The following is a 57,671-nucleotide window of genomic DNA, read 5'->3' as shown; positions in this document are numbered from 1 at the left end:
GCCAAATGAAAAAGCTCACCGTATTCGCAAAGATTCAACTTATTGCGTAATACGGAGCAAAAAATGGCAAACGTGCAGGAGTGGCAAACACTCGCCAATAAAGAACTCAGTCGACGGGAAAAAACCGTCGAGTCGCTGGAAAGACAGACGGCGGAAGGGATTGCCATCAAGCCGCTGTACACCGAAGCGGACCTCGATAATCTGGAAGTCACGGGCACCCTTCCCGGCCTGCCGCCTTACGTGCGTGGCCCGCGCGCCACCATGTATACCGCGCAGCCGTGGACCATTCGTCAGTACGCTGGTTTCTCTACCGCCAAAGAGTCCAACGCCTTTTACCGCCGCAACCTCGCCGCCGGGCAAAAAGGGCTTTCCGTCGCCTTTGACCTTGCCACCCATCGTGGCTATGACTCTGACAACCCGCGCGTGGCGGGTGACGTCGGCAAAGCGGGCGTGGCGATCGATACCGTCGAAGATATGAAGATACTGTTCGACCAGATCCCGCTGGATAAGATGTCAGTATCGATGACCATGAACGGCGCGGTTCTACCTGTTCTGGCGTTTTATATCGTCGCTGCAGAAGAACAAGGCGTAACGCCGGAACAACTCACCGGGACCATTCAGAACGATATTCTGAAAGAGTACCTGTGCCGCAACACCTACATTTATCCACCAAAACCGTCCATGCGCATTATCGCCGACATCATCGCCTGGTGCTCCGGCAACATGCCGCGCTTTAACACCATCAGCATCAGCGGCTATCACATGGGTGAAGCCGGAGCGAACTGCGTGCAGCAGGTAGCGTTTACGCTGGCAGACGGTATTGAATACATCAAAGCTGCACTCTCCGCCGGACTGAAAATTGATGACTTCGCCCCGCGCCTGTCGTTCTTCTTCGGTATCGGCATGGATCTGTTTATGAACGTCGCCATGCTGCGCGCGGCGCGCTATTTGTGGAGTGAAGCGGTCAGCAGCTTTGGCGCGACCAACCCGAAATCTCTCGCTCTGCGTACCCACTGCCAGACGTCTGGCTGGAGCCTGACCGAGCAGGATCCATATAACAACGTGGTACGAACCACTATTGAAGCACTCGGCGCTACGCTTGGCGGCACCCAGTCGCTGCATACCAACGCCTTTGATGAAGCGCTCGGTCTGCCCACCGATTTCTCCGCCCGTATTGCGCGTAATACGCAAATCATCATTCAGGAAGAATCAGAGATCTGCCGCACCGTTGATCCGCTGGCCGGATCGTATTACGTCGAGTCACTCACCGATCAAATTGTGAAGCAGGCACGCACGATCATCAAACAGATTGACGAGGCAGGCGGCATGGCGAAAGCGATCGAAGCCGGGCTCCCTAAACGGATGATCGAAGAAGCTTCCGCGCGTGAACAGTCGCTGATCGACCAGGGTAAGCGCGTTATCGTCGGCGTCAATAAGTACAAGCTGGATAAAGAAGACGAGACGTCGGTACTGGAGATCGACAACGTGAAGGTGCGCAACGAGCAGATTGCCTCGCTGAAACATATCCGCACCACCCGCGACAACGATGCCGTTAAAGCCGCGCTCACGGCACTGACCCACGCCGCGCAGCATAATGAAAACCTGCTGGCTGCTGCCGTCAACGCCGCCCGTGTTCGCGCCACGCTGGGTGAAATCTCCGACGCGCTGGAAGTCGCTTTTGATCGGTATCTGGTTCCCAGCCACTGCGTCACCGGCGTGATTGCGCAAAGCTATCACCAGTCAGACAAATCCGCCGATGAGTTCGATACCATCGTTGCGCAAACCGAGCAGTTCCTCGCGGAAAATGGCCGCCGCCCGCGTATTCTGATCGCCAAGATGGGTCAGGACGGCCACGATCGCGGCGCGAAGGTGATCGCCAGCGCCTATTCCGATCTCGGTTTCGATGTCGATCTCAGCCCGATGTTCTCCACTCCGGAAGAGATCGCCCGTCTGGCGGTAGAAAACGATGTGCATGTAATAGGCGCATCGTCACTGGCGGCGGGCCATAAAACGCTGATTCCTGAGTTGGTTACCGCACTCAAAAAATGGGGGCGTGAAGATATCTGCGTGGTAGCAGGAGGCGTTATTCCGCCACAGGATTACGCCTTCCTGCACGAACATGGCGTGGCAGCCATTTATGGCCCCGGCACGCCAATGCTCGACAGCGTCCGCGATGTGTTAACCCGTATCAGTCAGCATCATGATTAACGCCGCCACGCTTGAAGATACCGTCCGCCGTTTGCGACTCGGCGAACGGGCTACGCTCGCCCAGGCGATGACGCTGGTCGAAAGCAACCACCCGCGCCACCAGCCACTGAGTACGCAATTGCTGGACGCGATAATGCCGTTCACCGGTAACGCCCTGCGTTTGGGGATCACCGGTACGCCGGGCGCGGGCAAAAGCACTTTCCTGGAAGCATTCGGCATGCTGCTTATCCACCACGGATTACGGGTAGCGGTGATCGCCGTCGATCCCAGCAGCCCGGTCAGCGGCGGCAGCATTCTTGGCGATAAAACCCGCATGACGGAGCTGGCCCGCGCCGAATCTGCGTTTATTCGACCGGTCCCTTCCAGCGGTCATTTAGGCGGTGCCAGCCAGCGCGCCCGCGAATTAATGCTGCTGTGCGAAGCGGCTGGCTTTGACGTGGTGATTGTGGAAACCGTCGGCGTAGGACAGTCAGAAACCGAAGTCGCAGGCATGGTGGATTGCTTTATCTCACTGCAAATCGCTGGCGGTGGCGACGATTTACAGGGCATCAAAAAAGGACTGATGGAAATGGCGGATCTGGTCGTCATCAATAAGGACGACGGTGATAACCATACCAGCGTTGCCATTGCCCGCCATATGTACGAATCCGCCCTGCATATTCTGCGCCGCAAATATGACGAGTGGCAGCCGCGGGTTCTGACCTGTAGCGCCCTGGAAAAACGCGGTATCGAGGAGGTTTGGCAGGCGATTAGCGACTTTAAAACGTGCCTGACCGCCAGCGGCCGACTGGAAAAAGTTCGCCAGCAGCAGGCGGTGGACTGGTTACACCAGCAGGCTGAAGAAGAAGCCCTGCATCTGCTGTTTGCCCGCACCGATTTCGACCGCTATTTCCAGCAGACGCTACAGGCCGTCAAAAACAATGATCTTTCGCCGCGCACCGGTCTGCGGCACATCAGCGAATTTATTCAGCATCATTACTTTCAATAAAGAGAACATTATGTCTTATCAATACGTCAACGTGGTCATCATCCAGAAAGTCGCGGTTATTGAGTTCAATTACGCCCGCAAGCTCAATGCCCTGAGTAAAGTGTTTATTGACGATCTGATGCAGGCGCTGAGCGATCTCAATCGTGCGGACATTCGCTGCATCATTCTGCGCGCTCCGAGTGGAGCCAAAGTGTTCTCTGCCGGGCATGATATTCATGAACTCCCTACCGGACGTCGCGATCCGCTCTCTTATGACGATCCGCTGCGTCAGATAACCCGTATGATCCAAAAATACCCGAAGCCGGTGATCTCCATGGTCGAAGGCAGCGTCTGGGGCGGCGCGTTTGAGATGATCATGAGTTCCGATCTGATCATTGCAGCCAGTACCTCCACTTTCTCGATGACCCCGGTCAACCTCGGTGTGCCGTATAACCTGGTGGGCATCCACAACCTGACCCGCGACGCTGGTTTTCACATCGTGAAAGAGCTGATTTTTACCGCTTCGCCCATCACCGCTCAACGCGCCATGGCGGTCGGGATCCTTAACCATGTCGTGCCCGTCGAGGAACTGGAAGATTTCACTCTGCAAATGGCGCACCACATCTCGGAAAAAGCGCCGCTGGCCATCGCCGTCATCAAAGAAGAACTGCGCGTGCTTGGTGAAGCGCACACCATGAATTCCGATGAGTTCGAGCGTATTCAGGGCATGCGCCGCGCGGTGTACGACAGCGAGGATTATCAGGAAGGGATGAACGCGTTTATGGAAAAACGTAAACCAAATTTTGTTGGCCATTAATCACGTCCGAGGAAGGAGACGGCCATGAAACGGATGAGCGCCGAACAGGCGGCAGAAATTATCCAGCACGATGATATGGTGGCGTTTAGCAGCTTTACCCCTGCGGGTTCACCCAAAGCGTTACCCAGCGCAATTGCCCAACGCGCCTGCGAACGGCATCAGAACGGGCAGCCTTTTCAGATCCGCCTGCTGACCGGAGCATCAATTGGCGCCGCCGCTGATGATGTTCTATCCGCGGCGGATGCCGTTTCCTGACGGGCGCCTTATCAAACGTCATCGGGCCTGCGCGAGAAAATTAATCAGGGCCAGGTGAGGTTTGTCGATCTCCATTTGAGTGAAGTGGCGCAAATGGTTAATTACGGCTTTTTTGGCGAGATCGATGTTGCCGTCATTGAAGCCTCCGCCATTGCGCCAGATGGCCGGATTTGGCTTTCCAGCGGTATTGGTAATGCGCCGACCTGGCTGCTGCGGGCGAAAAAAGTGATCATTGAATTGAATCATTACCATAATCCGCGCGTGGCGGAGTTTGCCGACATCGTGATACCCGGTGCGCCGCCGCGGCGTAACAGCGTACCCATTTTTCATACCATGGATCGCGTAGGCAGTCAGTGTGTACAGATAGACCCCAAAAAGGTGGTTGCGGTGGTGGATACCGAGCTGCCCGATGCCGGAAATGCGGCGGATAAAACCAATCCGGTCAGCCAGCAAATTGCCGATAACGTCGTCACTTTCCTGCTGGCAGAAATGGCTCACAAACGTATTCCAGCTGAGTTTCTACCCTTACAAAGCGGCGTGGGCAATATCAACAACGCGGTAATGGCGCGACTGGGCGAGAACCCGGATATCCCGCCCTTTATGATGTATTCGGAGGTGTTGCAGGAGTCGGTGGTGCATCTGCTGGAAACGGGCAAGATAACAGGTGCCAGCGCCTCCAGCCTGACCATTTCAGCCCCGTCGCTACAGAAGATTTACGACAACATGGACTTCTTCGCCAGCCGGATTGTGCTGCGCCCGCAGGAGATCTCCAATAACCCGGAGATCATCCGTCGGCTGGGGGTTATTGCGCTCAACGTCGGTCTGGAGTTTGATATCTACGGCCATGCCAATTCCACGCACGTTGCGGGGGTGAACCTGATGAATGGCATCGGCGGCAGCGGGGATTTCGAGCGCAATGCCTACCTGTCTATCTTTATGGCGCCGTCGATTGCCAAAGGCGGGAAAATCTCCACCATCGTACCGATGTGCAGCCATGTCGACCACAGCGAACATAGCGTTAAAGTGATCGTGACCGAACAAGGGATTGCCGATCTGCGTGGGCTATCTCCGATGCAGCGGGCGCACACGATTATCGATAACTGTGCGCACCCTCTTTACCGGGATTATCTGCACCGCTATCTGGAGAAAGCACCCGGCGGACATATCCATCACGATCTCAGCCATGCGTTCGATCTGCATCGTAATCTTCTCGAAACAGGATCGATGCTCGGTTAATTTGCGCTACCGTCACGATCCTCAGCAATATGCTCGAGCATGGTGGCGGTATAGCGATGATTTTTCAGCGAATAGAGAAACTCCTGCATATACATGGGGCTGCCGGGCGCATCGAAATACTTTAGCGTCGACGGGTTCACCAGCCGCCAGGCGAAATGAGGGATCACCGTCAAAAACTGTCCGCGCTCTACCGCGCTGATCTTGGCCATAAAGCTGTACGGACGGTAGATAATCGTCGGGTTGATCCCGCAGGGCCGCATGTATGCATCCAGCATCGCCTCAAAGTTGGCGCGATTCTGGAAGCGCATTTGCAGCCAGGGCAGCTCGCGCAGCAGATCCTGCGGCTGTTTTTCTTCGTAGCGCCGGGAAACGAGAAAACCCAGACGCAGCGGAGGCAGCTCGCTAATCGCCAGATTCTCCAGTTCCTGGACGCGGGGGGAAACGTGCTGCGGCGAGATAATAAAATCCAGTTTGCGATCGAACAGGTTATCAATCACCCCATTCTCGCTGAATTCAACGGCCTGAGCCGTCACGCCGTCATACTTGTCACCAAGGCTAATCAACTGGTCAAAAATAATCGTTGGGTAGGTATTGTCGATCCCGATGACGATTTCCCGCGAGCGGCGAGAGGCGTTATGGATTTCGTTATCAATGGCAGAAAGGCGCTGATAAACGGGAAACAGCTTCTGATACAGTTCCTGTCCGGCTTTATTCAGACTGATGTTGTTATCTTTGCGGGTAAACAGCGTATAGCCGATTTGATCCTCCAGTGCGGCAATGCTTTTACCGAAAGGCGATGCGGTCATATGTATTTTTTCTGCCGCTCTGGCAATGTTATTGGTTTGCGCCAGCAGAATGAAATTACGCATCTTTTTCGAGATAAAAATATCCATAGCGTCCCCTTAAAAATCGCTATGGCCTATCCTCATTACGGCGAAAAAAAAGACTGGATGTGGGGTCTCATTTTTACAGTTGCTCACAGAAAAAACCCGGCTGGAAAGCCGGGTCTGCAATGATTACTGGGTTTTGGCTGGCGTTGCTGCTGGTTGCCCCGCCGTCGGCTCAATCTGGAAGACCACATCAACCTGATCGTCAAACTGAATAACCGGCTGTTCGTAGGTTTCCTGAGCGGATGTCGCAGGCGCTGCATCTGCTTTCATCATCCGTACCATCGGGCTCGGTTGATAATTGGAAACGTGGTAACGCACGCTGTAAACGGGCCCCAGTTTGCTGTTAAAGCCCGCAGCTAACTGCTCAGCCTGATGAATAGCATCATCAATTGCTGCTTTACGCGCTTTATCTTTGTAAGTATCCGGCTGGGCAACGCCAAGCGATACCGAACGGATCTCATTCAGACCGGCCTTCAGTGCACCATCGAGCAGCGCATTGAGTTTGTCCAACTGACGCAGCGTGACCTCAACGGTACGTACCGCACGATAGCCTTTAAGGACGCTTTTACCATTCTGGTAGTCGTAGTCCGGCTGGGTGCGCAGGTTTGCCGCGCTAATATCTTTCTTCGCTATCTGGTTCTGTTCAAGGAAGGACAGATATTGCGCCACGCGCTCATCAGCCTGCTTCTTCGCTGAAGCCGCATCCTTTGCAGCTACGTTCACTTCAATCGCCAGAGTAGCGATGTCTGGTGTCGCATCCACGCTTGCCGTTCCGGAAGTCACGATGTGCGGTCCATTTGGCAACTCATTTGCCTGTACCGATAGTGCGCTGAATCCGACTAATGCCGCCAGGGCCATTATTTTGAACTTCACGGTCGTTCCTCCATGTTTCATTAATTACCCCGAAACTCAGGGCACATGCAGGCAAGCTTAGCCGATCTCGCTGCGTTGTCCATCAGACAACACTTAGTTGAACAACGCATGAACGTGCGCAACACCTTCTTTTGCCAACTGAAAAGCGATAAACCACATCACCAATCCTACCAGGGTATTGATGATCCGCTGTGCTTTAGCAGTGCGCAAACGCGGAGCGAGCCAGGCCGCCAGCAATGCCAGGCCGAAGAACCACAAGAACGAAGCGCTGACAGTACCCAGCGCAAACCAGCGCTTAGGCTCAACGTCCAGTTGGCCTCCCAGACTCCCAAGCACCACAAAGGTATCCAGATAAACATGGGGATTGAGCCATGTCACCGCCAGCATAGTAGCGATAATTTTCCAGCGTCCCTGCTTCATCACCTCGGCGCTGGCCAGTTCCAGGTTACTGCTCATCGCCGTTTTTAACGCCCCGAAACCGTACCAGAGTAAAAATGCCACCCCACCCCAGGTGACAAGCGCCATCAGCCATGGTGACTGCATCAGCAAGGCGCTACCGCCAAAGATCCCCGCGCAAATCAGCACTAAGTCGCTGATAGCGCAGAGTAAAGCAATCATGATGTGATACTGGCGACGGATCCCCTGATTCATCACGAAGGCGTTTTGCGGACCGAGCGGAAGTATCATAGCCGCACCAAGTGCAAGCCCTTGAAAATAATACGATAACACGTTAATCATCCCGAACTGTTTCTCTTAGGAGCAGACTATAGCGCGGGGAAAACATTAGCGGAAATGGATAATTTTAATCAGGGATAAGAAGAATTAATACCAAGGGGGGGGGAAATGCCGGATGACGGCTGACGCCTTATCCGGCCTACAAAACCTGCGTGCCCGGTAAGCGATAGCGCCACCGGGCACGCGATTACTCTGCCGCGCTCTCTTTCACACGCTTGAAGTTCACATCCATCTGCGGGTACGGGAAGCTGATACCGTTGGCGTCAAACTCGCGTTTAATACGCTCCAGTACGTCCCAGTAGACGCTTTGCAGATCGCTACTGTTGCTCCAGACGCGTACCACAAAATTGATCGAGGAAGCGCCCAGCTCATTCAGGCGCACCGTCATTTCACGATCTTTAAGGATACGCTCGTCAGACTGAATGATATCGGTGAGGATTTTTTTCACCTGATCGATATCGGAGTCGTAAGCCACGCCGATGATAAATTCGTTACGACGAACCGGCTCACGAGAGAAGTTAATGATGTTTCCGGCAATGATTTTACCGTTTGGGATCACCACAATCTTACCGTCTACGGTACGCATAGTCGTGGAGAAAATCTGCACGTTGAGTACGGTTCCCGCTACGCCGCCGAGGTCTACATACTCACCTGCGCGGAACGGACGGAACATCACCAGCAGCACGCCAGCGGCGAGGTTGGACAGCGAACCTTGCAGCGCCAGACCAACGGCTAAACCTGCGGCACCGAGAACGGCAATCACAGAAGCGGTTTGTACCCCAACGCGACCCAGAGCGGCAATCAGCGTGAACGCGATAATACCGTAGCGCACCAGTGCGGAGAGGAAGTCAGCAACGGTTGCATCAATTTTACGTGCCACCATCAGGCGGTTAACGGTGTTTGATACGATTCGCGCCACAATCATACCGATAATGACAATGGCGATGGCCGCAACGATGTTGACGGCATAGCTTAACAGCAGCTCCTGATTGCGGACCAGCCAGGTGCCCGCACCATTTATGCTGTCGACAACATTCAAATCTTCCATTCAATATTCCTTTTTTGCTTACCCAAATGGGAAAAATAAAGCCGTCCCAACGGGACTGGCAATCTGACAAGGGTAAACAATAAACCTGGATTTTGCCAAACAGATCACAGAATTCTCTGCCAGCAGCATATTGAAATGGCAATAAAAAAGGCCCGCATTTGCGGGCCTCATGTCACGTAGAACGGCGTAAATTACAGAACGTCAACCGCGTTCAGTTCTTTGAAAGCCTGTTCCAGACGGGTGATCATGGTTGCCTGACCAGCACGCAGCCATACGCGCGGATCGTAGTATTTCTTGTTCGGCTGATCTTCGCCTTTCGGGTTGCCCAGCTGGCCCTGCAGGTAAGCTTCGTTCGCTTTGTAGTAGTTCAGAACACCTTCCCAGGTAGCCCATTGGGTATCGGTGTCGATGTTCATTTTCACTACGCCATAGCTTACGGAGTCTTTGATTTCCTGAGCAGTAGAACCGGAACCGCCGTGGAAGACGAAGTTCAGGCTGTTGTGCGGCAGGTTATGTTTCTTAGAAACATAGTCCTGAGAGTCGCGCAGGATGGTCGGTGTCAGAACAACGTTACCCGGCTTATAAACGCCGTGTACGTTACCGAAGGAAGCTGCGATGGTGAAACGCGGGCTGATTTTGCTCAGCTCGGTGTATGCGTAATCAACGTCTTCCGGCTGGGTGTACAGTGCAGAAGCGTCCATGTGGCTGTTGTCCACGCCGTCTTCTTCGCCACCGGTGCAACCCAGTTCGATTTCCAGGGTCATGCCCATTTTGGACATGCGCGCCAGGTATTTGGAGCAGATTTCGATGTTCTCTTCCAGAGACTCTTCAGACAGGTCGATCATGTGAGAAGAGAACAGCGGTTTGCCGGTTGCTGCGAAGTGTTTTTCACCCGCGTCCAGCAGACCGTCGATCCACGGCAGCAGTTTCTTCGCGCAGTGGTCAGTGTGCAGGATAACCGGAACACCGTAGTGTTCAGCCATCTGGTGAACGTGATGCGCGCCAGAGATAGCACCCAGGATTGCAGCGCCCTGAGGAACGTCAGACTTCACGCCTTTACCCGCGATGAAAGAAGCACCACCGTTGGAGAACTGTACGATTACCGGCGCTTTAACTTTTGCAGCGGTTTCCAGAACGGCGTTGATGGAGTCGGTACCAACGCAGTTAACAGCTGGCAGGGCAAAGTTGTTTTCTTTTGCTACCTGGAAAACTTTCTGTACGTCATCACCAGTGATTACGCCTGGTTTTACGAAATCAAAAATTTTAGACATATTACGAATCCTGTATCTTCGGCCTTGGAAAGGGCGCGCGCTCTAAAGCGCGCTAATAATTGGGCAGGTTTCCCTGCCCATTAAATGCTTACTTTTTAGCGCGCTCTTCGAGCATCGCTACTGCTGGCAATACTTTACCTTCCACGAATTCGAGGAAAGCGCCGCCGCCAGTGGAGATGTAGGAGATTTTGTCAGCAATGCCGAACAGGTCGATTGCTGCCAGGGTGTCACCGCCGCCTGCGATAGAGAACGCTTCGCTGTCTGCGATAGCGTTAGCAACGATTTCAGTACCTTTGCGGAAGTTCGGGAATTCGAACACGCCAACCGGGCCATTCCACAGAATGGTTTTCGCATTTTTCAGGATGTCAGCCAGCTGCTGTGCAGAAGCGTCGCCGATGTCCAGGATCTGCTCGTCTTCTTTCACATCGCTAACGGACTTCAGAGTAGCCGGTGCAGTTTCAGAGAATTCAGTCGCTACGCGAACGTCAGTCGGGACCGGGATGTCGCAAGTGGTCAGCAGACGCTTAGCTTCGTCAACCAGGTCAGCTTCGTACAGGGATTTACCCACGTTGTGGCCTTGAGCGGCAACGAAGGTGTTCGCGATACCACCGCCAACGATCAGCTGGTCAGCGATTTTTGACAGAGAATCCAGAACGGTCAGTTTGGTGGAAACTTTAGAACCGCCAACGATAGCAACCATCGGACGAGCAGGTTCTTTCAGTGCTTTACCCAGCGCATCCAGCTCAGCAGCCAGCAGCGGACCTGCGCAAGCTACATCAGCGAATTTACCGATACCGTGAGTAGAAGCCTGTGCACGGTGAGCTGTACCGAAAGCGTCCATTACGAATACGTCGCACAGCGCAGCATATTTTTTGGACAGTGCTTCGTCGTCTTTCTTCTCGCCTTTGTTGAAGCGAACGTTTTCCAGAACCACCAGTTCACCGGCAGCGACTTCAACGCCGTCCAGGTAATCTTTTACCAGGCGAACCGGAGCAGACAGTTTGTCTTTCAGGTAGTTAACAACCGGCAGCAGAGAGAATTCTTCGTTGTACTCGCCTTCGGTAGGACGACCCAGGTGGGAAGTTACCATCACTTTCGCACCCTGTTTCAGGGCCAGTTCGATGGTCGGCAGAGAAGCACGGATACGCGCATCGCTGGTTACTTTCCCTTCTTTAACTGGTACGTTCAGGTCCGCACGGATAAAAACGCGTTTACCAGCCAGATCCAGATCGGTCATCTTAATTACAGACATGGTGAATCCTCTCGTTGATTCATAAAGTTTTGTCGACGCTCAAGCGTCGAGCCTGAAACCAATAGCAGCCATCGCTAACGTAGTGTCGAGCATACGGTTAGCAAAGCCCCATTCATTATCACACCAGACCAGCGTTTTGATCAGGTGAGCGCCACTCACACGCGTTTGCGTACCATCAACGATGGCACTGTGCGGGTCGTGGTTAAAATCTACAGAGACCAACGGTAATTCCGTATAGTCAACTATACCATGAAATGCACCTTGTGCTGCTTTTTGCAGCAACTGGTTGACTTCACTGGCTTTTACTGGTTTTTTCACCGTCACGCTTAAGTCGATCGCCGTCACATTTATGGTCGGTACACGCACCGCTATCGCTTCAAAACGATCGTTAAACTGCGGAAAAATTCGCGTGATGCCCGCCGCCAGTTTGGTATCAACCGGAATAATCGACTGGCTGGCCGCTCGCGTGCGACGCAGGTCAGGATGATAAGCATCAATAACCTGCTGATCGTGCATCGCGGAGTGGATCGTGGTGACGGTACCAGACTCAATGCCGTAAGCATCATCCAGCAATTTAATGACGGGTATTATGCAATTCGTGGTGCAGGAAGCGTTGGAAACGATCCGGTGCTCAGCGCGCAGCTGATCCTGATTAACGCCATACACAACGGTTGCGTCGATGTCGTGACTACCAGGATGTGAAAAGAGCACTTTTTTTGCACCAGCGGCAATATGCGCCTCGCCGTGTTCGCGATTGCCGAAGACCCCCGTACAATCCAGCACGATGTCGACACCCAGTTCGCGCCATGGAAGTGCATCGAGTGTTCGCTCATGCAGAATGCGGATAGCGTCATCGCCAACGATGAGCTGGTCACGTTCCTGACGAACATCCCAGGCAAAACGTCCATGGCTGGTGTCATATTTCAACAAATGCGCCATGCCTGCAGCATCCGCAAGTTCGTTGATTGCCACCACGGTGATTTCCGCCCGACGCCCGGATTCATACAAAGCACGAACCACGTTGCGTCCGATGCGACCGAAACCATTAATCGCTACGCGTACGGTCATAGGTCTCCTGCAAGGATTTCTCAGAAACGATGTGGCAGACAGAGTAATGCAGCAAATCGCTCAGGGAAACCTTACCTGTCGCAAACTGCGACTAATTGGTTAATTGTCGAACATTTAATCGACTGAAACGCTTCAGCTAGAATAAGCGAAACGCGGAATAAAAGGAATGATTGTCCAGCAACAGAACACAGTTATCTGACTTGCGTCACATTTTAACGCCCTTCAACGCTAAATTTATTCCATATTCCAGAATGACGAATAACCGTAGCAAAATTATTTCATTGTCGTGTTACACACCCTGATTTAAATCAGAAAGCCCCCTAACCTGCATCTAATCACCAGCGCGAGGTCCGAGTCCCGGAGCCCTTCAATAATGCCGCAGACGGTCTGGATAGCAGACTGAGCCGTGCGATTGCGCAACGCGCGGCGCGTTCCGGAAAAGCAAAAAAAACGGGCCGCCTGAGCGACCCGTTTTCACCTGTAATCGAAATTACAGCAGTTCTTTTGCTTTCGCGACAACGTTGTCTACGGTGAAGCCGAACTCTTCAAACAGCAGCTCTGCCGGAGCAGACTCACCGAAGGTGGTCATACCGACGATTGCGCCGTTCAGGCCCACGTATTTGAACCAGTAGTCAGCGATACCTGCTTCCACTGCAACGCGAGCGGAAACCGCTTTCGGCAGCACAGACTCACGGTAAGCGGCATCCTGTTTGTCGAACGCGTCGGTAGACGGCATGGAAACCACGCGAGCCTTCACGCCTTCGGCAGTCAGTTTGTCCCACGCAGCCACAGCCAGCTCAACTTCAGAACCAGTTGCGATGAAGATCAGTTCCGGCTGACCGTCGCAGTCTTTCAGCACGTAACCACCGCGAGCGATGTTTGCCAGTTGCTCTTCGGTACGCTCCTGCTGTGCCAGGTTCTGGCGGGAGAGGATCAGCGCGGTCGGGCCGTCCTGACGCTCAACACCGTATTTCCACGCAACGGCGGATTCAACCTGGTCACACGGACGCCATGTGCTCATGTTCGGGGTCACACGCAGAGAAGCAACCTGCTCTACCGGCTGGTGAGTCGGGCCGTCTTCGCCCAGACCGATGGAGTCGTGGGTGTAGACCATGACCTGACGCTGTTTCATCAGCGCAGCCATACGCACCGCGTTACGGGCATATTCCACAAACATCAGGAAGGTGGAGGTGTACGGCAGGAAACCACCGTGCAGGGAGATACCGTTCGCGATAGCGGTCATACCGAATTCACGCACACCGTAATGGATGTAGTTACCGGCAGTATCTTCGTTAATCGCTTTCGAACCAGACCACAGCGTCAGGTTAGACGGTGCCAGGTCAGCGGAGCCGCCGAGGAATTCAGGCAGCAGAGGACCGAAGGCTTCAATCGCGTTCTGAGAAGCTTTACGGCTGGCGATTTTCGCCGGATTAGCCTGCAGCTTAGCAATGAACTCGTTCGCTTTTGCGTCGAAGTCAGACGGCATTTCACCTTTCATACGACGGGTGAATTCAGCCGCTTCCTGCGGGTAGGCTTTCGCATAAGCAGCGAACTTCTCGTTCCATGCAGCTTCTTTTGCCTGACCGGCTTCTTTCGCATCCCACTGCGCGTAGATTTCAGACGGGATTTCGAACGGCGCGTATTTCCAGCCCAGCTGTTCACGGGTCAGTGCGATTTCTGCATCGCCCAGCGGTGCACCGTGAGAGTCGTGAGTACCCGCTTTGTTCGGAGAACCGAAACCGATGATGGTTTTGCACATCAGCAGGGACGGTTTGTCGGTTACTGCGCGTGCTTCTTCAACTGCGCGTTTAATGGCGTCAGCATCGTGGCCATCAACGCCACGGACCACATGCCAGCCGTAAGCTTCAAAACGCTTCGCGGTGTCGTCGGTGAACCAGCCTTCAACGTGGCCATCGATAGAGATGCCGTTGTCATCGTAGAACGCAACCAGTTTACCCAGCTTCAGCGTACCGGCCAGGGAACATACCTCGTGAGAGATACCTTCCATCATGCAGCCGTCGCCCATGAAAGCATAGGTGAAGTGGTCAACGATGTCGTGACCTGGACGGTTAAACTGCGCCGCCAGCGTTTTTTCAGCGATAGCCATACCCACTGCATTCGCAATACCCTGACCCAGAGGACCTGTAGTGGTTTCAACACCGGCGGTGTAACCCACTTCCGGGTGACCCGGAGTTTTGGAGTGCAGCTGACGGAAGTTCTGCAGCTCGGACATCGGCAGATCGTAGCCGGTGAGGTGCAGCAGGCTATAAATCAGCATGGAGCCGTGACCGTTGGACAGCACGAAGCGGTCACGGTCAGCCCAGCACGGGTTAGTCGGGTTGTGGTTCAGGAAATCACGCCACAGGACTTCGGCAATGTCAGCCATACCCATCGGGGCACCCGGGTGACCGGATTTGGCTTTCTGTACTGCGTCCATGCTCAGCGCACGAATAGCATTGGCAAGCTCTTTACGTGAGGACATTTTGACTCCAGATCGGATAATGAAGGCTGAGCCCTTAACGACTTGACGACAGCGCGTTTTGGGCTACGCCGGAAAAAAGTGCCAACAATGTAACCCAAGCCGCGTGTCATGTACATGGAGCATCCTTTTGCCGCTTCAGAAATCTCTGGATCATGCGCGCAAGTTGCGCAATCTTCTCGCCCGCGTATTGTTCTTTTCTTTATACTTAGGCCGAGCGTCGGTTCACCTGCAAACGACGTAATTTTTAGAATAATCCTGACTTTGTGCGGAAGAGAAAAAATGAAAATTCGCGCTTTACTGCTTGCTACGAGCATGGCTGCGGCATTGACCGGCTGCCAGAACATGGACTCCAACGGACTGCTTTCTTCTGGCGCGGAGGCTTTTCAGGCCTACAGTCTGAGCGATGCTCAGGTAAAAGCGCTGAGCGATCAGGCCTGTAAAGATATGGACAGCAAGGCTACTATCGCCCCGGCCAGCAGCGAGTACGCAACGCGTCTTGGCAAAATCGCCGCCGCGCTTGGCGATAACATTAACGGCCAGCCGGTGAACTACAAAGTCTATATGGCGAAAGATGTGAATGCCTTTGCCATGGCAAACGGCTGTATCCGCGTGTACAGCGGCCTGATGGATATGATGACCGACAACGAAGTCGAAGCGGTGATCGGCCATGAAATGGGCCACGTCGCGCTGGGTCACGTGAAAAAAGGTATGCAGGTTGCGCTGGGTACCAACGCCGTACGTGCAGCGGCGGCATCCGCTGGCGGCATTGTCGGCAGCCTGTCGCAGTCGCAATTGGGCGATCTTGGCGAGAAACTGGTGAACTCGCAGTTCTCCCAGCGTCAGGAATCCGAGGCGGATGATTACTCGTATGATTTGTTGCGCAAACGCGGGATCAATCCGGCAGGTTTAGCCACCAGCTTTGAGAAACTGGCCAAACTGGAAGCTGGACGTCAAAGCTCAATGTTTGACGATCACCCGGCATCCGCAGAACGTGCGCAACATATTCGCGATCGCATGAGCGCAGACGGGATCAAATAACCCTTGAACACTGCCGGATGGCGGCGTGAACGCCTTATCCGGCCTACAAGCATCAACCAGCTGTAGGCCGGATTAGCGTTAGCGACATCCGGCAAAACAACTTATTCGCCTTTCTTCGCCGCCTGAATATACAGCATTTCCAGAGCCAGCGTAGCCGCCGCCAGCGCGGTGATCTCAGACTGATCGTAGGCCGGAGCCACTTCAACGACGTCCATCCCGACGATGTTCAGATCTTTCAGACCACGTACCAGCTTGATCGCGCGATCGGAAGTCAGACCGCCAATCACTGGCGTACCGGTACCCGGCGCAAACGCTGGATCCAGACAGTCGATATCAAAGGTCAGATACACCGGCATATCACCGACAATCTGCTTAACCTGGGCGATGATGTCATCTACGCCGCGATCGTTCACCTGGCAGGCATCCAGCACGGTAAAGCCGTTGTCTTTGTCGAATTCGGTACGAATACCAATCTGCACAGAGTGATTCGGATCGATCAGACCTTCGTTCGGCGCAGTGTAGAACATGGTGCCGTGGTCGAATTCGCAGCCGTTCGCGTAGGTATCGGTGTGGGCATCAAAATGCACCAGCGCCATTTTACCAAAATGCTTAGCGTGTGCGCGCAACAGCGGCAGCGTGACGAAGTGGTCGCCGCCGAAAGAGAGCATGCGCTTACCGGCAGAAAGCAGCTTCTCAGCATGAGCCTGCAGTTTTTCACTCATTTCACGCGCATCACCGAAGGCATAAACCAGATCGCCGCAGTCCACCACGTTCAGGCGCTCGCGCATATCGAAGTTCCACGGGAAGCGGTTATGCTCCCACGCCAGATTAGTGGAAACCTGACGGATCGCCGCCGGACCATGACGCCCGCCCGCACGACCAGACGTTGCCATATCAAACGGTACGCCGGTGATCACCCAATCGGCGTCGCTGTCGTATGGCATGAAGTTCATCGGCAGACGTAAAAAACCAAAGGCGTTAGAAACCAGGGAGTTGTCGTATTGATGACCTAAGGTGCTCATGGCAAAAACCTCATATTCGTCGGTATAAAAAAACCCTTCCGCGTCGTTAGGCCCGACGAGGAAGGGTTAGATTTTTTAAAACACATTTTGTGCAATTATCGCCTTAAAACTTCCCCGCTTCAAGCAGCGCGTTATTGACGACATGGCGGCGGGGCGTAACCATTACTGTCCGCCGGGAAGGCTTGCGCGGAGCAAGGCGGGAGTGTTTTGACGGCCGGCCCCTGCAAAGCAAAGGCGGCAAAACCAATCACTCCAATGTTGCGCACGTCTCCCTGTGCAGAGCTAGCGGCGTAGGCGTCAGAAACATCGGAAAACTGAAATGCCGCTTCAGTATGCTTGTCTTTTCTGAACCCTTTGATTGCCAGTGAATCTCCTGCATTAACAATATAGCCGCTATTATTCAGCGAACCAGGTTTACCGTTAAGTACATCAAGCCCATCCACTGTCGCCACGATTTCATAGTTTGTATCTCGGCTATAATTGCGCACATATAATTGATAATTTGCCCCCACTTTGGCAGGAAGCCTATATTGCCATTGGCCAACTGATGAGTTGTAAAAACGGGTAATAGGTACGGAATTAAAATTAGCATCGCGAACGGCATATTCCAAGTCACTAATGCGTATGCTGTATACTCTATCGTAACCCGTCGAATGCTTTGCGGAGTAATTTATTAATATAACTTCAGCAGGATCGCGCTCCGCACGTTCTACCGATATGCCCGTTACCGTTGAGCGAACCTCTTCGCCCCAGGCCGTGCCTACAGCTGGCGAAGATGCACTGCTATACTGTACTGGCCCAGAACACCCACCAGCAAGTAAAAAAATCACGGCAAAAAAGACGTTCCACTTTAATCCCTTCATCTCGATTCCCTTTCTGTTTCCGATTTATTACAGCGGCAACAGTAGGTGTATTAAAAAATAAAAGAAAGGGTTGTGACTATATTTCAGATTCCATCAATAAAAAAAGAGCCGGATTATATAAATAAGCCGGCCCTCAAGCAGATATGTCTTAATTACTCGTCTTCGAGATAAGTATAACCGTACAGACCGGCCTCAAACTCTTCGAGGAACTGTTGCTGCAGCTCGGTATCCAGATCGGTGTTTTTCACCTGGTCACGGAACTGCGTCAGCAGGGTATTCGGATCCAACTGCACGTACTGCAGCATATCCGCCACGGTATCCCCTTCATCGGACAGCTCAACTTCTACGCTGCCGTCAGGGAAGACGAACACGTCAACCGCTTCGGTATCACCAAACAGGTTGTGCATGTTGCCGAGGATCTCCTGGTACGCCCCCACCATAAAGAAGCCCAGCATCGGCGGGTTCTCCGGGTCATATTCCGGCATCGGCATGGTGGTCGCAATGCCATCACCGTCAACGTAGTGGTCGATAGCACCATCAGAGTCGCAGGTGATATCCAACAGCACCGCACGGCGTTCAGGCACCTGGTTCAACCCTTCCAGCGGCATTACCGGGAACAGCTGATCGATCCCCCACGCATCCGGCATCGACTGGAACAGCGAGAAGTTGACGTAAATCTTATCCGCCATTCGCTCCTGCAGCTCGTCGATAATCGGACGATGCGCGCGGTTGCTCGGGTCGAGTTGTTTCTGCACTTCATGGCACATGTTCAGATAAAGCTGCTCAGCCCACGCGCGCTCTTGCAAGCTAAAGGTACCTGAAGAGTAACCAACGTGAATATCGTGCAGATCCATCTGGCTGTCGTGCAGCCATTCACGCAGTGAACGACGGGTTCCCGGTTCATGCATTTCTTGCCAGGTTTCCCACATGCTTTGCAAAGCACGCGGCGCATCATCAGCCGGAGGCGTTGCTTCTGTGTGTTCGCTACGCTCAACGCCGATAATGTTTGATACCAGCACGGTATGGTGCGCGGTAACCGCGCGGCCAGACTCGGTGATTACCGTCGGATGCGGCAGACCGTGTTCTTCGCAGGCGTCGCCAATAGCCCAGATGATGTTGTTGGCGTATTCGTTCAGGCCGTAGTTTACGGAACAGTCAGACTGCGAACGGGTACCTTCGTAATCCACGCCCAGACCACCGCCCACGTCGAAGCACTGGATATTGACGCCAAGCTTGTGCAGCTCAACGTAGAAACGCGCCGATTCACGTACGCCGGTGGCGATATCACGAATGTTCGCCATCTGCGAGCCAAGGTGGAAGTGCAGCAACTGAATGCTGTCCAGACGACCGCGCTCGCGCAGAATTTCGACCAGCTGCAGCACCTGGTTTGCCGCCAGGCCGAATTTTGATTTTTCCCCGCCGGAGGACTGCCACTTGCCAGAGCCCTGCGACGCCAGACGCGCACGCACGCCCAGACGCGGAACGACATTCAGGCGTTCAGCTTCATCCAGCACGATTGCAATTTCAGACATCTTCTCGATGACCAGATAGACCTTATGGCCCATCTTCTCGCCAATCAGCGCCAGACGGATATATTCGCGGTCTTTATAACCGTTACACACGATCACGCTACGGGTCATTCCTGCATGAGCCAGAACGGCCATCAGTTCAGCTTTGGAACCCGCTTCCAGTCCCAGCGGTTCGCCGGAGTGGATCAGCGATTCAATCACGCGGCGGTGCTGGTTGACCTTGATCGGGTAAACGAGGAAATAGTCACCGTTGTAACCGTAAGATTCACGGGCACGTTTAAACGCGGCGTTAATCGAACGCAGACGGTGTTGCAGGATCTGCGGGAAGCAGAACAATGCAGGCAAACGCTGGCCCTGCGCTTCACGGGCTTTCACCAACTCAGCAAGGTCAACGCGCGCTTCGGGTACGTCCGGATCCGGGCACACGCTGATGTGACCCAGTTCATTGACGTCGTAGTAGTTATTACCCCACCAGGCAATATTGTAAGTACGCAGCATCTTGCTGGCTTCCTGGGAACTCATTGCAACCTCCTGCATGGAGCGTAGTACACCGTGTTCGCCTGCTGACGAAGGCGAACCCAAAGAAATGTCGTCAGACATAGCGAACCTCAATTTTATTAACAAGTGTAAAACAGTTGACTACTATCGCAATCCGAAGACGCGATAACAACCCAAATACAGGCAGAATTTGCAGCAGATAGTGCTGACGCTCCGACTGTGCGACCGGTTTCTTTTTCATATCAATGTAAACACGTAACCGAACTTAATGCTGACGGTTCGGCGAAACCACGAGAAAACTCTTGTTTACCAAGAGCGCCCTTGTTCAGTTCTTAGTGACCGTTACCGGCTCTTGAGTCCTGAGATACGCCGAGATGGGTATACACTTCATCCTTCATGCAGCCTCTTTGTTGGCTACGCTCATTTGCCCTAGTCACGTACTACTCGTACGTTCAGGAGACTCATTCACTTGCCGCCTCGACGCAGCATAAATGATTTTGTGTATATAACATCGACAGGTATGCAAAGCAGAGATGCAGATTGCGGGGGACATATGTACACCAGAACGGTGCGACAGATTCTGCAGAATACAACGGTTCATTATCTCGTATCACCTCCATGGTTGCTCCTTACGGAACGAACCCACAAGCCAAAGCTAAAGTTTTAACCCGGCTGGAAGTGGCAACACGATGAAAACGTCGTGTGCTTTTGTCTATCCTAAATAATTCGAGTTGCGGGAAGGCGGCAACGCAGAGAGTCCCCGGGAGCTTACATGAGTAAGTGACTGGGGCGAGCGAGGAAGCCAACGCACATGCAACTTGAAGTATGACGGATATGAGCCGCGCGCCGCGTTTTATACCGATAAGAAAGTCAAAAAGCAAAAGATAAATATGCACATTGCCAGCACCGTCAGGAAAAATTTCCAGTTACATTTTCAGTACAATGCGACCTCAATCAAAAAAAGCTGGAAATCAGGCGAAGAACTGTCCTAAAATAGCCGTCCAGATGTTAATCCATCTATACCGATTAACACTCAGACTGCCAGTGTCCGTCATCTGCAGACTCATGGTAGAATCTTCTACACATGGCTATTCCACTCGACAGTTTGAGCTAACCAAATTCTCCTTAGGTGAAATTAAATATGGCAAAACACCTTTTTACGTCCGAGTCCGTATCAGAAGGGCATCCTGACAAAATCGCTGACCAAATCTCTGATGCTGTGCTGGATGCAATCCTGGAACAGGATCCAAAAGCACGCGTTGCCTGCGAAACCTACGTCAAAACCGGTATGGTTTTAGTTGGCGGTGAGATCACCACTAGCGCATGGGTTGATATCGAAGAGATCACCCGTAACACGGTTCGCGAAATTGGCTATGTGCATTCCGACATGGGCTTTGACGCCAACTCTTGCGCGGTACTGAGCGCGATTGGTAAACAGTCTCCGGACATCAACCAGGGTGTTGATCGTGCCGATCCGCTGGAACAGGGCGCAGGCGACCAGGGCCTGATGTTTGGTTATGCAACCAACGAAACCGACGTGCTGATGCCAGCACCTATTACCTATGCTCACCGTCTGGTGCAGCGTCAGGCTGAAGTGCGTAAAAACGGCACCTTATCCTGGCTGCGTCCGGATGCCAAAAGCCAGGTAACCTTCCAGTATGACGACGGCAAAATCGTCGGTATTGATGCGGTTGTTCTGTCTACTCAGCACTCTGAAGATATCGACCAGAAATCGCTGCAAGAAGCCGTTATGGAAGAGATCATCAAGCCGGTACTGCCGACTGAATGGCTGACCGCTTCGACCAAATTCTTCATCAACCCAACTGGTCGTTTCGTTATCGGCGGCCCGATGGGCGACTGCGGTCTGACCGGTCGTAAAATCATCGTTGATACCTACGGCGGCATGGCGCGTCACGGCGGCGGTGCATTCTCTGGTAAAGACCCGTCTAAAGTTGACCGTTCCGCAGCCTATGCAGCCCGTTACGTAGCGAAAAACATCGTTGCCGCAGGCCTGGCTGACCGTTGTGAGATTCAGGTTTCCTACGCAATCGGCGTGGCAGAACCGACATCTATCATGGTGGAAACGTTCGGTACTGAAAAAGTGCCTTCAGAGCAGCTGACCCTTCTGGTGCGTGAGTTTTTCGACCTGCGCCCGTATGGCCTGATTCAGATGCTGGATCTGCTGCACCCGATTTACAAAGAAACCGCTGCTTACGGTCACTTTGGTCGCGAACATTTCCCATGGGAAAAAACCGACAAAGCACAGTTGCTGCGCGACGCTGCCGGTCTGAAGTAATTTAAACCAGACTTAACGCTTATGAAGACCAGCCTCGCGCTGGTCTTTTTTTATACCTATTTCCTCTCCCACATCCATCACCAAACCGCGCTGATTACTATTGCTTTAAATGAAAATGAAAGCGATTACATCACACCATATTTCCCTCTACCTTGAATTAACATCTCTTATCCAGCACACTTGCATCACTGTTACATTATATTTCATCATTGTCTTAAATTCAGACGACCAACATTATTTAATCCCAATAAATAATGTTAACTTTCAATGAATTAACAAATAATCCGCATGAATGGCAGTGTAAGCGATTACACTAATGTGATGTGATTCGCATTTTTTTACCCCGTACTCACCTACCCTTAACATCAACAAAACTAGCTACCCAACCGGAGGGCATCATGCCTGACAATAAAAAAACGGGGCGTTCCAACAAAGCCATGACATTTTTTGTCTGCTTTCTGGCAGCCCTTGCTGGATTACTTTTTGGCCTGGATATCGGTGTTATTGCCGGTGCTTTACCGTTCATCACCGACGAGTTTCAAATTACCCCGCACACTCAGGAATGGGTGGTGAGTTCCATGATGTTTGGTGCGGCGGTAGGTGCTGTCGGCAGCGGTTGGCTCTCCTTCAAACTGGGACGCAAAAAAAGCCTGATGATCGGTGCGATCTTGTTTGTTGCGGGTTCACTGTTCTCCGCCGCTGCGCCAAACGTTGAAGTCCTGCTGGTTTCCCGCGTGCTGCTCGGCCTGGCTGTAGGCGTTGCGTCTTATACCGCGCCGCTGTACCTGTCTGAAATTGCCCCGGAAAAGATTCGTGGCAGCATGATCTCCATGTATCAGCTGATGATCACCATCGGTATTTTGGGCGCGTATCTTTCCGATACAGCCTTTAGCTACAGCGGCGCATGGCGCTGGATGCTGGGTGTAATCATCATCCCTGCCCTGCTGCTGCTGGTTGGCGTTATCTTCCTGCCGGACAGCCCACGTTGGTTTGCAGCTAAACGTCGTTTTGTTGATGCTGAACGCGTCCTGTTGCGTCTGCGTGACACCAGCGCAGAAGCCAAACGCGAGCTGGATGAAATCCGTGAAAGTCTGCAGGTGAAGCAGAGCGGCTGGGCGCTGTTTAAAGAAAACAGCAACTTCCGTCGCGCAGTATTCCTTGGCGTTCTGTTACAGGTGATGCAGCAGTTCACCGGGATGAACGTCATCATGTATTACGCACCGAAAATCTTTGAGCTGGCGGGCTACACCAACACCACCGAGCAGATGTGGGGGACTGTTATCGTCGGTCTGACCAACGTGCTGGCAACCTTTATCGCCATTGGCCTGGTTGACCGTTGGGGCCGCAAGCCTACGCTGATCCTTGGCTTTATCGTGATGGCTGTTGGTATGGGCGTGCTGGGTACAATGATGCACGTGGGTATTCACTCGGCATCCGCACAATACTTCGCAGTACTGATGCTGCTGATGTTTATCGTTGGCTTTGCGATGAGCGCCGGTCCGCTGATTTGGGTACTGTGCTCTGAAATCCAGCCGCTGAAAGGCCGCGATTTCGGCATCACCTGCTCTACTGCAACCAACTGGATTGCCAACATGATCGTCGGCGCAACCTTCCTGACGATGCTGAACTCACTGGGCAGCGCCAACACCTTCTGGGTCTACGGCGGCCTGAACGTACTGTTCATCTTCCTGACTCTGTGGCTGATCCCTGAAACTAAAAACGTCTCTCTGGAACACATTGAGCGTAACCTGATGAAAGGTCGTAAACTGCGCGAAATTGGCGCGCACGACTAATCACCAAAGGCTTCCTCCCTCAGTGGGAGGAAGCCTTCCTCTTGCAGTCCCTTCCCTGTCGCACTATCCTCTGGCGTTATGAAAACCTCCCGTCTCCCTATCGCCATCCAGCAAGCCGTTATGCGTAGCCTGCGGGAAAAACTCGCCCAGGCCAATCTCAAGCTCGAACGCCAATATCCGGAGCCAAAGCTGGTTTACCAACAGCGCGGCACCGCCGCCGGCACTGCGTGGCTACAAACCTATGAAATTCGCCTTAATCCCGTCCTGCTGATGGAAAACGTCGACGCATTCATTAACGAAGTTGTGCCCCATGAACTGGCGCATTTACTGGTGTGGAAGCACTTTGGGCGCGTGCCGCCACACGGGAAAGAGTGGAAATGGATGATGGAAAGCGTTCTGGGCGTACCGGCCCGGCGCACGCATCAGTTTGAACTGCAATCGGTGCAGCGCAAGACCTTTACTTACCGCTGTAAGTGTCAGGAGCACCAACTGACCGTCCGCCGCCATAACCGCGTTGTGCGCGGTGAGGCCACCTACCGCTGTGTTCACTGCGGCGAACCGCTGGTTGCAGAATAATCTTCAGAATTATCAGGAACTTTTCTGACCTAACTGATTGCATACTGGAATAACTTTCGCTACGTTGCGGGCTCGTTTTGACACGGAGTTTGTGATGTACCGTCATTTTTCTTTTGCTGCGGCCCTGTTAGCCGCTGCGTTTTCAGGCCCGGTTTTAGCCGAAGGCATCAACAGTTTTTCTCAGGCAAAAGCAGCAGGCGTCAAGGTTAACGCCAATGCGCCGGGCGATTTCTACTGCGGTTGTAAAATTAACTGGCAAGGCAAAAAAGGGGTCGTTGACCTCGAATCCTGCGGCTATAAAGTGCGAAAAAATGAAAACCGCGCCAGTCGAATTGAATGGGAGCACGTTGTCCCCGCCTGGCAATTTGGTCATCAGCGTCAGTGCTGGCAGGACGGAGGGCGTAAAAACTGCGCCAAAGATCCGGTCTATCGTAAGATGGAAAGCGACATGCATAACCTGCAACCTGCTGTGGGTGAGGTAAATGGCGATCGCGCTAACTTCATGTACAGCCAGTGGAACGGTGGCGAAGGTCAGTATGGGCAATGCGCCATGAAGGTCGACTTCAAAGAGAAAGTTGCCGAGCCGCCAGCCCGCGCCCGCGGTGCCATTGCTCGTACCTATTTTTACATGCGCGACCAGTACGATCTAACGCTCTCCCGCCAGCAAACTCAGCTTTTTAACGCCTGGAATAAGCAATATCCGGTCACCGACTGGGAGTGTGAGCGCGACGAACGCATTGCAAAGGTACAGGGGAACCATAACCCATATGTGCAACGCGCTTGCCAGGCGCAAAAGAGCTAACCTACACTAGCGTCAATATTTTTAACCATGCCCTGGCCTTTCGTAGCCTAGGGCCATGACGCGGATGTTTAACTATGCGCATTCCTCGCATTTATCACCCTGAGCCAATCACCTCCGGCAGCCAAATTTCACTGTGTGAAGATGCAGCCAACCATATCGGCCGCGTGCTGCGTATGGGACCGGGCCAGGCGCTACAGCTGTTTGATGGCAGCAATCAGGTATTCGACGCTGAAATCACCCACGCCAGTAAAAAAAGCGTGGACGTGAAGGTACTTAACGCTGAACTCGACGATCGTGAGTCGCCGTTGCACATCCACCTGGGTCAGGTGATGTCGCGCGGTGAAAAAATGGAATTCACTATCCAGAAATCGATCGAACTGGGTGTAAGCCTCATTACGCCACTTTTTTCTGAGCGCTGCGGCGTTAAACTGGACAGTGAACGCCTGAACAAGAAGCTCCAGCAGTGGCAGAAAATCGCCATTGCCGCCTGCGAACAGTGCGGTCGAAACCGGGTTCCCGAAATTCGCCCGGCAATGGATTTGGAAGCATGGTGCGCGGAACAGGACGAAGGTCTGAAACTGAACCTGCATCCGCGCGCCAGCGCCAGCATCAATACGCTGCCGCTGCCGGTGGAGCGCATCCGCTTGCTGATTGGCCCGGAAGGCGGGTTGTCGGCAGATGAAATTGCCATGACCGCACGTTATCAGTTTACTGATATTCTGTTAGGACCTCGCGTTCTGCGTACTGAGACAACCGCGCTCACCGCCATTACTGCGCTACAGGTGCGTTTTGGCGATCTGGGCTAAGGCATAAACGGAGAAGAAAATGATCAAGCTCGGCATCGTGATGGATCCCATCGCAAGCATCAACATCAAGAAAGATTCCAGCTTCGCTATGCTGCTGGAAGCGCAACGTCGCGGTTACGAAATTCATTATATGGAGATGGCCGATCTTTATCTGATCAACGGTGAAGCCCGCGCCCATACGCGTACCCTGAGCGTAGAGCAGAACTACGACAAATGGTATGAGTTCAAGAGCGAGCAGGATCTCCCGCTGGCAGACCTGGACGTTATTCTGATGCGTAAGGATCCGCCGTTTGATACCGAGTTCATCTACGCTACCTATATTCTGGAACGTGCAGAAGAAAAAGGGACGCTGATCGTCAACAAACCGCAGAGCCTGCGCGACTGCAACGAAAAGCTGTTCACCGCATGGTTTGCCGACCTGACGCCGGAAACGCTGGTCACGCGTAACAAAGCGCAGCTGAAAGCCTTCTGGCAAAAACACAGCGACATCATTCTCAAACCGCTGGATGGTATGGGCGGCGCATCTATTTTCCGTGTGAAGGAAGGCGACCCGAACCTTGGCGTCATTGCTGAAACGCTGACCGAGCACGGTACCCGCTACTGCATGGCGCAGAACTATCTGCCAGCAATTAAAGATGGCGATAAACGCGTCCTGGTGGTCGATGGCGAACCCGTTCCTTATTGCCTGGCGCGTATTCCGCAGGGCGGTGAAACCCGTGGCAACCTGGCCGCTGGCGGTCGTGGCGAGCCGCGTCCTTTGACCGACAGCGACTGGGAAATTGCACGTCGCATTGGGCCAACGCTGAAAGCGAAAGGTTTGATTTTTGTCGGTCTGGATATCATTGGCGATCGTCTAACGGAAATTAACGTAACCAGCCCAACCTGTATTCGTGAAATCGAAGCGGAGTTCCCGGTTTCGATTACCGGTATGCTGATGGATGCCATTGAGGCGCGTTTGCAGAAGTAAATACGTTGCCGGATAGCGACGCCATCGCGTCTTATCCGGCCTGAAATTGCACCCCGCAGACCGGATTAGGCGAAGCCGTCATCCGGCAATGCTATCTTCAGAGGGTGACATCTTCGAGCTTTGCCCACATACTGGGCTCTGTTGCTTTTTTGAACCAGGAAACAGAACCTCTGACAATGAATTTACAGCATCACTTTCTGATTGCCATGCCTGCTCTCCAGGATCCGATTTTCCGCCGTTCCGTGGTGTACATCTGTGAACATAATGAGAACGGAGCAATGGGGATTATCGTTAATAAGCCTCTGGAAAACTTACAAATTGAAGGGATTCTGGAAAAGCTGAAGATTACCCCAGAAGAACGCGATCCGGCCATTCGTCTGGATAAACCAGTGATGCTCGGCGGCCCGCTGGCGGAAGACCGTGGATTTATTCTGCATACCCCGCCGTCACGTTTTGCATCCAGTATCCGCATTTCAGATAACACCATCATCACCACCTCCCGCGATATACTAGAAACCCTGGGCACACAAGAACAACCGTCCGAAGTGCTGGTTGCGCTGGGTTATTCATCATGGGAAAAAGGTCAACTGGAACAAGAGTTACTGGATAACGCCTGGCTCACGGCGCCCGCAGACCTCAACATCTTATTCAAAACGCCGATTGCCGACCGCTGGCGCGATGCGGCGAAGCTTATCGGGATAGATATTCAGACCATGCCAGGCGTGGCGGGACATGCCTGATGAGCGGAACATTACTCTCTTTTGATTTTGGTACGAAAAGTATTGGTGTTGCTGTTGGTCAGCGCATTACCGGTACGGCCAGACCGTTGCCCGCCATTAAGGCGCAGGACGGTACGCCAGACTGGAGTTTGATTGAACGCCTGCTGAAAGAATGGCAGCCGGATGAAATCATTGTCGGCCTACCACTCAACATGGATGGCACCGAACAGCCCCTTACCGCGCGCGCACGTAAGTTCGCTAACCGTATTCACGGTCGCTTTGGCGTAACCGTAACGCTGCACGATGAACGCTTGAGTACCGTCGAAGCCCGCTCTGGCCTGTTTGAACAAGGCGGTTATCGGGCGTTGAATAAAGGCAAAGTAGATTCCGCTTCTGCCGTGGTCATCCTCGAAAGCTATTTCGAGCAGGGTTACTAAATCCGTCCCTGCGCCTGACGCTGCTGCTGACTTTGTGCAAATGTCTGCATACCTGTCTGTTGCCCGGTTTGAATTACGCCGGGCAGCTGATGCGTTTTCCCTTCACGAATCAAATTGCCCACGGCTGGCGTGTTGACGAGCAGCTCAAATAGCGCCACGCGTCCTCCCAGCTTATCTTCCTCCAGCTTTTGCGAAAGTACCGCCCGCAGGCTGTCTGCTAACTGGTTACGCACCGGCTCTTTCTCTGTTGCCGAAAAGGTGTCCACCAGCCGCGCGATAGCCTGTGCCGCCCCTCGCGTATGTAACGTTGCCAGCACCAGATGCCCGGTTTCCGCTGCCGTTAATGCCAGACGAATGGTTTCCGCGTCGCGCAGTTCGCCCAGCAAAATGACGTCGGGATCTTCACGCAGCGCGCCGCGTAAACCGGCGGCAAAAGAAGCGCAGTGTACGCCCACCTCCCGTTGTTGAATAAGACAACGCTGGCTGGTGTAGCGATATTCAATCGGGTCTTCCAGCGTCAGAATATGCCCCGCAACATGCTGATTAAGGTACTCTACCATCGCCGCCAGGGTCGTTGATTTACCGCTACCGGTAGCGCCTGTCACCAGAATTAACCCATTTTCACTGCGCAGCAGTTCAGGTATGACGTCAGGGGTCTGGAGATCGTCTAAACATGGACAATCAAGCGGGAGCAATCTTAGCGCCAGTGAGGTTCCCTGTTGATGAACAAAAGCACTGGCGCGCAGCCGCTGGGAACCGGCCAGCGCAATAGCAAAATCAATCTGCCCCTGTTCCTGCCACTGTACCTGTTGTTGCTCACTGAGCCAGCACATCAGCAGATTCTCCACGTCAGGCGTAGTAAATGGTGCGATTTCGACTTTTCCACGTATGCGCCAGCGCGCAGGCCATGCATTGCACAGGTGTAGATCCGACACGTTATGCTTTACACTAAGGGCCACTATTTCTTCCATATTCATATGAACATCCTCGGAAAATGAACGATATCGCGCATAACCTGGCACATGTCCGGGACAAAATCTCAGCCGCCGCGACGCGTTGCGGGCGCTCTTCAGAAGAAGTTACGTTGCTTGCAGTCAGTAAAACCAAACCTGCGAGCGCCATCGAAGAAGCCATTACCGCAGGATTATTTTCAATTGGTGAAAACAATAACTAATGGCGAGTAGCCACGCTCTTGATTTTCCATACACCATTTTCTTCTACCATGCAGTCAATGACTTTTTGAGATGACTCACCTGTTCCAAATGTCAAATAGACATTGGTACAAATAGGATCAGTTATAGTTAGATCAATACTAATATGCTTACTCCAGTCTTCATTTGCAAAATCCTGAACCTTTAGAAAATAATCCTCTTCAAGCTCATTGTTCATATAAGCTTGTTTTAATTCATTCAATGTATCAATACTAACAAAAGGCTCTAATGCCGTCGGGTTATCTGCAACTGGGATGATATTATGAGTAATCTGCTTTATATACCAGGCATTGAATTTTAATGCTTGCATATCAGCAGGAACTATTTCTGCCATAGCAAATGATGAGAATAGAAAAGTAAATAATATTAATCGCTTCATCAATTGTGCCTATATAATTTATACGAAGGCTGACTTTTACGATAACCAGGTCCGGGGTACACGCCATGTTCCTGCTTGAAATCTGACCACCAGTAATGCCCATCAAAAATCGCCATATGACCTGCTGTATTTCCTCCAGTATATGGTTGGATTATAGCAACATCACCTTTTATAGGATTCCCATATACTTCACGAAAACCAGCTAATACTAAATATTTACCCATATTTTTAGCATTATCATGATGTAATGATACGCCGCCATGTTCGATAGCTGCTGTTACTGCCCTGGCACAATAACCCGTAGCGTGTGGATGAGCATTATGTCTAACAAAATTTATAGCGGCTTCTTTATTCCACATTTACAACACCTCATTTATAAATGAAGAATATTAAATATCACAAAGCGAACCATTAGCATGAACATTAAATGCTTCCAACTCCATTTATTGACATCATCACCATGTCCCAAACTTATATTTGCAATGTGTATTATCGTTTAGTTATAAAATAAGCAACAATATTCACCCCACCAATTAAGTAATAGCTTAATTTTATTAGAGATATAATTTTACACCTGTTTTTATTACTTTAAACCTTTAAATTAAAGCGAACTTGAGCTAAATAAAAACGAATTAAAAATTCTATTTGTTAAATCTGTTTACATCTTCCTACAGACTCACATTTTGTACTCAGCACATCCACAGTCCCACCAGGCGTAGTAAAGGGTGCGATTTCGACTTTTCCACGTATGCGCCAGCGCGCAGGCCATGCATTGCACAGGTGTAGATCCGACACGTTATGCTTTACACTAAGGGCCACTATTTCTTCCATATTCATATGAACATCCTCGGAAAATGAACGATATCGCGCATAACCTGGCACATGTCCGGGACAAAATCTCAGCCGCCGCGACGCGTTGCGGGCGGTCTTCAGAAGAAGTTACGTTGCTTGCAGTCAGTAAAACCAAACCTGCGAGCGCCATCGAAGAAGCCATTACCGCAGGGCAGCGTGCCTTCGGTGAAAACTATGTGCAGGAAGGGGTGGATAAGATCCGCTACTTCCAGGAAAAAGGCGTCAACGATCTGCAGTGGCACTTTATCGGCCCGCTGCAGTCCAACAAAAGTCGTCTGGTCGCTGAGCACTTTGACTGGTGCCATACGATCGACCGTCTGCGTATCGCTGCCCGTCTGAGCGAACAGCGCCCGGCGGAACTGCCGCCGCTCAATGTACTGATTCAAATTAATATCAGCGATGAGAACAGTAAGTCAGGAATTCCGCTGGCAGAGCTTGATGCACTGGCCGCTGAAGTCGCTGTACTGCCGCGCATTACCCTGCGTGGTCTGATGGCGATTCCGGCTCCAGAGTCAGATTATGTAAGGCAGTTTGAAGTTGCACAGCAAATGGCGGTAGCATTTGCCGGGTTGAAAACACGCTACCCAGGCATCGACACTCTCTCACTGGGAATGTCTGATGATATGGATGCCGCCATCGCGGCGGGTAGCACGATGGTGCGCATTGGCACTGCCATTTTTGGTGCTCGTGATTACACTAAAAAATAAGGAAAACTAAGGAACACCATGAATACGTTGACCTTCCTGCTCTCAACGGTAATTGAGCTGTATACCATGGCGCTGCTGCTGCGCGTGTGGATGCAATGGTCTCGCTGCGATTTTTACAACCCGTTCTCGCAGTTTATAGTGAAAATCACTCAGCCCATCATTGGGCCGTTACGCCGCATTATTCCCCCGATGGGGCCGATCGACAGCGCATCGGCATTAGTTGCGCTCGTTCTCAGCTTTATCAAAGCAATCGTGCTGTTTAAGGTGGTCACGTTCCAGCCGATCATCTGGATCGCCGCCGTACTGATTGTCCTGAAGACTATCGGGCTGTTGATTTTCTGGGTGCTGCTGGTGATGGCAATTATGAGCTGGGTCAGCCAGGGCCGCAGTCCTGTAGAGTACGTGCTGATTCAACTGGCAGATCCGCTGCTGCGTCCTATCCGTCGCATACTTCCAGGCATGGGCGGGATCGATTTCTCCCCAATGATTCTGGTTCTGCTGCTCTACGTTATTAACATGGGCATCGCGGAAGTGTTGCAGGCGACAGGCAACATGCTGCTGCCGGGGCTGTGGATGGCGCTATGAGTGCCGTTACACCCTGCGACGACGGTCTGGTTTTACGGCTCTACATTCAGCCTAAAGCCAGCCGTGACAGTATTGTGGGTTTACATGGCGACGAAGTTAAAGTCGCCATTACCGCCCCGCCAGTAGATGGCCAGGCCAATAGCCATCTGGTGAAGTTTCTCGGCAAACAGTTCCGTGTGGCAAAAAGCCAGGTCGTCATTGAGAAGGGCGAGCTTGGTCGTCACAAACAGGTTAAAATCATTCATCCGCAACAGATCCCGCCCGAAATTGCGGCGTTAACTGATTAGGTATCCCATGCAAAAAGTTGTCCTCGCGACCGGCAATGCCGGTAAAGTGCGTGAACTCGCCTCTCTTCTGAGTGATTTCGGTCTTGATGTTGTTGCCCAAACGGAACTGGGTGTTGATTCTGCAGACGAGACCGGGCTGACGTTTATTGAGAACGCCATTCTGAAGGCGCGTCATGCCGCGCAAATTACCGGCTTACCGGCCATTGCTGATGACTCAGGTCTGGCAGTAAATGCCCTTGGCGGCGCGCCGGGTATCTATTCAGCCCGCTATTCCGGCGAAGATGCGACCGATCAGCAGAACCTGGAAAAACTGCTTCACACCCTGCAGGATATTCCTGATGACAAGCGCCAGGCGCAGTTCCACTGCGTGCTGGTGTATATGCGCCATGCAGACGATCCAACGCCTGTTGTTTGCCACGGAAGCTGGCCGGGCGTGATTACCCGCGAACCTGCCGGAAACGGTGGTTTTGGCTACGACCCGATCTTCTTTGTGCCGTCTGAAGGGAAAACCGCAGCCGAACTGACCCGTGAAGAAAAGAGTGCAATTTCTCACCGCGGACAGGCGCTAAAGCTGCTGCTGGATGCCCTGCGTAATGGTTAAGCTTCCGCCGCTAAGTCTTTATATTCACATCCCGTGGTGCGTGCAGAAATGCCCGTACTGCGACTTCAACTCGCATGCGCTAAAGGGCGAAGTCCCTCATGACGACTATGTGCAGCATCTGCTGAGCGATCTGGATACTGAGGTAGCCCATGCCCAGGGCCGTGAAGTAAAGACGATTTTTATCGGTGGTGGCACGCCGAGCCTGCTTTCTGGCCCGGCGATGCAAACGCTGCTCGACGGCGTGCGAGCACGGCTGAATCTGGCCGAAGATGCAGAAATCACGATGGAGGCGAATCCCGGGACGGTGGAAGCCGATCGCTTTGTGGATTATCAACGCGCTGGCGTCAACCGTATCTCGATTGGCGTACAGAGCTTTAGCTCCGCCAAACTCGAACGTCTGGGACGTATTCACGGGCCGGAAGAAGCCAAACGAGCAGCACACCTGGCGAGCGGTCTGGGGCTACGCAGCTTTAACCTCGACCTGATGCATGGTTTGCCGGATCAGACGCTGGAAGAGGCGCTGGGCGATTTACAGCAGGCCATCGCGCTCAACCCACCGCATCTTTCCTGGTATCAGTTAACCATCGAACCCAACACGCTGTTCGGTTCCCGACCGCCGGTTTTACCGGACGATGACGCGCTGTGGGATATTTTTGAGCAAGGCCACCAGCTACTGACCGCCGCGGGATATCAGCAGTACGAAACCTCAGCCTACGCCAGACCGGGTTATCAGTGTCAGCACAACCTTAACTACTGGCGTTTTGGCGACTATCTTGGCATTGGCTGCGGCGCACACGGTAAGATCACATTCCCTGACGGACGCATCCTGCGCACCACCAAAACACGGCATCCGCGTGGGTATATGCAAGGGCGTTATCTCGAAAGCCAGCGCGATGTCGCCGAAGCCGATAAGCCGTTCGAGTTCTTCATGAACCGTTTCCGGCTGCTGGAAGCCGCGCCTCGCGCGGAGTTTACGCAATATACCGGTCTTACCGAAGACGTTATTCGTCGACAGATCGATGAGGCTATTTCCCAGGGCTACCTGAGTGAATGCGATGAGTACTGGCAGATTACCCAACACGGTAAGCTGTTCTTGAATTCGCTGCTGGAGCTGTTTCTGGCGGAGTGATGGCTGGTGAACGTAGGCCTGATAAGCGTAGCGCCATCAGGAAAATTGCCGGATGGCGGCTGCGTCTTATCCGGCCTACAGGGTTAGGGCGGTAAGCGCAGCCACCTTCATCGATTAATACTGATTAAACATTTCCTGGATCTGCTTAGGATCCTTGGTTTGGGTCAGCGCAAGCTGCAGCAGAACACGTGCTTTTTGCGGGTTCAGGGAACCTGAAGCCACAAATCCGTATTTTGCATCATCAACTTCTGCATCCTGTGTAGTGGCGCCCGTTGGCACACGGGATGAACGCACTACAACGGTACCTTTATGCGCGGCGGTTGCCAGCGTATCGAAAATGGTTTTATACAGGTTACCGTTACCTACACCCGCACTGACGATCCCGGCGTAACCCGCATCCACCAGCGCTTTTGCCGGCAGATCGGAGGCATTAGCGTAGTTATAAACAATCCCAACTTTCGGCAGCTCGGTCAGCTTAGACACATCGAACGGAGTAGACGTGGTGTGCTTACGCGCAGGCGTACGCTGGTAGTCGATTTTACCGTTATGGATGTAACCCAACGGGCCGTAGTTAACGGATTTGAAGGTAGCGACGTCGGTAGTGTTGGTTTTAGTCACGTCACGACCATCCATAACGGTGTCGTTCATCACCACCAGCACTCCGCGGTTGGCAGAGGCTTTGTCTGCGGCAGTTACTACTGCGTTATACAGGTTAAACGGGCCATCAGCGCTCATACCCGTAGACGGACGCATTGCGCCGACCAGCACCACCGGTTTGTTACACTTGACGGTCAGGTCGAGGAAATAGGCGGTTTCTTCCATGGTATCCGTACCATGTGTTACCACGAAGCCGTCGGTTTTATCACACTCGGTATTAATCTTTTTCGCCAGCGTTAACCAGACTTCGTCATTCATATCCTGGGAGCCGATATTCACCACCTGCTCACCTTTAACGACAGCGATATCTTTCAATTGAGGTACGGCCTCAACCAGATTTTCTACGCCAACCTTGCCTGCCGTGTAGTTAGATTTTGTCGCGGAATCACCGCCGCCGGCAATCGTCCCACCGGTCGCTAAAATGGTGATGTTTGGCAGTGCAAGCGCCGCGCCGCTGAAACCCATAACCAGTGCGGCAAGTGCCGTTTTCTTGAAAAACTCCATGTTATTTCTCCAGTTACTTGAATTTGCAGCATTATGTCTATCCTACAGATGAATAATGTGACGAGTTCCAATTAACCAGATTTATATCTCCACCAAATTGCCGTTCTTAGAGATGGATATCAAAAAAACAGAAATATACAAAATAAAACGGCACAGAATGTTTCTGTGCCGTTAATAAGAGGTGAAGATTATTTCAGAGTGCTAACCAGCGTTTTACGATCGTTTTCCAGCGTCACAACGCGGGAACAGACATCTTTGCCAAACTGCTGGAAGTCTTGTTCCTGATTCTTCCATTCGTTCTGAATTGAGGTCTGCAAACCACCGAGGCTTCCGAGTACGCCCTGCAGTGGATTACCACCGCCTTTGAGCACGGCTTTCGCCCCCATTTCGTTGATGCTGTCCTGCAAAATGCCGCCCATCGCCTGATTCACCAGCTGTTGTCCGTCTGCGCGGACCTGATCAATCGCCTTATAATGGAAAGTCAGGCCATCAGTTCGATGCTCGATGATGCGGTTCATCTGCTCTTTCAATTGCGCATCCAGCTTGGTTAAGCGGCCACGCATGTTGCTGCTTTCACCGACCTCTTTGGCGATGATTTTGTCCAGCGCCACGCGACCTTTCTCTACGCGCGCTCTGGCACCTTCGTCGATCCACGGCAGGCTGCTACGCAACGCCGCCTGATAATCTTTGGCCTGCTCACGCTGTGCGGCGTTCAGGTTGTACTGTTTACCGTTGAAGGTGACATCGCCAGCCTGGGTAATAACCAGGTCGCCATTCTCGCCCTTCACCTGCACCGTTTGTGGGCTCAAAATCACATCGTCACGCGGGGTGACGCTGCACTGGTAATCTGCATGTGCGGCCATCGCCGTGAACGTTAGGACTGCCGCCAGCAGCGTTTTGCGCATCATATCTTTCCCTCAATACAAATCGGGCCGGCATTTGCCGACCCTGTGCTACTTAGTCCCACCAAATATCGAAAAGTTCGCTGGTACGCACTTCTTCGAGTTTGTGCTCTTCCAGCCACTTACGCACGATTGCCTGGTGTTCTTCGGTGCATTTGCCGATTTCCTGCAGACAGATCAGACCTTCCCAGGCCAGATAGCCGCTGCCGTCAAAAGCCAGCTTGTTCGGTTCGATGACTTCATTGATAAAGTCATCAACGATTTGATCGACCTGCTCTCCAGATGTACCTTCCGGGAAACGCCATGCAACCGAAAATCCTACTTCCTGGAATTCTTCGATGTGCATCTTTTTACGCAGACGACGGCTACGGTTCTTTGCCATTATTTCACCCTCTCGAACATTAAGTCCCATACGCCGTGGCCAAGACGATGACCACGTTGTTCAAATTTGGTTACCGGGCGCGATTCCGGGCGCGGTACATAATCGTTACTCTCTGACTGGTTTTTATACCCGTCAATCGAGGACATCACTTCAAGCATGTGCTCCGCATACGCTTCCCAGTCGGTCGCCATATGGAACACGCCGCCCAGCTTCAGCTTACTTAAGATATGCTCAGCAAACGGTACCTGAACGATACGGCGTTTATTATGACGTGCTTTATGCCACGGGTCAGGGAAAAACAGCTGAACCATAGATAAAGAATTGTCAGGAATCATTTTATGCAGGACTTCAACGGCATCATGGCACATGACGCGCAGGTTCTCGACACCCTCTTCATGGGCTGAAGCCAGACACGCACCAACGCCCGGTGAGTGAACCTCAATGCCGAGGAAATTCTGTTCCGGACGCGCTTTCGCCATTGCAACCAGCGACGCTCCCATACCAAAACCGATTTCCAGCGTGACTGGCGCGTCACGGCCAAACAGTTCTGCAAAATCTACAGGCTCTTCGCTGAACTCAACGCCCATCACCGGCCAGTAGTTTTCCAGCGCGTGTTCCTGCCCTTTCGTCAGTCGCCCCTGGCGACGAACAAAACTACGAATCCGGCGCAGAGGGCGGCCGTTTTCATCAAATTCCGGTGAAATGACGTCGTTCTTCATAAAAGTTTAGTCTGCTGTGTTTGAGTTCTGAAAACGGGCATTATCCAAAGTTAGTTGCCGGATGCAAGTAAAGGAAGAAAGTGAGCAGCGGAAAGTTCCGGTTTACACCCCGTTGCCGCTGTGCTGCAATCTTGCCCCCGGCAATAATGAAACGGTAATCATGCAAGCGTCTCAATTTTCGGCTCAGGTTTTGAGCTGGTACGACAAATACGGGCGGAAAACGCTGCCCTGGCAAATTGACAAGACGCCTTACAAAGTATGGCTCTCTGAGGTAATGCTGCAACAAACTCAGGTTGCGACCGTTATCCCCTATTTTGAGCGCTTTATGGCGCGCTTCCCAACGGTAACGGATTTAGCCCATGCGCCGCTGGATGAAGTTCTGCATTTGTGGACCGGGCTGGGTTATTACGCCCGTGCGCGAAATCTGCATAAAGCCGCGCAGCAGGTTGTGACGCTGCATAGCGGTATATTTCCGCAAACCTTTGATGAAGTAGCCGCCCTACCTGGCGTCGGACGTTCAACCGCAGGCGCGATCCTTTCTCTCTCTTTGGGTCAGCATTTTCCGATTCTCGACGGTAACGTCAAACGCGTGCTGGCTCGCTGTTATGCTGTAAGCGGCTGGCCGGGTAAAAAAGAGGTCGAAAAGAAGCTGTGGGAGCTGAGCGAGCAAGTTACGCCGGCCCAGGGTGTTGAGCGTTTTAATCAGGCGATGATGGATTTAGGCGCAATGGTCTGTACGCGCTCAAAACCTAAATGTTCCCTGTGTCCGTTGGAAAATGGCTGTGTGGCGAGCGCCAATGCAAGTTGGGCGCTGTATCCCGGTAAAAAACCCAAACAGACGTTACCGGAACGAACGGGCTATTTTTTACTGATGCAGCATGATGACGAAGTGCTGCTCTCACAGCGACCGCCCAGCGGCTTGTGGGGTGGTTTATACTGTTTTCCGCAGTTTGACGACGAAGATGGACTGCGCAACTGGCTGGCGCAACGACAAATTAACGCAGATAATCTGACCCAACTTAATGCGTTTCGCCATACCTTTAGCCATTTCCACTTAGATATTGTGCCTATGTGGCTTCCCGTGTCTTCATTCACCTCATGCATGGATGAAGGCAACGCGCTCTGGTATAACTTAGCGCAACCGCCGTCGGTCGGACTGGCGGCTCCCGTGGAGCGTTTGTTACAGCAATTACGTGCCGGTACACACGTTTAACGTACCGGACGATAAAGAGGACTTTTTATGAGCAGAACGATTTTTTGCACTTTCCTGCAACGCGAAGCAGAAGGCCAGGATTTTCAGCTGTACCCGGGCGATCTGGGAAAACGCATTTATAACGAGATTTCTAAAGAAGCATGGGCGCAATGGCAGCATAAACAGACCATGCTGATTAACGAGAAAAAACTCAATATGATGAACGTCGAACACCGTAAGTTACTGGAACAGGAGATGATTAACTTCCTGTTTGAAGGTAAGGATGTGCATATTGAAGGCTATACGCCAGAGTCATAAGAACCGTTGCCGGATGGCGCTGCGCTTATCCGGCCTACGTTTTAATCTGGTCCTTGCAAACAACAAACACAACACGCACTCCCGGAATGATGAAAAAATTTCTCGCGCTTGCCGTTATTGCGCCGTTGCTCATCTCCTGTTCCAGTTCGACCAAAAAAGGCGATTCCTATAACGAAGCCTGGGTCAAGGATACCAACGGTTTTGATATTCTGATGGGGCAATTTGCCCATAATATTGAGAATTTGTGGGGATTTAAGGAAGTGCTGATTGCGGGTCCGAAGGACTACGTAAAGTATACCGATCAGTATCAAACCCGCAGCCACATCAACTTTGATGACGGTACAATAACCGTCGAGACCATTGCCGGGACAGATCCCGCCGGACACCTGCGCCGGGCGATTATCAAGACATTGCTGATGGGCGATGATCCGGGTTCTATCGACCTCTATTCCGATGTCGACGACATTAAGATTTCCAAAGAGCCATTCCTGTACGGACAGGTGATTGATAATACCGGCCAGCCCATTCGTTGGGAGGGGCGTGCCACCAACTTTGCCAACTACCTGCTGCAAACACGACTTAAAAGCCGCAGCAATGGCCTGCGTATCATCTATAGCGTGACGATCAATCTGGTGCCGAACCACCTTGATAAGCGCGCGCATAAATACGTTGGCATGGTGCGTCAGGCTTCACGTAAGTATGGCGTCGACGAGTCGCTGATTCTGGCTATCATGCAAACCGAATCCTCGTTTAACCCGTATGCGGTGAGCCATGCCGATGCGCTGGGACTGATGCAGGTGGTACAGCACAGCGCCGGGAAAGATGTGTTCCGCTCGCAAGGGCGCTCAGGCACACCAAGCCGTAGCTTCTTGTTTGACCCGGCCAGCAACATTGATACCGGTACGGCCTATCTGGCAATGCTCAACAATGTCTATTTGGGCGGTATCGATAATCCGACCTCACGTCGCTATGCGGTAATCACCGCGTATAACGGCGGCGCGGGCAGCGTGCTACGCGTGTTCTCGAACGATAAAATTCAGGCCGCGAATATCATTAACAGCATGTCTCCTGGTGACGTTTATCAAACGCTGACCACCCGACATCCCTCTGCTGAATCACGCCGATACCTTTACAAGGTCAATTCCGCACAAAAATCCTATCGACGCCGCTAATGTATCCCCCTTCAGCCCCCTAAACCGGGGGCCTGAAGCACCAAAAATGTTAACTCCATCACTCTTTTGCTTTGCAATCAGAAATTGTTTGCAAATATTTGTCACAGGTAACAAAAAAAGAGTGCCTCTCATTGATAGAATCACATCATATAGCCACGGCAAATGTGCCTTTTAAAACATTCATCCGCATTACGGTGTGAGGAAATTAACATGAATCTTAAGCTGCAGCTGAAAGTTCTCTCGTTTCTGCAGTTCTGCTTATGGGGTAGTTGGCTCACTACCCTCGGCTCCTATATGTTTGTCACCCTTAAATTCGATGGTGCATCCATTGGCGCGGTGTATAGCTCGCTGGGGATCGCCGCCGTGTTTATGCCAACGCTGTTAGGGATCGTGGCCGATAAATGGATCAGTGCGAAGTGGGTTTACGCCCTTTGCCACCTGGTCGGCGCAGGAACGCTGTTTGCCGCAGCCGAAGTCACCACGCCAGGGGCCATGTTCTTTGTGATCTTGCTTAACTCCCTGGCCTATATGCCAACACTGGGGCTAATCAACACCATCTCCTACTATCGCCTGCAATCTGCCGGGATGGATATCGTTACCGACTTCCCGCCAATTCGTATCTGGGGCACCATCGGCTTTATTCTGGCGATGTGGGCCGTGAGCTTCTCCGGCTTTGAACTGAGCCATATGCAGCTGTACATCGGTGCGACATTGTCCCTGGTACTGGTACTGTTCACCCTGACGCTGCCGCATATTCCGGTTGCCAATCAGCAGAAAAACCAGAGCTGGACATCAATGCTTGGTCTGGATGCTTTCGCGCTGTTTAAAAACAAGCGTATGGCGATTTTCTTCATCTTCTCAATGATGCTGGGTGCAGAGCTGCAGATTACCAATATGTTTGGTAACACCTTCCTGCACAGCTTCGATAACAACCCACTGTTCTCCGGTAGCTTTATCGTGGAACACGCATCGGTGATGATGTCGATTTCACAGATTTCCGAGACGTTGTTTATCCTGACCATCCCGTTCTTCTTAAGCCGTTACGGTATTAAGAACGTGATGCTTATCAGTATTGTGGCGTGGATGCTGCGCTTCGGCCTGTTTGCCTATGGCGATCCAACGCCGTTCGGTACCGTGCTGCTGGTTCTGTCGATGATTGTTTACGGCTGCGCCTTCGACTTCTTCAACATCTCTGGTTCTGTGTTCGTGGAGAAAGAAGTACGCCCTGAAATCCGCGCCAGCGCACAGGGTATGTTCCTGATGATGACCAACGGCTTCGGTTGTATTCTGGGCGGACTGGTGAGCGGTAAAGTTGTTGAACACTATACGCTGAACGGTATTACCGACTGGCAGACCGTGTGGTTGATCTTCGCAGGTTACTCGCTGGTTCTGGCTTTTGCCTTCGTTGCGCTGTTTAAATACAAACACGTACGCGTTCCAGCAGGCACCCAGACTATCGCGCACTAACGTTTACGCAGAGAAAAGCGGGTTACCAAAAGGTAACCCGCTTTTTTTGCGCTTACTTCACAACATATCCATACAGACGCTTAATACCGTCTGCATCCGTTTCACTGTAAACTCCTTGCAGCTCCGGCGAGAAGCCTGGCAGCAGGTTTACGCCCTCTTCCAGCGCCAGGAAATATTGCTGTACCGCCCCACCCCATACTTCGCCCGGTACCACGCACAGCACGCCCGGAGGATAAGGCAGCGCACCTTCCGCCGCAATGCGGCCAGCTGCTTCACTAATCCGCACCAGTTCAACATCACCACGGATAAAAGCGCTGTTCGCATCCTGTGGGTTCATCGCCACGGCAGGTAAACTTTCCTGACGGAACATCGCTTTTTGCAGATCTTTCACATCAAAGCTGACATACAGTGAGTGCATCTCCTGGCACAGTTCACGCAGCGTGTAATCCCGATAGCGTACCGGATACTTATTGAAGATGGTGGGCAGCACATCTGCCAGCGGCGTATCGTCTACAATATGCTGCTCAAACTGCGCCAGCATCGCCACCAGTTGCGCCAGTTTCTCTGCGCTTTCTGCCGGGGTCAGCAGGAACAGAATCGAGTTAAGGTCGCATTTCTCCGGCACGATGCCGTTTTCACGCAGGTAATGCGCCAGAATCGTCGCCGGAATACCAAACTCGGTATATTGCCCGGTTTGTGCGTCAATGCCCGGAGTGGTTAACAGCAGTTTGCAAGGGTCAACGAAATACTGATCGCGCGCGTAGCCGGAAAAACCATGCCATTTAGCACCTGGTTCGAAGCTAAAGAAGCGACGCTCGCTGGCAATCACCTGTGTCGGATAGCTTTCCCACGGTTTGCCATCAACTACCGGGGGAACAAACGGCTGAATCATCTTACAGCGGGTAAGTATCGCTTTACGGGCCTCAATGCCCAGCGTCACACACTCCGCCCACAGCCGACGGCCGCTCTCGCCTTCATGGATTTTGGCGTTAACATCCAGCGCCGCAAACAGCGGGTAAAACGGACTGGTAGAAGCATGCAGCATAAATGCATTATTCAGACGCTTATGCGGGCAGAACCGCGCCTGACCGCGAATATGGTTATCCTTTTTGTGGATCTGCGAAGTTTGCGAGAATCCGGCCTGCTGTTTGTGTACCGACTGGGTGACAAAGATCCCCGGATCGTTAGCATCGAGATCCAACAGCAGCGGTGACCCATCGGCCATCATCGGAATAAATTGTTCGTAGCCGACCCATGCGGAGTCAAACAGGATGTAATCACACAGATGACCGATCTTGTCGATCACCTGCCGGGCATTGTAGATCGTACCGTCATAGGTGCCGAGCTGAATGATCGCCAGACGGAACGGGCGCGGTTGATCGGCCTTTTGCGGCGCAACCTCGCGAAGTTGCTGGCGCAGATACTCCTCATCAAAACAGTGCTCGTCAATACCGCCAATAAAGCCAAACGGATTACGCGCCGCTTCCAGATACACCGGCGTCGCACCCGCCTGGATCAGCGCACCGTGGTGGTTCGACTTATGGTTATTACGGTCAAACAGCACCAGATCGCCGCGCGTCAGCAGCGCATTGGTTACTACTTTATTGGCCGCAGAGGTCCCGTTCAGCACAAAGTAGGTTTTATCCGCGTGGAAAACTTTCGCGGCAAATTTCTGCGCATGTTTCGCCGAGCCTTCATGAATCAGCAGATCGCCAAGCTTAACGTCGGCGTTGCACATATCCGCGCGAAACAGATTCTCGCCAAAGAACTCGTAGAAATGGCGCCCCGCGGGATGCTTTTTAAAGAACTCACCGTGTTGATGTCCTGGGCAGGCAAATGTGCTGTTCCCCATCTCGACATACTGAGTCAACGTGTCATAGAACGGCGGCAGCAAATCTTCTTCATACTGACAGGCAGCAGACTCCAGCTCCAGCCAGTCCTGCGCCTGACCGCGAATGACCGCATTCACACCCATCGGCAGATCAACATCCGACTCTGCGAACAGAAACACGGGTATATGAAAACCGGTGCGTTTCAGCAAAGCAAGGATCCCGCTGCGGCTATCCGCAACGGTAATGACGACTGCCGCAACGTCAGTAAAATCAGTACTGTCCAGCGACACCACCTGACGATGGCTGGACAGACGAGAAACCAGTTCTCCACTGGCGGCAATTTTCATTGATTTCATAAGCGCAATAACCCGTTTCGGGAAAATCAAAAGTCCCGGACAAAGCCATATTGCTTTGCCCACGAAATGACAGGTCAAACTGGTTACCAGCCCCGACCGCCAGACATCAGTAAAAGCAGATAGCCTCTGATTTTACTGTTATCCTGCAGTGAGCGTGCGCTGCCCTCACCGCATGGTGGGAGCGTAAAGATAAGTCGCAGGAAGGGGCAAACGTCGCGCAAAAAGGCGATGTTGAAGGCGATGTAGGGGGAGTAATATCATCCCAGGCAGCCCATTCAGACAGGAGAAAATTCGCGCAATCATGGCACCTTTCACTTTCAGGCGCAAGATAAAATCCCGCGCCCGAACCTCACAGATAAACAAGCATTTCGTCTGCCAATCGCGGCATAATAATGCAATCTGAAAACATATATTACCCAGAGAATTGCCTTTAGCATCAAGACGATAATGGGTATGCAGGAGCAAACGTGGTAATTGGACCCTTTATTAATGCTGGCGCCATTTTATTTGGTGGTGTTCTCGGCGCACTACTCAGCCAGCATTTACCGGAACGCATTCGTGCCTCCATGACCTCCATATTCGGACTGTGCTCTTTGGGGATTGGTATTTTGCTGGTTATCAAGTGCGCTAACCTACCGGTGATGGTCCTGGCTACGTTGGTCGGTGCATTAATTGGCGAGTTCTGTTATCTGGAAAAAGGGATCAATACCGCGGTTGCCAAAGCGCAGCAGCTTTTCACCCGGTCGGATGCCAAAACCACGCACGAATCCTTCATCCAGAGCTATGTGGCCATCATCGTGCTATTTTGCGCCAGTGGTACCGGGATCTTCGGGGCGATACATGAAGGGATGACCGGCGACCCGAATATTTTAATCGCCAAGTCGTTTCTTGATTTCTTCACGGCCATCATTTTTGCCTGTTCATTAGGTATCGCGGTATCGGCAATTTGTGTACCAATGCTGGCAATCCAGTTAACGCTTGCCACCTGCGCAGCACTTATTTTGCCCCTGACGACGCCAGCCATGATGGCCGATTTCAGCGCCGTAGGTGGACTGCTGTTGTTAGCAACCGGTTTACGTATTTGTGGAATCAAAATGTTTGCGGTTGTGAATATGCTTCCTGCCCTTCTGCTGGCAATGCCGCTTTCTGCCGCGTGGACGGCATTTTTTGCCTGAGAATGCGTGCAATAGCAACAATGTGGTGATAGATTGTGCAGTCTGCGTTGATTTGAAGAAATTTCGTTGACGAAACGAAGCGAATCGGTTTTAATGCGCCTCGTTGCCCGGATAGCTCAGTCGGTAGAGCAGGGGATTGAAAATCCCCGTGTCCTTGGTTCGATTCCGAGTCCGGGCACCACTATTTAGAAGAACCCGCCTATGGCGGGTTTTTTGCTTTTGGCGAAACGGACTCTCCATCGAACTTCGTTCGATTATTCGCCGCCAGCGGCTCACCCCTTCGGGGCCAGCGCGACAAGCGCGCTGTTCAACGCTTACAGCGTTAGTCCGAGTCCAGGCAGCACTCATTTAAAGAACCCGCCCAAAAGGCGGGTTTTTGCTTTTGGCGAATAGTCACTATTCTCTCTTCACCGAACTTTGTTTCAACAACGCATAACGATTAAGAAGCTGATTAATCCGCATATCGAGTTGCTGATACAAAGCGGGTGATACACTTCCCTGCTTTTTTAACTCCTCATCAATTTGACGCAATAACTCTTCTGTCGGCGGCGATTGGTCAAGCTGGCGGCGGATAGTGAAAATGGCTGATTTCAGCTCCGAACCCGTCAGATATTTACCTTTACGTTCATCAAGTGAATTTAGCTGGGCAGTTAACGCCTCCAGCCCCTGCTGGGCATGATGCCAGTTTTGCAGAGCACTTTCCGGCAACGCTTCCGTGTTTAACTGTTTCTGTAATCCGCTGGCGAATACCGTAGTCTGCGATTCTTCCGGCCACAGGGTGACTAACTGCTGTGCTAATGATGCGGCATATTCTCTTGACCACAAAGGTGACAGGCGATGTAAAACGTCCAATTGCCCTTGCGTTGCGGCGATTAATTCCTGTTTCTTCTCCTTCAAATCTGAGGAATGTTTCAATGTGGACAATTGTTCAGGTGTCAGCCCCCGTGGCAATGGCTGAACCAGTTCAAATCTGTCGGCCCACATAGGGCTGATTCCAAGAAAAGCGCCTGTACTCACCACTGCCGTAACCATGACACCGATGGTGAATCCCAACCACATTCGCCGGGGTCGATGAACGCTTTGAGTAGCAAACTCCGCTGCGCTTGATTGATCGGGCGACGATGCCTCATTAACCACAAAGACCAACTGTGGCAAAGACGTCTCAGCGTGATTAGTCGTAACTGAAGCCGGTATCATCACAGCGGTGGATCCCGAATCCGCTTCAGACTTCTCCAGGCGTAAAGCTGCGTTATGCATCCAGGTAACGACAGCGTCTAGTTTACTTAACGATTTTAACTCAAGACGTTGCAGCACCTCACAGACATGTTTCAGACTCTGCTCAACCCGATACACCATCGATAAATCTGCATATGACAACGTTAGCGTGCGTAATTCTTGCTGTAAACGAGCTGACAGCCATGCCAATATTTCAACGCGGGCATGGGTTTGCTGCGGCCATATTACGCTCCAGTGATGCGTCAGTAATGCCTCCAGCAGTTCAGCGCTTTCGGCCAGCCCAGCCAGACCTGCGCTACGAATTCTGGCGACGGTATACCAGGCCAGTGTTTGCAGTTCGACTCCGTTATGACGAAACAGCGCCAGGCTTAACTGTTCCACTTTTTGCCAGTCAACGTCCGGGCGTGCGGGGTGAGTCAGCTTGCTGATTTCATCGCGTAACTGACCAAACTCCGTGAAAGCACGCGGATCGCCGCCGGTGCTGATGCGATTCTTTTCCATGTCAGTACACTCCCGTCTCAAGCCACCCCTGCTTCTTAAGATGACGAATAAGAACCCGCCCCTCAGGGGTAAAATCAGTGCCATAGCGCACAATGCCAAGATCATGAAGTTCCGCATCAATGGAATAACGCAAATGCCCCGGCATTTCCTGCTCCTGCATCGTTACCTGAATGTCTTTTAGTCGCGGTTCATACTTCAACAAAACCTGAGAAAGCGTGCTGATAAGCTGATGTGCTGTTCCCGGCATACCCTGGAGGATTTTGGTCATATCCGGTAGACCATAATCGGGTAAATGTTTGAGGCTACCGGCACGAGTATTCAAAATGCGCTGCATATTATCGAGGACGGACAAGATGACCTGCGTATTTTCGCTGACTGCGTGCAAAGGAAAACCACCGGAAAAATTACCCAGCAAGATGTCATAAAGAGAAGGCTGTTTAATCATTACTCATCCTCCGGCATCAGGAGAACCAGAGCCTGAGAATTTAATTCAATCACTCGCGCCTTATCAGGATCGAGATCTTCACGACGTAATACCACACGCCATGAATCTTCAGACTGATCGGGAGAAATAAACATTCCCGCCACGGCAACATATTGCGCTTCGTTTTCGAATGGAATATCGACAGTTACGCTTTCACCAGGTCGTACCCGAACATCTCTCTGAGCCAATAAATCTGCTTTCGCCACCGTACTATCTTGCGCAAATAAGAACTGATAATTAGCCGAGTCAAATGCTTTTCGATCTTTGAGTTGGTAAATACGCACGACCGTCGAAAGCGCTATGCCCTGCGCATTTTTATTTGCAGCTTCTCTGGCGGAAAGATCCAAATGCAGGGTTTTAATTTCCTTATAAAAAATCGACTTCGTTAATGACACGGTACCTTCAGATACCTTTTGTGTCAGACCACACCCAGTAACTAAACTGACCATTCCGGTTATTACGGCAAAATTAATAGCGATAATCGCCAGTCTCATCGGCTTCCCTCCGTTGAACATGTTGAGTAAGGCTCTGCCAAAGCCCAAGCTTAATTGTTATAAATTGATTCTTCGCTTCCTGGTTATCCAGACGCATCACAGCCGTGCGGCCAAGCTGAACTGCGTGCTCGCTTTTATTACTGGTAAGATGAGCATCCGGAAGCACCGATCGAGGAATGCGTAATTGCAGTCTCGCATTCACTCTGGCACCTAAATAAACATGCATCAGCGCGAGAAAATCATGGTAAAGCTGGCCACCCGGTAACCATTCGCGAGCTTCATCAGGAACGTCCGTTGTAAGCGTAATTAGCACCTGACTGTTAATATCTACGGCGCTACGTCCCATCACCGGACGAGAATGGAGGCTAATGGGTTGCCGCACACTCATTTTTAACGCCTTATCCAGCAGGATTAAGCGTTTATCATGAGGGGTCACGGTGGTATTTGTTGTTGGCGATAATAAAGAAACCAGCGCGGATATACCTTCTGCCGTACGCGTTGGCATTCTCATTATTCCCAGCAGCGCCAAAAAGCGCGATATCGGGGTAGCTGTTTGTGTGGCGCACCCCTGAATTCCCAGCCCAGTCAACCCCAGCAAATATTGTGAAGTCTCATCTGTCGCGCCTGAGCGAAAAGTCGCTGGATAGCTGTATTTACGCCAGATTCGATAAAACTGCGTAATTAAGCGATGGTTAAAAATATCCAGAAACTCAGCGGCAACGTCCGCACCTTCCTGACGCTGGGCAATATCACCCTGATAGGTTGTCGGCAGCGGCGATTCCACGCCATACAGCCCCATAAAAGTGACACGAACCGTTGGTGGAAGTGTGGGTTGCTGCGGATCATATTCTGTACTTTTTAGTTCACCCGCCGGGAATCCCATACCCGGATGAGGGCGAAAACGAATGGTATCGAAACGTGGGCTTTGTTGGCTTCCGGGACAGGGCGCTTGTGGATCCCACTGTTCCAGCAACTGACAGAAACGATAAAAATTAGTACGGGGCAGGTGTTCGCCAAGGCTCGTTAGCAACCGGGTAGTCGCTGATTGTGATTCTCTTTCCATCGCAAGCTTTTCCCTGCCGGCTGTATGATTAAAGTAAGCTGATTAAACAAATGAATATCCGCATACAATGCAAAAAAGCGGTTAAGCATTTCACCAAACAGATGAATATCGCCTTCGCCTGTAAATCCGTTTTCATCAAGCGTTACTTCGATGTCCACACCACGGAGTAGAAATCCTTTTTCAAAGCGCTGTATTTCATGTAGTTGAACATCCATGATCGCATCCAGACGACGATAATTAAGTTCATCATCCTGCCAGTTATAGAGAGACAACGTTCCTTTGAGCACTTCAGCGCTGGCCATCATATTCAGAAAGCTGGATCCCAGGTGACTCAACACTCGCCAGTGAAAACGATCCTCAGCGGGAGGGTAAGCAGGTAGTGTCGGTTTAGACAGATTGCGCACGGCAAGCGGTGTCTGGAGGATCTGCTCACAACGATTGAGCAATGTACTTTGCAAAGCTCGCCGCGGTAGCTGACCGTTTGTTCCGGTCACTTTCAAAGACAAGGTTTCATACTCAGCAAGGCGATCCCGCTCCCAGGCACCTCCGCCGAGGATCAGCCATGTATCATACAACCCGGATACGCCGCGTCTGACACGAGTATGGTAATAACGCTCGGGTGCGTTACGGCGCATCATGCCTCCCTTGTGGCGAAAACTGGTGAAAGGGGCATAAACGGCGTTACGCGTTCGCTGTGATCCTGAAACCGCATCGACTGCATAAATTTCCGTGTGGCCATCTTGCAACCTTCGCGGACGCAACAAATATTCGCTTTCCAGACCATTAACTACCAGCGGATCGGCTTCGATAGTGAAAAGATTAATAACCGGAACACAATGAAGACGAATGTTTTCACTCCGCACAGGAAGCTCAGAATCCCACTGTTGAGTCAGTACCGCTTCTATTTCAAAGCAGTCTATACCCTCAGGAAACGATATTTTTTCCAGACCGTTAAGATGGACAAACATAAATTTTTCGCGGAACGTAAAATACTCAAGCAATAATTGCCAGCCGCCAAACGCCGTATCGCCTTTTGGCCACAAACTGTCTTCATCGGCAAATCCACCCGGGGAAAAGAAACCCTCCAGTCGAATACGTTCTACGCTGTTGGGGAGTCTCAAATAAAGAGAAGCCAGACGCTTTGTCAAAGCCAGGTGCAGCGCGTGGGTTACCGGCGCGTCACCGCTGAGGTAAAGGCTGAGACGCGTCAGATCGGTTTGCGACCAGTCCATCTGTGGATTGCACTTTATTTGTAGACGGATGACCGAGCGCCCATCAGGTTCGGCATCAATATTCACCGCCGCGACAGACAGCGGATTGAGCGTGACGGGCTGGGTAGTACGATACTGACATACCGTTTTTTTAGGGCCAACGGGCTGTGACAATACGCCAAACCTCGCGTTAATCCGCTCGCTCATTTTCAGCACATCAATATCAGGTAAAAGCTCGACAATACTTAAGGAGGGAATGGTACGTAAATAATGTGGCCACAGCAGACTCATCAACCCTTCGGTAAATTCAGGGAGATGATCGTCTATTTTGGCGCGCAATCGCCCCATTGAAAATGCAAAACCTTCAAATAACCGTTCCACATAGGGATCGGGAATGCCGGCTTTATCCAGATCCAGCATCGCTGCACGATCCGGATGCGCCTGCGCAAACTCTCTTGCCGCTTCCCTTAAATAACGCATTTCCGCGTCATAATAACGCAGAGTTAAATCTTCCATTTTACAGTTCGCTTATTTTGTTTTAACCGCACAAAACGGCGGCTCTGGCGGGATCAATGGCGACCAAACCGGACAACAGTGAGTCCATCTCTGGTGCCAGACGCGCTTTGTCACTTTCACTGCGGTTGGCTTTTAAACGCAAAAGTTTCAGCCGTCGCGCTTTAACTTCAAACAGCAGCTCAGGCTCCCATTGTTTGAGAGTGAGAGAGTGTGCTGTAGTATTCAATTCCCCAAGCAAATGCAGCGCGAGATCGTTGCGCCCACATTGTTCTGTCAGACGGGCCATCAACAGCTGGCGTAACCAACGCTGTCGACGTGAAACAATACCTGGTCGTGCCTGAACCCAGGCGAGCGCGGCTTCAACGCCTTCGCTATCCGCTAACGTCAAAGCTTCGCTTTCAAGTAGCAGAATATCGTCGTCCGCTCCTGCACTAGCCGCAGCGATTTTTTCCATCTGCCAGTCACTTTCCTGTAGCACGTCACGGGCTATCCACTCACGCGTGACATCATCTGCAAAGGGAGTCCCATCGTTAAACGCCAGCGTTTCCAGACCCGGCATCCGATGCAGCAGCATTTTCAGATCGCTGATAATAATCCCGGTATTTTTATCCCATGGCGATCCCGCTCTTGTTAATGCCTGATGAAGGTACCACTGCACGTCCAGCCAGAAATGATTCACTCCCTCAACAAATAAGCTGTCCGTTAACTCAATCAGTTCAGTCCAACTTTGCTGCAAATACAGACGTTTGAGCTGCGCGCGATAATCACTCTTGGGCGCTACCAGGCGCGTACGTCCGGCGCCATCTGGCGGTGGAAGCTGGCTGACCGTATCGAGCCGCACGCTTTTCATCAAATGATGCGCCGCCAGCCAGCCATCCGGCTGATCGCTTAAGTATTTCGCCAACACCCGCGCCTGCTCCAGCAGCTCACGACCAGAGGCAATACCTTTGAGGACGGGGGTTTCTGCGCTGTGCCGACTGGGTTGAGCACTGATATTTTGCGGTACCAATGCCTGAGCTCCGCCAGATTGGGCCAGACGGTTCTCCAGCGCGCTATAGAGCGCCCCAAGCCCAGGACGAATACTCTCCTCTCGCTGGCTAAACTGCTGCTCCAGCAGCATCAACGCACCGGCGATCCGTTGCGCGTCAGGTCGTGAAACTTCGGGAAAACGCGCCAGACTATCCAGCATCCGCCCGCCTGCCAGCCATTCAAGAGCAGCTTTATGGCTGTTGGCTCTTAAGGGATGGAGAGAATCGCCATATTGTTGCATCAGACCAGCCAGCAAAATCAGACCATCCGCCAGGCCGGGCTCACCATCCTGATACAAACGTGCCCATGTGTAGTAAGTGACAACACGGACATCCTTACAGGTGGTGATCAGAAGTTTTTCCGCAAGCTCAATGATGAGATCCGTTTGTGCGCCAGAAAGTTTATTCACCTCCTCTCGCATGCGCTGAAAATCATCGTCATAGCCAGGATCTTCACCACCGGGGTTGGCTGCTGAAATGGGCAATAGCCAGTTTTTCCATAGCGTAGTCTGCGTTTGCGCCTGTTCCATTAGTTGCTGTTGTTCATCTGGCGAAGCCGTGCTGGCAGCCAGTAGACGTTTCAGAGCGCTCATTCTTCTTCCTCTGAGGAAATATTGCCGCTTACAACAAAAATTGCTTCTGGTAGTTCAAAATCGCGGAGTTTGAGTAATACAAGGGGACCTTCACCGGCTTCCGTTCGCAGGGTATAGTTCAGCGGCAATCCATCCTGCGCAGTCCAGCGCAGGTTAAAACCGCTACTCACGCCAGCGTTATCGGTTATCTCCGCTTTCTCAAGCAGTCGGATCCACCCCCAGGTACCGGGGTTATCTGAGTAGATTCGGGTTCCCGTTTTGGTGCTCACCCAGCTTAGGGTTGCCCCTGACGCTTGCGTATCAGCAGGCCAGACAACATTTTTCCACGCTGGCATCTGATTAACGTAGGTGAGTTTCTGTCCATCCAGCACGAGGTCAGTCTGCATCACGTCGCGCGCCGTTCCAGGACGCAATTCAAAACGCATCCCGGCTTCCCCACGAATAAATGCGACATCCGCAATTTGACTGAGCTGATCCATTGCCTCAATGAACGCCGGATTAAACTCCAGCCCCTGAGCATTCACCGTGTCGGCAACCCAGTGACTTCCCTGTTTATGCAGCACACCGCTTAAATGACTTTCGAGAAAATGCGGGATTCGCCCGTTATCGCTTCGCAGATATTGCGCCAGCAGCGGCAGAGAAGCCTCACTGCCAACATCGCGAAACGGATAACGTCCGCCGAATGCGCTGTTCCAGTCATTCACAATCAGCGCCTTCCATTGCGCATTCAGGCCCGCCGCGGTTGGTTGCAACACCTGCTGCCATGACTGCTCCAGCGGCTGTACAAACATCGTTTGACCAAATCCACTCCATGCTTGCCCCAGACTGGCAGCCACCAGATTGCCATAGTCACGCGTGGTGGTGAGATCGACGGTTTTACCCTGAAACACCGTTTGCGCCAGGGCCTGGCTCATGCCTTGCGGATCGGCAGCGTTAGTAATCTGCTGGAGTTTCAGCCTGACCTGCGTTACCCGGGTCAGGTAGGTTTGCAGACTCAGATGACTGATATCCTGCCCAGCCGATTGTTCATCCATCAATGCCAGGATTGGCGAGAAGGTACTCGCCATAGGGCCTTCTTCCCGCGCATGTTGGTCAATGGTTTGATTTTCTTTGGTGTTAAATAGATCCTTTGCCGACTTCACCAGTGAGTCCGACAGCGCTTCTCCGGTTAACCCTGTGCGTCCCTGAACGGCGAGCGTATTCATTAACGCAACCAGAGGAGACTGACGGATATCTGCAATCAACGTGAGTTGATCGATAGCATCACTTAGCGTCTGGGTGCGCTTCCAGCGAATACTGTTGAGAAAATCCAGCCAGTTGTCGGCAAAATCCGTGAAGTAACGCTCGCTAAGACGCACCTTTAAGGCCTGTGGAGAGAGAGGGTCGCTTGCAGAATGCGTATCATCTCCCAGCACCTGATCCATTTCTTCCCGGCGGTTGTTGACGATTTTCTCAATGGCGGGCAAAACCTCCTCTTCCCAGGCTTTGTGGGTATACACGCCAGCAACCGAACTGTGGGTATAAAATACGTGCTCTGCCCGGGTATCGCCGGTCATGTCTTCCAGACGAAGATCGGTGTAATGCGGCGTTACCTGTTCAATGATTTTCTGATACAGGGCGGCTTCGCCATTGCGGATCCCCATCTGACGAATTAACAGCGTTCGCACCTGGCTAATAAGATTTTTATCGGCTGCTATCTTCCATTCAGGATGCGCCTGAAGGTTCTCTCCCCAGAATTGCCAGAGCACAGGGCCAACGCCCTGCCATGATGCGCGCGAAATACCCGCTCGCTCCGGCCAGTCTTGCATCAGCGCCTGACTAAAAAATGACGCCTCCATCTGTTCAGGCCGGGAAAGCATCAGATACATTTTCAACTGGTTGTAGGCGATCTTTGCCTGGGCGGCAAACTGCGGGCTGTCTGGAGCCAGTCGGGTTAACGCCGTTAATTCCTGGGTAAGATGTTGGGCGGCTTCATCACGCAGGAGCGGAATAGCGATACGCGTATAGCGCGGCCATAGCGCATCCAGCAGAGCATCATTTTGGCTTAAGCCGAAACGGTAGTACCACGGCGTCCCATTCTGCTGACGCCAGCGAAGCATGCCTGGCGTTTGCTGCAGAGCAGACAGCGCCGTAAGACGCTCGGCGAGCGGTTTATCCGCACCGCCTGCCAGGCTCGCCTGGTCCAGACTTTCGCCAATCAGATTGCGATTCGCCAGGAAAGACACCACCATTCCCGCTCCCCATAGCAGCATCAAACCGGCTGTACCGACTGCCAGCACGCGCATCCCTGAACGGCCTGTACGCTGTGCCTTAAGTTCAGCAGGTAACGCAGGGAGTGAATCAAGCAGCGCACGCCAGCGCTCATCACGCATCCAGGCATGCGCGACGTGCGATGAAGTATTTTCCGCATACTGGCTCAGGATTACCGCCGCCAGCGGCAGAGGCCGATGCGGGCTGAAAAAAGTGGACAACGATTCGCTGATAGCTTCTGCGCCAGGCATCAGCAAATTAGCCATTTTCAGTAAGAAGTTATCACGGATATTGCGCGTAACCTGCTGCGTACCCTGCTCCGCCATCTGCATTGCCAGCGAGGTCAACTGCGAACGACATAAAGCCGTGGTGCATCCTGCAGGGAACAAACATGTCGCAGAGTGCAAGGTTACGTCATCCCGGACGAATTGAGCGCCATACAGCGACCAAAGGTATAACGGTACTCGCCAGCGGAGCGTGGTAAAAACAGCCTGAAAATGGCGGGCGGCATTATCTATTTGTTCTGCGGTTAAAGAGACAACAGGTGCCGATTGAACCAGTGTATCCTGGTGCTGAAAAGTGGGGGTTACCCATACAATCCCATCCAGCGGACGCCGATGCAGCTTGCGTATCACATCAAACAACGAGGCATCTGGCGCTTCAGTGAGCGTACCTCCCCAGATTAACACCACGCCATCCCCTTCAACCCAGCGTTGAGAGGTGAGTTTAGGTACTAATTGATCAACCTGGGAGGCATCCCCCATCACCAGCAGGAGACGCGTTTTGGCGCGCCAGCGATAACTGTAATATACCTTGAGTACATCACGAATTTCCCCTATCAGCATATTCCCGGAGGGCGGTTCCTCTATTCGGGATTCTTTGTCTGGAAAAGCTCTATCGTTTTCTTCTTTTACCCGAAAAAGGTGCTCCTTGGCATAAATGTTGATAAGTGGATACCAGCGAACAACAATAATCAAAATTACCGTCAATATACCTAAGATGACTTTTTTCGTAAGTGAATCAGCCCCCAGGAGATCACCATAGCTCCTAATCAGCCATGTCAGCCCCGCTAAAAATGCCACAATTAAAACAAGCAGACTTCCCCTACGCCACAGATGGCTTGTCGTATTCATTATTACTCCAGGGTAAAACGGTGCAGATATATGATTGTTCTTCCTGAACAGAAACGACTAAATATGACTCTAAGTTATGCTTTGACATATCAGCCGCCACGCCAGCGCATAGCCAACCGGAAAATGGACCGGGGATCCCCATAAATCTTTCAAGAATAATTTTGTTTTCAACCTGCCAATGAGCGCCATGATTGTGACCAATTGGATAGAGTTGCGCACTCAACAAATCAATTAACTGACCATCAGACACAATGTTTTTGGTATTTATCGCGCTTACCTGAGTAGTAAAAAAAGTGGTTAAATCTTGAGGTAAACACGCTTTATCCAGAGGCATTGGACGTAGAAAATGGCACTTACCGTTGAACCCATAAATACGCGCTACGTCATCACTGGTTAAAAGAAAGACTGCCATTCCATCAGAATAATTCTGATTCCCGTTAAATTGTAAAACCAGAACAAGATCGCTCCTGACTTTTGCATTTTTCAGGTTCGTTTCCAGTCGATAAAAAGGAAACTCCATTTCTACTCGTACAGAGGAAGGTTGTGGCCTGCCAGGGAAAGTCATCTGCCAGATGCTATTAAAGTTATTTTGCAGTAAATGCCGTTCTTCCGTTGAACCATCGGTGATGAGTGTTACATGCAAAGGAATGGCTATCGGTAATATACTCAGAGATTCAGCAATACTGTTCAGCAAAACAGTCACTGCATTGTCTTGATTTTTGACATTAGGCAAATAGTCAATACGATGAGCTAAACCACATTTATTCTCAATATTTGTGGGATTACCTGCAATAAACGAAACGGTAATTTTCTCTGGTAACAATATGCAGCTATTCATCACGACAATAGAGCGCTGTCCCCAGGACTGCCATTCACGCTGAGAAATCAATATTTCTTTTTGCAAAAATTCATAATATTCAAGCGCCCGCCCATATAAATATGCTCTAACACTAGCAATTATTAACCACAGGAACGCTGGAAAGAGCGAAACCAGCCAGATATTGACATCATTAATAAAAAATAGATGTTCTGTTGCATGCAATACAAAAAGTAAGATACTTATTATTACTGATAATATACCAGCCAGTGTCCATCGCCAGAGAGAAAGAGGTTCAGGAGCTACGGGCATGATAATTCTATGGCGTTCCCAGCCCATGATTTCATCCTATTGATGCTTCTGGCGCACTTGAAATAACCTGACATCCACACAAACTGTGGCATCCATCGACAACTATCGGCTTACCATCAGAAAACCATTCTGGCGAACCTTCAATAATAGGATTAATGCCATGGAATGGTATCGGGCAACTGACCATATCCCCCAGAAGAACTACTTTTTTCCCTTGAACAAACATGGTTGAAGATGCAGATATTACACTTCCACCATGAGTCGTTTTATCACCAAGCAAAACAAAACCTTTTGACATATTTCACTCCAGTATAAAAGGAAACAAATCGACAATTAATAAAAATATAAAAAAAATCCAGTCACTTTCTTCTTCAAAGTACAGCCTTCACTTAATAAATATAAACGAGTTTTTTCGATGGGTGATTTTAATATATTCATTATAATCTTTATGCGTGACCTTATATTTGCCAATCATAAAGTCACTCAGCCTGACCTTATGCAGGTATTTATCATCCTGGTTCGAGCTGAAGGGCAGTTTTTCCCAAATCAGCGGACCGAAGTCCCCCATTAAAAACTCACCGCCCGCGACCGGGACCATATTATCCAGCGAACACTTCACCAGCGCCTGGGTGAGCTGCTGGCTTTCCGCACTGGTGCCGTTATCACAGCCGGTCAGCGCCAGCAAAAATATTCCCGGGGTAAGAAGTTTCAGAATATGCGCCGTCATCCGTTATTCACCACGCAGCGAAAAACATATTTAGGAGAAAATCTATAATCTTCTGCCTTACGCCCATTCAAAAGTGGAGAAGGGAAGTCTGACTCACGAAACATGGTCAGGGCATACTGATAATCCCCTCCCGGATAGCCCCTTTGTACCTTCCTGTCGCCGCTCTCCGGTCCCTGTGGGTTATCAACCGGCGAGTGCGCATAGTAGTCCGCCGCATACCAGTCATTAACCCACTCCTGACCACTTAGTCCCATGTCATACAACCCCAGTGGATTGGGGGGATATTTCCCAACCGGGTAGTAAGGAAATCCCGTACCAGTCATTTTCAATTTTTCATCAGAGGTTGGGACATTGACTCCGCGCTCTATTTTTCCGTTACTGGTGGCATAGGGCAAATACTGTCCCCGGGAGCGGGCCGCGTATTCCCACTG

At 51.8% G+C, this 57,671-nt stretch carries 52 protein-coding genes, 1 tRNA gene and 5 pseudogenes; 25 read left to right on the top strand and 33 right to left on the bottom strand.

Annotated elements, in window-relative coordinates:
- The first annotated feature begins 63 nt into the window (after window positions 1–63).
- The 4 genes and pseudogenes from scpA (at window position 64) to scpC (ending at window position 5,483) form a co-directional block, all read left to right on the top strand.
- A complete protein-coding gene (gene scpA / locus OGY10_RS16650; protein WP_153686816.1) occupies window positions 64–2,208 on the top strand; it encodes a methylmalonyl-CoA mutase in 2,145 nt (714 codons plus the stop codon).
- The gene (gene meaB / locus OGY10_RS16645) at window positions 2,201–3,196 is read left to right on the top strand and encodes a methylmalonyl Co-A mutase-associated GTPase MeaB (RefSeq protein WP_032944909.1); all 996 of its coding nucleotides are present in this window, start codon (window positions 2,201–2,203) and stop codon (window positions 3,194–3,196) included. Before scpA ends, meaB begins: the two co-directional genes overlap by 8 nt.
- Before the next feature lie 10 nt (window positions 3,197–3,206).
- Window positions 3,207–3,992 carry a methylmalonyl-CoA decarboxylase gene (gene scpB / locus OGY10_RS16640; protein WP_008785757.1) on the top strand — a complete coding sequence of 262 codons (786 nt, stop codon included), beginning with the start codon at window positions 3,207–3,209 and terminating at the stop codon, window positions 3,990–3,992.
- A 24-nt stretch (window positions 3,993–4,016) separates the two neighbouring features.
- Window positions 4,017–5,483, top strand: a pseudogene (scpC, locus tag OGY10_RS16635) (succinyl-CoA:acetate CoA-transferase ScpC).
- Here the strand turns inward: scpC and srsR are convergent.
- The 8 genes from srsR to tkt form a co-directional block, all read right to left on the bottom strand.
- On the bottom strand, window positions 5,480–6,376 hold the full coding sequence (gene srsR / locus OGY10_RS16630; protein ID WP_079938655.1) for a LysR family transcriptional regulator SrsR: 897 nt from the start codon (window positions 6,374–6,376) through the stop codon (window positions 5,480–5,482). The pseudogene scpC and the gene srsR sit on opposite strands and share 4 nt — an antisense overlap.
- Before the next feature lie 123 nt (window positions 6,377–6,499).
- Window positions 6,500–7,246 carry an oxidative stress defense protein gene (locus OGY10_RS16625; RefSeq protein ID WP_003825465.1) on the bottom strand — a complete coding sequence of 249 codons (747 nt, stop codon included), beginning with the start codon at window positions 7,244–7,246 and terminating at the stop codon, window positions 6,500–6,502.
- Between the two features lie 93 nt (window positions 7,247–7,339).
- Window positions 7,340–7,975: an arginine exporter ArgO gene (gene argO / locus OGY10_RS16620; RefSeq protein ID WP_003027005.1), complete on the bottom strand. Its 636-nt coding sequence runs from the start codon at window positions 7,973–7,975 to the stop codon at window positions 7,340–7,342.
- A gap of 193 nt (window positions 7,976–8,168) precedes the next feature.
- On the bottom strand, window positions 8,169–9,029 hold the full coding sequence (locus OGY10_RS16615) for a small-conductance mechanosensitive channel MscS (protein ID WP_003825461.1): 861 nt from the start codon (window positions 9,027–9,029) through the stop codon (window positions 8,169–8,171).
- A 191-nt stretch (window positions 9,030–9,220) separates the two neighbouring features.
- Window positions 9,221–10,300, bottom strand: coding sequence for a class II fructose-bisphosphate aldolase (fbaA, locus tag OGY10_RS16610; RefSeq protein ID WP_003027029.1), 1,080 nt, complete (start codon window positions 10,298–10,300; stop codon window positions 9,221–9,223).
- A gap of 88 nt (window positions 10,301–10,388) precedes the next feature.
- The gene (pgk, locus tag OGY10_RS16605) at window positions 10,389–11,552 is read right to left on the bottom strand and encodes a phosphoglycerate kinase (RefSeq protein WP_003027032.1); all 1,164 of its coding nucleotides are present in this window, start codon (window positions 11,550–11,552) and stop codon (window positions 10,389–10,391) included.
- A gap of 39 nt (window positions 11,553–11,591) precedes the next feature.
- On the bottom strand, window positions 11,592–12,620 hold the full coding sequence (epd, locus tag OGY10_RS16600) for an erythrose-4-phosphate dehydrogenase (protein WP_008785759.1): 1,029 nt from the start codon (window positions 12,618–12,620) through the stop codon (window positions 11,592–11,594).
- A gap of 490 nt (window positions 12,621–13,110) precedes the next feature.
- Window positions 13,111–15,102 carry a transketolase gene (tkt, locus tag OGY10_RS16595; protein ID WP_286577063.1) on the bottom strand — a complete coding sequence of 664 codons (1,992 nt, stop codon included), beginning with the start codon at window positions 15,100–15,102 and terminating at the stop codon, window positions 13,111–13,113.
- A gap of 279 nt (window positions 15,103–15,381) precedes the next feature.
- Here tkt and loiP point away from each other — a divergent pair, with 279 nt between their 5' ends.
- Entirely contained in the window at window positions 15,382–16,140 is a 759-nt protein-coding gene (gene loiP / locus OGY10_RS16590) for a metalloprotease LoiP (protein WP_003825452.1), read from the top strand.
- Window positions 16,141–16,241: 101 nt separating this feature from the next.
- On the opposite strand, the gene speB is transcribed toward loiP, so the two are convergent.
- From speB to yqgG, 5 genes and pseudogenes are all read right to left on the bottom strand, one after another.
- Window positions 16,242–17,162, bottom strand: coding sequence for an agmatinase (speB, locus tag OGY10_RS16585; protein WP_005123314.1), 921 nt, complete (start codon window positions 17,160–17,162; stop codon window positions 16,242–16,244).
- 131 nt (window positions 17,163–17,293) lie between these two features.
- Complete coding sequence (locus OGY10_RS16580; RefSeq protein WP_286577061.1) at window positions 17,294–18,025, bottom strand: hypothetical protein; 732 nt, start codon at window positions 18,023–18,025, stop codon at window positions 17,294–17,296.
- A gap of 152 nt (window positions 18,026–18,177) precedes the next feature.
- Entirely contained in the window at window positions 18,178–20,154 is a 1,977-nt protein-coding gene (speA, locus tag OGY10_RS16575) for a biosynthetic arginine decarboxylase (RefSeq protein WP_071692619.1), read from the bottom strand.
- Window positions 20,147–20,293: an acid stress response protein YqgB gene (yqgB, locus tag OGY10_RS16570; RefSeq protein ID WP_071692618.1), complete on the bottom strand. Its 147-nt coding sequence runs from the start codon at window positions 20,291–20,293 to the stop codon at window positions 20,147–20,149. Before yqgB ends, speA begins: the two co-directional genes overlap by 8 nt.
- A 258-nt stretch (window positions 20,294–20,551) precedes the next feature.
- A pseudogene (yqgG, locus tag OGY10_RS16565) lies at window positions 20,552–20,653 on the bottom strand (small protein YqgG); the annotation flags it as partial.
- Between the two features lie 540 nt (window positions 20,654–21,193).
- Between yqgG and metK the strand changes: the two are divergent.
- The 8 genes from metK (at window position 21,194) to ruvX (ending at window position 28,448) form a co-directional block, all read left to right on the top strand.
- Window positions 21,194–22,348, top strand: a complete 1,155-nt coding sequence (metK, locus tag OGY10_RS16560) for a methionine adenosyltransferase (RefSeq protein WP_020996311.1) — start codon at window positions 21,194–21,196, stop codon at window positions 22,346–22,348.
- 398 nt (window positions 22,349–22,746) lie between these two features.
- Window positions 22,747–24,141, top strand: a complete 1,395-nt coding sequence (galP, locus tag OGY10_RS16555) for a galactose/proton symporter (RefSeq protein ID WP_008785766.1) — start codon at window positions 22,747–22,749, stop codon at window positions 24,139–24,141.
- A 78-nt stretch (window positions 24,142–24,219) separates the two neighbouring features.
- Window positions 24,220–24,717, top strand: a complete 498-nt coding sequence (locus OGY10_RS16550) for a SprT family zinc-dependent metalloprotease (protein WP_003825440.1) — start codon at window positions 24,220–24,222, stop codon at window positions 24,715–24,717.
- Between the two features lie 94 nt (window positions 24,718–24,811).
- Window positions 24,812–25,519 carry a deoxyribonuclease I gene (endA, locus tag OGY10_RS16545; protein ID WP_286577060.1) on the top strand — a complete coding sequence of 236 codons (708 nt, stop codon included), beginning with the start codon at window positions 24,812–24,814 and terminating at the stop codon, window positions 25,517–25,519.
- Window positions 25,520–25,593: 74 nt separating this feature from the next.
- Window positions 25,594–26,325 carry a 16S rRNA (uracil(1498)-N(3))-methyltransferase gene (gene rsmE, locus OGY10_RS16540; RefSeq protein WP_008785768.1) on the top strand — a complete coding sequence of 244 codons (732 nt, stop codon included), beginning with the start codon at window positions 25,594–25,596 and terminating at the stop codon, window positions 26,323–26,325.
- Between the two features lie 19 nt (window positions 26,326–26,344).
- Complete coding sequence (gshB, locus tag OGY10_RS16535) at window positions 26,345–27,292, top strand: glutathione synthase (protein ID WP_003027083.1); 948 nt, start codon at window positions 26,345–26,347, stop codon at window positions 27,290–27,292.
- Window positions 27,293–27,468: 176 nt separating this feature from the next.
- Complete coding sequence (locus OGY10_RS16530) at window positions 27,469–28,032, top strand: YqgE/AlgH family protein (protein ID WP_286577059.1); 564 nt, start codon at window positions 27,469–27,471, stop codon at window positions 28,030–28,032.
- Window positions 28,032–28,448 (top strand): Holliday junction resolvase RuvX, encoded by a 417-nt coding sequence (gene ruvX / locus OGY10_RS16525; protein ID WP_008785771.1) that lies wholly within the window; start codon window positions 28,032–28,034, stop codon window positions 28,446–28,448. The genes OGY10_RS16530 and ruvX overlap by 1 nt, the downstream gene beginning before the upstream one ends.
- On the opposite strand, the gene OGY10_RS16520 is transcribed toward ruvX, so the two are convergent.
- A complete protein-coding gene (locus OGY10_RS16520) occupies window positions 28,445–29,425 on the bottom strand; it encodes a type IV pilus twitching motility protein PilT (protein WP_234103506.1) in 981 nt (326 codons plus the stop codon). The two genes, ruvX and OGY10_RS16520, sit on opposite strands and share 4 nt — an antisense overlap.
- A 17-nt stretch (window positions 29,426–29,442) precedes the next feature.
- Between OGY10_RS16520 and OGY10_RS16515 the strand changes: the two are divergent.
- A pseudogene (locus tag OGY10_RS16515) lies at window positions 29,443–29,613 on the top strand (YggS family pyridoxal phosphate enzyme); the annotation flags it as partial.
- 5 nt (window positions 29,614–29,618) lie between these two features.
- On the opposite strand, the gene OGY10_RS16510 reads toward OGY10_RS16515, so the two are convergent.
- The 3 genes and pseudogenes from OGY10_RS16510 to OGY10_RS16500 form a co-directional block, all read right to left on the bottom strand.
- Complete coding sequence (locus OGY10_RS16510; RefSeq protein WP_003825424.1) at window positions 29,619–30,038, bottom strand: DUF3828 domain-containing protein; 420 nt, start codon at window positions 30,036–30,038, stop codon at window positions 29,619–29,621.
- On the bottom strand, window positions 30,038–30,397 hold the full coding sequence (locus OGY10_RS16505; protein ID WP_071692592.1) for a hypothetical protein: 360 nt from the start codon (window positions 30,395–30,397) through the stop codon (window positions 30,038–30,040). Before OGY10_RS16505 ends, OGY10_RS16510 begins: the two co-directional genes overlap by 1 nt.
- A 352-nt stretch (window positions 30,398–30,749) precedes the next feature.
- Window positions 30,750–30,875 (bottom strand): annotated as a pseudogene (locus OGY10_RS16500) (type IV pili twitching motility protein PilT); the annotation flags it as partial.
- Window positions 30,876–30,892: 17 nt separating this feature from the next.
- Between OGY10_RS16500 and OGY10_RS16495 the strand changes: the two are divergent.
- The 5 genes from OGY10_RS16495 to hemW are packed head-to-tail and all read left to right on the top strand — an operon-like array spanning window position 30,893 to window position 34,199.
- The gene (locus OGY10_RS16495) at window positions 30,893–31,597 is read left to right on the top strand and encodes a YggS family pyridoxal phosphate-dependent enzyme (RefSeq protein WP_032944928.1); all 705 of its coding nucleotides are present in this window, start codon (window positions 30,893–30,895) and stop codon (window positions 31,595–31,597) included.
- Window positions 31,598–31,615: 18 nt separating this feature from the next.
- Window positions 31,616–32,182, top strand: a complete 567-nt coding sequence (locus OGY10_RS16490; protein WP_003825417.1) for a YggT family protein — start codon at window positions 31,616–31,618, stop codon at window positions 32,180–32,182.
- Window positions 32,179–32,469: a DUF167 family protein YggU gene (yggU, locus tag OGY10_RS16485; protein WP_003027101.1), complete on the top strand. Its 291-nt coding sequence runs from the start codon at window positions 32,179–32,181 to the stop codon at window positions 32,467–32,469. Before OGY10_RS16490 ends, yggU begins: the two co-directional genes overlap by 4 nt.
- Window positions 32,470–32,476: 7 nt before the next feature.
- Window positions 32,477–33,070 (top strand): XTP/dITP diphosphatase, encoded by a 594-nt coding sequence (locus OGY10_RS16480; protein WP_003825414.1) that lies wholly within the window; start codon window positions 32,477–32,479, stop codon window positions 33,068–33,070.
- Entirely contained in the window at window positions 33,063–34,199 is a 1,137-nt protein-coding gene (gene hemW, locus OGY10_RS16475) for a radical SAM family heme chaperone HemW (RefSeq protein ID WP_003825412.1), read from the top strand. Before OGY10_RS16480 ends, hemW begins: the two co-directional genes overlap by 8 nt.
- A 114-nt stretch (window positions 34,200–34,313) precedes the next feature.
- Here the strand turns inward: hemW and ansB are convergent, their stop codons facing one another.
- The 4 genes from ansB to trmB form a co-directional block, all read right to left on the bottom strand.
- A complete protein-coding gene (ansB, locus tag OGY10_RS16470; RefSeq protein WP_003027108.1) occupies window positions 34,314–35,360 on the bottom strand; it encodes an L-asparaginase 2 in 1,047 nt (348 codons plus the stop codon).
- 188 nt (window positions 35,361–35,548) lie between these two features.
- The gene (locus OGY10_RS16465) at window positions 35,549–36,268 is read right to left on the bottom strand and encodes a YggN family protein (RefSeq protein WP_003825409.1); all 720 of its coding nucleotides are present in this window, start codon (window positions 36,266–36,268) and stop codon (window positions 35,549–35,551) included.
- Between the two features lie 49 nt (window positions 36,269–36,317).
- A complete protein-coding gene (locus OGY10_RS16460; protein WP_003027115.1) occupies window positions 36,318–36,644 on the bottom strand; it encodes a YggL family protein in 327 nt (108 codons plus the stop codon).
- Window positions 36,644–37,363 (bottom strand): tRNA (guanosine(46)-N7)-methyltransferase TrmB, encoded by a 720-nt coding sequence (trmB, locus tag OGY10_RS16455; protein ID WP_003825406.1) that lies wholly within the window; start codon window positions 37,361–37,363, stop codon window positions 36,644–36,646. Before trmB ends, OGY10_RS16460 begins: the two co-directional genes overlap by 1 nt.
- 160 nt (window positions 37,364–37,523) lie before the next feature.
- Between trmB and mutY the strand changes: the two genes are divergently transcribed.
- The 4 genes from mutY (at window position 37,524) to OGY10_RS16435 (ending at window position 41,512) form a co-directional block, all read left to right on the top strand.
- A complete protein-coding gene (gene mutY / locus OGY10_RS16450) occupies window positions 37,524–38,576 on the top strand; it encodes an A/G-specific adenine glycosylase (RefSeq protein WP_032941749.1) in 1,053 nt (350 codons plus the stop codon).
- 27 nt (window positions 38,577–38,603) lie between these two features.
- Window positions 38,604–38,873 (top strand): oxidative damage protection protein, encoded by a 270-nt coding sequence (locus tag OGY10_RS16445; protein ID WP_003027126.1) that lies wholly within the window; start codon window positions 38,604–38,606, stop codon window positions 38,871–38,873.
- Between the two features lie 86 nt (window positions 38,874–38,959).
- Window positions 38,960–40,045 (top strand): membrane-bound lytic murein transglycosylase MltC, encoded by a 1,086-nt coding sequence (gene mltC / locus OGY10_RS16440; protein ID WP_267439735.1) that lies wholly within the window; start codon window positions 38,960–38,962, stop codon window positions 40,043–40,045.
- Window positions 40,046–40,255: 210 nt separating this feature from the next.
- Window positions 40,256–41,512: a nucleoside permease gene (locus OGY10_RS16435; RefSeq protein WP_008785778.1), complete on the top strand. Its 1,257-nt coding sequence runs from the start codon at window positions 40,256–40,258 to the stop codon at window positions 41,510–41,512.
- Between the two features lie 52 nt (window positions 41,513–41,564).
- Here OGY10_RS16435 and OGY10_RS16430 read toward each other — a convergent pair whose 3' ends face one another.
- The gene (locus OGY10_RS16430) at window positions 41,565–43,700 is read right to left on the bottom strand and encodes an ornithine decarboxylase (RefSeq protein ID WP_286577054.1); all 2,136 of its coding nucleotides are present in this window, start codon (window positions 43,698–43,700) and stop codon (window positions 41,565–41,567) included.
- 467 nt (window positions 43,701–44,167) lie between these two features.
- On the opposite strand from OGY10_RS16430, the gene OGY10_RS16425 reads away from it, so the two are divergent.
- Both OGY10_RS16425 and OGY10_RS16420 read left to right on the top strand, forming a co-directional pair.
- A complete protein-coding gene (locus tag OGY10_RS16425) occupies window positions 44,168–44,875 on the top strand; it encodes a DUF554 domain-containing protein (protein WP_286577053.1) in 708 nt (235 codons plus the stop codon).
- Window positions 44,876–44,980: 105 nt separating this feature from the next.
- Window positions 44,981–45,056 (top strand) — tRNA-Phe (locus OGY10_RS16420).
- A 215-nt stretch (window positions 45,057–45,271) separates the two neighbouring features.
- Here OGY10_RS16420 and OGY10_RS16415 read toward each other — a convergent pair.
- The 11 genes and pseudogenes from OGY10_RS16415 to OGY10_RS16365 all read right to left on the bottom strand — a co-directional run.
- Window positions 45,272–46,612 carry a VasL domain-containing protein gene (locus tag OGY10_RS16415; protein ID WP_286577051.1) on the bottom strand — a complete coding sequence of 447 codons (1,341 nt, stop codon included), beginning with the start codon at window positions 46,610–46,612 and terminating at the stop codon, window positions 45,272–45,274.
- 1 nt (window position 46,613) lies between these two features.
- The gene (gene tssE, locus OGY10_RS16410; protein WP_003825386.1) at window positions 46,614–47,057 is read right to left on the bottom strand and encodes a type VI secretion system baseplate subunit TssE; all 444 of its coding nucleotides are present in this window, start codon (window positions 47,055–47,057) and stop codon (window positions 46,614–46,616) included.
- Entirely contained in the window at window positions 47,057–47,590 is a 534-nt protein-coding gene (gene tssJ, locus OGY10_RS16405) for a type VI secretion system lipoprotein TssJ (protein ID WP_286577049.1), read from the bottom strand. Before tssJ ends, tssE begins: the two co-directional genes overlap by 1 nt.
- Window positions 47,565–48,653, bottom strand: coding sequence for a type VI secretion system baseplate subunit TssG (gene tssG, locus OGY10_RS16400; RefSeq protein ID WP_286577047.1), 1,089 nt, complete (start codon window positions 48,651–48,653; stop codon window positions 47,565–47,567). The genes tssJ and tssG overlap by 26 nt, the downstream gene beginning before the upstream one ends.
- Window positions 48,614–50,380, bottom strand: a complete 1,767-nt coding sequence (gene tssF, locus OGY10_RS16395; RefSeq protein WP_286577046.1) for a type VI secretion system baseplate subunit TssF — start codon at window positions 50,378–50,380, stop codon at window positions 48,614–48,616. Before tssF ends, tssG begins: the two co-directional genes overlap by 40 nt.
- Before the next feature lie 22 nt (window positions 50,381–50,402).
- Window positions 50,403–52,001: a type VI secretion system protein TssA gene (tssA, locus tag OGY10_RS16390; protein ID WP_286577045.1), complete on the bottom strand. Its 1,599-nt coding sequence runs from the start codon at window positions 51,999–52,001 to the stop codon at window positions 50,403–50,405.
- Window positions 51,998–55,384, bottom strand: a complete 3,387-nt coding sequence (locus OGY10_RS16385) for an ImcF-related family protein (RefSeq protein WP_286577043.1) — start codon at window positions 55,382–55,384, stop codon at window positions 51,998–52,000. The genes tssA and OGY10_RS16385 overlap by 4 nt, the downstream gene beginning before the upstream one ends.
- Window positions 55,356–56,540, bottom strand: coding sequence for a KPHS_23130 family T6SS system protein (locus tag OGY10_RS16380; protein WP_286577041.1), 1,185 nt, complete (start codon window positions 56,538–56,540; stop codon window positions 55,356–55,358). The genes OGY10_RS16385 and OGY10_RS16380 overlap by 29 nt, the downstream gene beginning before the upstream one ends.
- A 4-nt stretch (window positions 56,541–56,544) precedes the next feature.
- Window positions 56,545–56,811: a PAAR domain-containing protein gene (locus OGY10_RS16375; RefSeq protein WP_079934142.1), complete on the bottom strand. Its 267-nt coding sequence runs from the start codon at window positions 56,809–56,811 to the stop codon at window positions 56,545–56,547.
- A gap of 120 nt (window positions 56,812–56,931) precedes the next feature.
- Window positions 56,932–57,240 (bottom strand): annotated as a pseudogene (locus OGY10_RS16370) (SUMF1/EgtB/PvdO family nonheme iron enzyme); the annotation flags it as partial.
- A partial coding sequence (locus tag OGY10_RS16365; RefSeq protein WP_286577040.1) for a formylglycine-generating enzyme family protein occupies window positions 57,237–57,671 on the bottom strand: 435 nt, incomplete at its 5' end. The pseudogene OGY10_RS16370 and the gene OGY10_RS16365, both read right to left, overlap by 4 nt.

The organism is Citrobacter sp. Cpo148 (genome assembly GCF_030332375.1).
Taxonomy (GTDB): domain Bacteria; phylum Pseudomonadota; class Gammaproteobacteria; order Enterobacterales; family Enterobacteriaceae; genus Citrobacter; species Citrobacter portucalensis.
Note: the sequence above shows the minus strand (reverse complement) of the source record. Positions and strands in the feature narration are given on the sequence as shown.

Bases quoted from the DNA above. Each gene is read 5' to 3' on its own strand.
- scpA (WP_153686816.1), top strand. From the start codon at position 64: ATGGCAAACGTGCAGGAGTGGCAAACACTCGCCAATAAAGAACTCAGT.
- meaB (WP_032944909.1), top strand. From the start codon at position 2,201: ATGATTAACGCCGCCACGCTTGAAGATACCGTCCGCCGTTTGCGACTC.
- scpB (WP_008785757.1), top strand. From the start codon at position 3,207: ATGTCTTATCAATACGTCAACGTGGTCATCATCCAGAAAGTCGCGGTT.
- srsR (WP_079938655.1), bottom strand. From the start codon at position 6,376: ATGGATATTTTTATCTCGAAAAAGATGCGTAATTTCATTCTGCTGGCG.
- OGY10_RS16615 (WP_003825461.1), bottom strand. From the start codon at position 9,029: ATGGAAGATTTGAATGTTGTCGACAGCATAAATGGTGCGGGCACCTGG.
- fbaA (WP_003027029.1), bottom strand. From the start codon at position 10,300: ATGTCTAAAATTTTTGATTTCGTAAAACCAGGCGTAATCACTGGTGAT.
- pgk (WP_003027032.1), bottom strand. From the start codon at position 11,552: ATGTCTGTAATTAAGATGACCGATCTGGATCTGGCTGGTAAACGCGTT.
- epd (WP_008785759.1), bottom strand. From the start codon at position 12,620: ATGACCGTACGCGTAGCGATTAATGGTTTCGGTCGCATCGGACGCAAC.
- tkt (WP_286577063.1), bottom strand. From the start codon at position 15,102: ATGTCCTCACGTAAAGAGCTTGCCAATGCTATTCGTGCGCTGAGCATG.
- loiP (WP_003825452.1), top strand. From the start codon at position 15,382: ATGAAAATTCGCGCTTTACTGCTTGCTACGAGCATGGCTGCGGCATTG.
- speB (WP_005123314.1), bottom strand. From the start codon at position 17,162: ATGAGCACCTTAGGTCATCAATACGACAACTCCCTGGTTTCTAACGCC.
- OGY10_RS16580 (WP_286577061.1), bottom strand. From the start codon at position 18,025: ATGAAGGGATTAAAGTGGAACGTCTTTTTTGCCGTGATTTTTTTACTT.
- speA (WP_071692619.1), bottom strand. From the start codon at position 20,154: ATGTCTGACGACATTTCTTTGGGTTCGCCTTCGTCAGCAGGCGAACAC.
- yqgB (WP_071692618.1), bottom strand. From the start codon at position 20,293: ATGAAAAAGAAACCGGTCGCACAGTCGGAGCGTCAGCACTATCTGCTG.
- metK (WP_020996311.1), top strand. From the start codon at position 21,194: ATGGCAAAACACCTTTTTACGTCCGAGTCCGTATCAGAAGGGCATCCT.
- galP (WP_008785766.1), top strand. From the start codon at position 22,747: ATGCCTGACAATAAAAAAACGGGGCGTTCCAACAAAGCCATGACATTT.
- OGY10_RS16550 (WP_003825440.1), top strand. From the start codon at position 24,220: ATGAAAACCTCCCGTCTCCCTATCGCCATCCAGCAAGCCGTTATGCGT.
- endA (WP_286577060.1), top strand. From the start codon at position 24,812: ATGTACCGTCATTTTTCTTTTGCTGCGGCCCTGTTAGCCGCTGCGTTT.
- rsmE (WP_008785768.1), top strand. From the start codon at position 25,594: ATGCGCATTCCTCGCATTTATCACCCTGAGCCAATCACCTCCGGCAGC.
- gshB (WP_003027083.1), top strand. From the start codon at position 26,345: ATGATCAAGCTCGGCATCGTGATGGATCCCATCGCAAGCATCAACATC.
- OGY10_RS16530 (WP_286577059.1), top strand. From the start codon at position 27,469: ATGAATTTACAGCATCACTTTCTGATTGCCATGCCTGCTCTCCAGGAT.
- ruvX (WP_008785771.1), top strand. From the start codon at position 28,032: ATGAGCGGAACATTACTCTCTTTTGATTTTGGTACGAAAAGTATTGGT.
- OGY10_RS16520 (WP_234103506.1), bottom strand. From the start codon at position 29,425: ATGAATATGGAAGAAATAGTGGCCCTTAGTGTAAAGCATAACGTGTCG.
- OGY10_RS16510 (WP_003825424.1), bottom strand. From the start codon at position 30,038: ATGAAGCGATTAATATTATTTACTTTTCTATTCTCATCATTTGCTATG.
- OGY10_RS16505 (WP_071692592.1), bottom strand. From the start codon at position 30,397: ATGTGGAATAAAGAAGCCGCTATAAATTTTGTTAGACATAATGCTCAT.
- OGY10_RS16495 (WP_032944928.1), top strand. From the start codon at position 30,893: ATGAACGATATCGCGCATAACCTGGCACATGTCCGGGACAAAATCTCA.
- OGY10_RS16490 (WP_003825417.1), top strand. From the start codon at position 31,616: ATGAATACGTTGACCTTCCTGCTCTCAACGGTAATTGAGCTGTATACC.
- yggU (WP_003027101.1), top strand. From the start codon at position 32,179: ATGAGTGCCGTTACACCCTGCGACGACGGTCTGGTTTTACGGCTCTAC.
- OGY10_RS16480 (WP_003825414.1), top strand. From the start codon at position 32,477: ATGCAAAAAGTTGTCCTCGCGACCGGCAATGCCGGTAAAGTGCGTGAA.
- hemW (WP_003825412.1), top strand. From the start codon at position 33,063: ATGGTTAAGCTTCCGCCGCTAAGTCTTTATATTCACATCCCGTGGTGC.
- ansB (WP_003027108.1), bottom strand. From the start codon at position 35,360: ATGGAGTTTTTCAAGAAAACGGCACTTGCCGCACTGGTTATGGGTTTC.
- OGY10_RS16465 (WP_003825409.1), bottom strand. From the start codon at position 36,268: ATGATGCGCAAAACGCTGCTGGCGGCAGTCCTAACGTTCACGGCGATG.
- OGY10_RS16460 (WP_003027115.1), bottom strand. From the start codon at position 36,644: ATGGCAAAGAACCGTAGCCGTCGTCTGCGTAAAAAGATGCACATCGAA.
- trmB (WP_003825406.1), bottom strand. From the start codon at position 37,363: ATGAAGAACGACGTCATTTCACCGGAATTTGATGAAAACGGCCGCCCT.
- mutY (WP_032941749.1), top strand. From the start codon at position 37,524: ATGCAAGCGTCTCAATTTTCGGCTCAGGTTTTGAGCTGGTACGACAAA.
- OGY10_RS16445 (WP_003027126.1), top strand. From the start codon at position 38,604: ATGAGCAGAACGATTTTTTGCACTTTCCTGCAACGCGAAGCAGAAGGC.
- mltC (WP_267439735.1), top strand. From the start codon at position 38,960: ATGATGAAAAAATTTCTCGCGCTTGCCGTTATTGCGCCGTTGCTCATC.
- OGY10_RS16435 (WP_008785778.1), top strand. From the start codon at position 40,256: ATGAATCTTAAGCTGCAGCTGAAAGTTCTCTCGTTTCTGCAGTTCTGC.
- OGY10_RS16430 (WP_286577054.1), bottom strand. From the start codon at position 43,700: ATGAAATCAATGAAAATTGCCGCCAGTGGAGAACTGGTTTCTCGTCTG.
- OGY10_RS16415 (WP_286577051.1), bottom strand. From the start codon at position 46,612: ATGGAAAAGAATCGCATCAGCACCGGCGGCGATCCGCGTGCTTTCACG.
- tssE (WP_003825386.1), bottom strand. From the start codon at position 47,057: ATGATTAAACAGCCTTCTCTTTATGACATCTTGCTGGGTAATTTTTCC.
- tssJ (WP_286577049.1), bottom strand. From the start codon at position 47,590: ATGAGACTGGCGATTATCGCTATTAATTTTGCCGTAATAACCGGAATG.
- tssG (WP_286577047.1), bottom strand. From the start codon at position 48,653: ATGGAAAGAGAATCACAATCAGCGACTACCCGGTTGCTAACGAGCCTT.
- tssF (WP_286577046.1), bottom strand. From the start codon at position 50,380: ATGGAAGATTTAACTCTGCGTTATTATGACGCGGAAATGCGTTATTTA.
- tssA (WP_286577045.1), bottom strand. From the start codon at position 52,001: ATGAGCGCTCTGAAACGTCTACTGGCTGCCAGCACGGCTTCGCCAGAT.
- OGY10_RS16385 (WP_286577043.1), bottom strand. From the start codon at position 55,384: ATGAATACGACAAGCCATCTGTGGCGTAGGGGAAGTCTGCTTGTTTTA.
- OGY10_RS16380 (WP_286577041.1), bottom strand. From the start codon at position 56,540: ATGGGCTGGGAACGCCATAGAATTATCATGCCCGTAGCTCCTGAACCT.
- OGY10_RS16375 (WP_079934142.1), bottom strand. From the start codon at position 56,811: ATGTCAAAAGGTTTTGTTTTGCTTGGTGATAAAACGACTCATGGTGGA.